This is a genomic window from Streptomyces sp. NPDC000134 (assembly GCF_042899225.1).
Classification (GTDB): Bacteria; Actinomycetota; Actinomycetes; order Streptomycetales; family Streptomycetaceae; genus Streptomyces.
Genome location: NZ_JBIAZN010000014.1, coordinates 1 through 55868 on the forward strand (window position 1 = coordinate 1; position 55868 = coordinate 55868).

A 55868-nucleotide genomic window follows, 5' to 3' on the forward strand; every position below is an offset into this window, starting at 1 on the left:
GCACCCCGCTACGACGTCGGCAAGACCGTCAAACGCCCCGAGACCCTGAAGGCCATCGGCAAGCCCGGAAGATCTTGGTAGATAAAGAACAAGCTTAGTAGGCGTTCGACTACTTCCGGCAGTTGATCGCCCGTCGCGGCGATCCGCCCGATCCGCGGCCCCTCCGCCGCACCCGTGCTCTCCCGACCGCCCAGACGAGACCACCACCGATGCCACCGTGAGGACGGCGGAGCCTTCCCCGGTGAAGGCCGCCCGGACCCGCCGGAACGCCAGGGCCGCCGAGGACGAGGTCCGCGGACCCCCGAGACCGACGACGACCAGCACCTTCGGACAGACGCGTGAGGAACCTCGTATGACCGACTTCACCGCACCCTGTGAGGTGCCCGGCGCCGACCGGGACGCCGTCCTGGGGATACTGCGGACCACCCGCTCCGTGCGCCGCCGCCTCGACACCGACCGTCCCGTCGACCTCGCTCTCGTGCACGCGGCACTGCGAACGGCGCTGCAGGCTCCCAACGGGTCGAACCAGCAGCCGTGGCACTGGATCGTCGTGACCGACCCCCGCCGCCGTGCCGCGCTCGCCCGCTGCTACCGCGAGGCCGCCCGGCCCTATCTCGCGGCCATGACCCAGCGGGTGGACGACGGCACGGTCGGCCGCGGCGTGCTGAAGGCGTCCCTGCGGCTGACGGAGATACTCGACCGGGTCCCGGTGATGATCGTTCCCTGTCTCGACTCCCCGCCCGCCGACCACGTCGGCCTCTTCCGCCGGCTCGGTTACGGGCCGTCGTCCGAACACGCGGCGCTCTCCGTCTACTACGGGTCCATCTGGCCCGCCGTCTGGAGCCTGATGCTCGCGCTGCGGGCCCACTCCCTGGCCAGCGCGGTCACCGCCCTGCACCTGACCCGGCCGGACGAGTCCGCCGCGATATTGGACCTGCCGGAAGGTGTCACCCAGGCCGCGCTGCTCGCCGTGGCCCACCCCACCGGAGAATCGTTCCGCCCGGCTCCTCGCCGGGAGCTCGACACCGTTGTTCACCACGACACCTGGTAGTCCCGCCCGGCACATGTGAAAGGACCACGGATGGTCGACCAACAGAGCCAGCCCGCCGCTCCCGCTCCGCTGACTGTCGGCGTGGACGGACCGCTCGCCGCCGCCCGCCGCACGATCCTGCGGGAGATCGAGGCCCTGCTCACCCGCGCGCACGAGGACCAGGCCAGAGAACTGATGCAGGCGGTGTACGAAGCGCCGAGGACCATGGTGCTGGGCGCGGGCCGCTCCAAACTCGCCGTCGACGCCTTCGCCATGCGCCTGATGCACCTCGGGCTGACCGCCCACGTGACCACCGACGTCACCTGCCCGGCCATCACCGACGGCGATCTGCTGGTGGCGTGCAGCGGATCGGGGCACACCCCCACCGTGTTGCGGCGCACCGAGGCGGCCAAGGAGGCCGGCGCCCGGATAGCCGTCGTCACCGCGAACCTGGAGTCGCCGCTGGCCGCGCTGGCGGACATCCGGGTCCATCTGGCCGAGTACAGCCAGGACTTCGAGCCCGACGCGTCGACCCAGTTCGTCGGCACCCTGTTCGAGCAAGGTGCCCTGGTCTTCTTCGACTGCCTGGTCCTCGCCCTCCAGCGCATCCATCAGGTCGATCCCGCCGAGATGTACGCCCGGCACACCAACCTCGAATGACGACCGCGCCCCGGCCGGTCCAGGACCCGGAATCCCGCCCCACACGAAGGCAGGCCGCGATGTCGACACCTCCCGCGCCCATCAGTCTCACCAGCACCAAGATGCGTATGGGTCTGGTCCGTACCCGGGACTGGATCGAGACCCTGCTGCTGCCGCACGCCGAGCGGCTGGCCGGTGTCTCCTTCTTCGCCTGCCTGCCCCACCCGCTGCTGCTGCCGGCCCGGCAGTGGCTGCGCGGCAGCGGCGTCGGCGTCGCCGCCCAGGACGTGGCGCCGGGCACCGGCGAAGTGACGGGCACGGTGAGCGCCTCACTGCTCGCCGAGGTCGGCTGCTCCCACGTCATGGTCGGGCACGCCGAACGACGCGACGTCTTCGGCGAGACCGACGAACTCGTCGCCCGCAAGGCCGCCGCCGCGAGCAGGGCCGGTCTCACCCCGGTGGTGTGCGTCGGTGAGACCGACGTGGTCCCCGCGTCGGACGCGGCGGCCCTGACCCGCGCTCAGGCACGGACGGTCGTGGCCGCCGTACCGCCGGAGCGGCCCCTGCTCTTCCTGTACGAGCCGGGATGGGCCATCGGCGGCAGCGAAGCCGCCGGCCCCGCGCACGCGGGCCGGGTACTGCGCGCGCTGCGCGACGTCACGGTCGGCCACGATGTCCGCTTCGTCTACGGCGGAGCGGTCGTGCCCGGCGTCTACACCCGGCTGCGCGGTGAAGCCGACTGGGACGGGGTGGCCCTGGGCCGCGTCGCCCAGGACCCGCGGCTCCTGACCGAGACCTTGGACGAACTCACCGCGCAGAAGTGAGGTGACCGCGCCGCCCGCCGTCCCGCCCGGCCTGGTCGTCGTCGAAGGCGTCCGGCGCCGGCCGGCGGGCGTGCGGCGCCGTGGGTCGTCCGTCGCGCCTCCCGGGCCCGCCAGGGGTCCGGGAGGCGGTCGGCCGGGTCAGAGCAGCGGTCCGGTGGCCGACTCGGCGGCGGCCAGGGCGCGGCCGGAGACGACGTACTCGACGGTCGCCTCGATCTCGGGCGCGAGCCAGCGGTCCGTGCCGGGGCCGGCGACCGTCTCACGCAGTTCGTCGCGCACCGCGGCCGTGGCCGGCGCCGGGGTCAGCGGCGCCCGCAGGTCGAGGGCGCGGGCGGCGGTGAACAGTTCCACGGCGAGGACGCGGCCCAGTCCGTCCAGGGCGCGGCGCAGCTTGCGTGCGGCCGACCAGCCCATGGACACATGGTCCTCCTGCATGGCGCTGGACGGGATGGAGTCCACGGAGGCGGGGGCGGCCAGCCGCTTCAGCTCGGAGACGATCGCGGCCTGCGTGTACTGCGCGATCATGTGCCCGGAGTCGACGCCGGGGGCGTCGGCCAGGAAGGCGTTGAGGCCACGGTTGCGGGCGGGGTCGAGGAACCGGTCCGTGCGGCGCTCGGAGATGGACGCGACGTCGGCGACCGAGATGGCCAGGAAGTCGAGCACTGCGGCGACCGGGGCGCCGTGGAAGTTGCCGTTGCTCTCCACCCGGCCGTCGGGGGTGACGACCGGGTTGTCGACGGCACTGGCCAGTTCCCGGGAGGCGACCGTCTCGGCGTGCGCGAGGGTGTCCCGGGCCGTGCCGTGCACCTGCGGGGTACAGCGCAGCGAGTAGGCGTCCTGCACGTAGGTGCACTCCGGGCCGGCGTGGCTGGCGACGATCGCGGAGCCGGCCAGCAGGGAGCGCAGGTTGCCCGCGCTGTCCGCCTGGCCCGGGTGCGGGCGCAGTGCCTGGAGGTCGGCGGCGAACACCGCGTCGGTGCCCAACTGGCCCTCGACGCTCATCGCGGCGGCGATGTCGGCCGTACGCAGCAGGCGGCGCAGGTCGTGCGCGGCGAGCACGAGCATGCCGAGCATGCCGTCGGTGCCGTTGATGAGGGCGAGGCCCTCCTTCTCCTCCAGGGCGACCGGGGTGAGGCCCGCCTCGGCGAGTGCCTCGGCGGCGGGTTTGCGCACGCCGTCGGCGGTGCGGACCTGGCCCTCGCCCATGACGGCGAGCGCGCAGTGCGCGAGGGGGGCGAGGTCGCCGGAGCAGCCGAGCGAGCCGTATTCGTGCACGACCGGGGTGAGGCCGGCGTTCAGCAGCGCCGCGTACGCCTGCGCGGTCTCGGTGCGTACGCCGGTGCGGCCCGTGGCGAGCGTGGACAGCCGCAGCAGCATCAGGGCGCGGACCACCTCGCGCTCCACCTCGGGTCCGGAGCCGGCCGCGTGGGACCGCACCAGGCTGCGCTGGAGCTGGGCGCGCAGTTCGGTGGGGATGTGGCGGGTGGCCAGGGCGCCGAATCCGGTGGAGACGCCGTAGTGCGGCTTGGCGTCGTCGGCGAGGGCCCGGACGACCTGGCGGCTGCGGGCGATCTCCTCCAGGGCGTCGGGCGCGAGGGCCACCGGTGTTCCGTGACGGGCAACGGACACGACTTCGTCGGCGGAGAGCGGGCCGACACCAACAACAACGGTCATGCACCAATGAAGCCGCAGGTCGGCAGGGATTGGCGAGGGGAAACGCGCGGCTAGTGTCTGGTATCCCAGACTCTTGACGATCATCGGTCCGAGATCCCGGACAGGTTCCGCCCGGACGGATGCCCGCGTCTGCGCTGCTCTACTCTCGGCGCATGAGCATCGTCCCGGCCGCCGCCCAGGTGCTCGCCGTGCTGCGCTATCTGGCGCGGCAGGCGGCCCCCGTCCCCGCGGCCGCCATCAGCCGCGACGTGGGTTTGCCGCGCTCGACCACGTACCACCTGCTCGACACGCTCGCGGCGGACGGTTTCGTGGTCCATCTGCCGGAGGAGCGACGGTACGGCCTCGGGGTCAGCGCCTTCGAACTCGCGTCGGGCTATCAGCGCCAGGCGCCCCTGCAGCGTCTGGCGCGTGCGCCGCTGGCCGCGCTCGTCGACCGCACCGGGTACAGCGCGAATCTGGCCGTGCTGCACGGCCGTGAGGTCATCTACGTCATCGAGGAGCGCGCTCCGGGCCGGGCACCGCTCGTCAGCGAGGTCGGGGTGCGGCTGCCCGCCCATCTGACCGCCAGCGGCCGGGCGGTGCTGGCGCAACTGCCGGCCGCGCAGGTGCGGGCGATCTTCCCGGACCGGTCGGCGTTCGTACTCCGGCACGACGTCGGCCCCGCGTCGCTGACGGCGCTGCGCGGGCTGCTGACACAGGTGCGGCGCCGGGGCCACGCGACCGAGGAGGGGGAGATCACCCCCGGTCTGTCCTCGGTGGCCGCGCCCGTACTGGACCATCACGCCCATCCGATCGCGGGCGTCTCCGTCACCTTCCCCGGCGACGCGGCCGACGAGTCGGAACGCGCCCGGATCGCGGACCAGGTGGCGCGGACCGCCCGGGAGCTGACCCGCCGGGTCGGCGGCGCCACCATGGTGTGACACGTGGTGTGACACGGACGGCAGAGGCCGCGCGCCGGGGCGGCGCCTCCGTGCGGCGCGCCACGGTGCGGCCGACGCGGCCCCACCAGGGCCGGACCGGACGGACCCCGCCGAGCCGCCCGCCGCCGGTCCGCCTCGCATCATGCGCCTGCGCGCCGTCCCGGGACGCCCGGACCCGGTACAGGGCTCACTGGTTGCGGAAACGTGCCCCCGGACGGCACTCCCGGCCGTCCCGAGGCACACCGCTCATCCGGACCGACGCGTGGCTGGGGCAGACGTGGAACCGGACCGACCGCCCACTCGTACGTCTCCCCCGCAGACCGGGGGCCCGGCTGGTCCGGGTGGGCGCCGTGCAGGTCGCGGCGCTCGGCGCGGCCTCGTCGGCGACGGCCACCGCGGACCGGTACTCCGGGTCGACGGTCGACGTCACCACCGAGATCGTCCCCGGTCTGCTCGATCCCCTGCCGTGTCGCACGACGACCGGCCTGACCAGGGCGGCCGATCTGTCGACGCTGACCATCGTCTGACCGTTTCATGGCCACCACCAGGCGTACAGCGTCATCCGCCGTCGTCGCCGTGTTCGCCCCCGCTGTAGACCCGGAGGCCGGCGGGCCGTGGGCAGGCCCCGCACCGCCCCTTCTGACCGGCGGCCGTGCGCTACGGCCGCGGGCAGGCGCCGTCAGCGGAGAACGACTTATCCCCGGCTTCTTCCGGCCGCTCTCCCTGGGACTCCGGCTGCTGCTCGTCGGCCGCACCCTGTGGTGGTCGCCGCCTGACGTCGGCGCCGACCGCGCCGCGCGCCGCGCGGGTTCATGTCCCACCAGGTAGCGCATGTTGATCGTCTATGGGGCGGCGCCTAAGGTTCCACGCATGGGGACGGGAGAGCCGGGCCGTGGTCGCGGACCGTGGCGCGATCGGCTGGGGAGACTTCGTGCCATCGCGGCCCTGGTGGCTGGAACGGCGGTGCTGACCGCGTTGGGGACCGTGCTCGTCGTCCTGCCGGGTGTCGTGGTCGACCACGACCTCGCCGGGGCAAGCGTCGCCGCCCAGGACCGGCTCAAAGCGGTGAACGACGTCCGTACGACTCTTCTGCAGGCCGTGGGCGGCATGGTCGTCCTGTTCGGCGCGTACGCCACCTGGAGGCAACTGCGCGTCAGCCAGGAAGGTCTGCGCGCCACCCAGGAGGGCTATGTCACCGACCGGTTCAGCACGGCCGTCGACCAGCTCGGCAGTGACAAGCTGGAGACACGCATCGGCGGGCTCCACGCGCTGTGGCGGATCGCGGAACATTCCGCCCGCGACCGCGAAGCCGTCATCTCCATCCAGGCTGCCTACCTGCGTGCGCACCTGCCCTGGCCGCCCGCCGGACCGGAGGCTCCCGCCGCCGACGTGCCCATCAATGACGTCGTGCCGCTGGAGATTCGCGCCGCCGACGCCCAAGTGGCGCTGACCGGGCTCGGCGTGTTGTTGCTGCAACCCCGGGAACAGTCCTGGATCAACCTCAGCGTCACGGACCTGCGCCGGGCCGACTGCGACGGACTGTGGCTGCACGAGGTCAACTTCGACCGGTCCTGTATGGAGGCGGCGGGCCTGTACCACGCCAACCTGACGCAGGCCTCTCTCGTCTCGGCCAACCTGCGGTACGCCGACCTCAAGACCGCGACCCTGCGCCGGGCCCGCTGCGTCCTGGCCGACCTGCGAGGCGCACGGCTGGTCGAAACCGACCTGCGCGACGCTGACTTCACCGAGGCGGATCTGCGCGAGGCGAATCTGCGCAAGGCCGACGCGGGCGGTGCGGTCTTCCGCCACGCCGACCTGCGACTGGCCGACCTGCGTGGCGCCGACCTGACCACGGCCGACCTTCTGCGGGCACGTCTGACCGGCGCGGTGGCCAGCGAGAACACTCGCTGGCCGGCCGGTTTCGACCCTGCGACCGCCGGCGTCGTCGTCACCGAGGACCCCGGTCCGGAACCGCCGCCACTGCTCCAGCCCTCAGGGATGACGACACAGCACCCGCCTCTCCGGTCCATGCCGTGACCCACGAGTCCGGGCGGCGACCAACGTGCCCCGGTCCGAGCGACACGTACACGTGCCGGGCGCGGGACGCCTGGTTCGACCAGGTCCCGCCGATGGAGCGGGCGGGAATCCGCTCCGGACGCGCGGATCTCCCAGGACCACTCGGAAGCGGTCCTGGGAGACGAGGCTTCACCTCATGCGCCGTCGGGGCACCCGCGGTGGGGGGTCACGGGGCGGTTCAGCAGGCGCCCAGGTCCTGCCAGACGCCCCACTGGCCGGTGGTGCCGGGCTCCTCGCCCGTCGTCCACCACTTGGCCTTCCAGGAGTGGCCCTTGTGCGAGACCTGCTGGCCGCTGTTGTAGACCTTGTCCTTGGCCCACGGGGCGGCCGTGCACTGGTTGCCGGAGCCGCCGGTGACGGTCAGGGAGTAGGTCGCCGAGTGGCTGCCCGACGCGCCCGCGCCGGTCACGGTGACCGTGTAGGTGCCCGACGCCGCCGCGGAGGTGGTGGCCAGGGTGAGCGTGGAGGAGCCGCCCGCGGTGACCGACGTGGGGCTGAGGGAGGCGGTGACGCCCGCCGGGGCCCCGCTGACGCTGAGCTTCACGTTCTGGGCGTCGCCCTTCGTCACGGCCGTCTTCACGGTGGCCGTGGCGGACTGACCGGCCGTCACGGACCCGGAGGCCGGGGTGAGCGCGACGGAGAAGTCGTTGGCCGGGTTGGTGGGGCCGCTGCTGGTGAACGGCGCGAAGATGCGCGTGAAGTCCCACGTGTTCTGCTCGATGCCCGAGCAGTTGTCGGCGGCCGGGCCACCCGGGCAGCCGCCGTTGTCCCGCTGAAGCGCCCAGAAGGACAGGGTGTTGATGCCCTTGGCGACCGCCCAGTCGTACACGGTCCGGGCGTTGGCCAGGGTGAAGGTCTCCGCCTTGCCGAAGTCGTCGACGCCCGGCATCTCGGTGACGCCGACCATGTTCCACAGTTGGGCCGGGGTCTTGCCCGGGTATATCTGGGCGAGGAAGTCGTACAGACCCTGTGCGGCGGTCTGGGTGTCCTTCGCCATGTCGTGGGGCTGGTTGTCGTAGTAGTCGAACGTCATGAGGTTCACGACGTCGACCTGGGTGCCGTTGCTCACCGCGTTGCGCAGCAGCGCCTTGCCGTTGTCCGCGAGGCCGCGCGTGGTGGTCGGCAGGGTGTAGGAGATCTCCACCTTGCGCCCGTTGGCCGCGGCCCAGTCCTGGACGATCTTGATGGCCTTGTTGCGGCGGTCGATGCCGGCGGTGTTGTCGAGCGAGTCGATCTCGATGTCCATGTCGAGCCGCGAGATGTCGTAGGTCGTGATGACCTTCTCGTAGGCGGCGGCGATCTGCTGGACGTCGGTGCAACTGTCCGCGATCTCGGTGCCGGTCGTGTCGGCCGTGTAACCCCCGAAGGAGGGGATGACGTCACCGCCGTTGCCCTGGATCGTCTTGATGTCCGCGCCGAAGGAAGAGGCGGCGATCGGCATGCTCGTGTCGCCGTTCCAGTACGGCGTGCAGGAGCCCTTGGTGGCGGTTTGCAGGAACGCCATCGTCAGGTGCTTGGCACCCGACTGGGCGGACAGGGCGGCGGGGCTCTCACCGGTCCAGGCCTCGAAGTAGGGGGCGAAGACGTGGTTCGGCAGGGGTGTCGCGGCCTGTGCGGTGCTGGTTCCCGTGAGGGCGAGGCCCGCTGCGGCCGCCATGGTGGCGGCTGCGGTGAAGGCCGCGCGGAAGGAACGCACGAGTCTCATGTCAGTCCCGGTGTGTGGAGGGGGTGGCCTGTGTCCCGGGGTGGGGACGGCGTTGCCGACTACTGGAATAGCGCCCGCCGGAGGGGCGGGTCAATGGTCTGGACCAAGTAGGGACTAGACCAATTCACCGGGCCTGGCCGCCCTGTCCCTGCACAGGGCACCCGACGGTGGACTGGACCACGCCCGAACGTTCGGCGAGGTCATCTCGCCTACGGACGGTCTCTACAACCTGCGCCAGGCGCCGCCTCGGCGACGAACGCAGACAGGACTGCTGATCCGCGGTGACCACCGCAAGCCGGAACTGATGACGCGTCAGTGAAGTCAGCGTTGGGTCGGCGAAGGGCCGACTGAAGTCGGCCGGGAGCAGCCACCCTCATCCCCAGCGGATCGCTGCATTTCAGCAGGTCAGCGCGGGTTTCCCCGCGCTTTCAACGGAACCGTGGGAAGCTCGGGGGCAGGAAGCGGGTCGCCGTCGTAGCCCTCGACCGAGCCGAACCGGTCCCCCGACACCCACGCATCGCGCGCCTGGAGGATTTCTTCGGAAGACCGGCCGATGAAGTTCCACCACATGACGATCTCCTCGCCGAAGGGGGGCCCGCCCAGGAGGACGAGACGGGCGGTGCCGGGGCCGGTGTTGGTGAGGGTGAGGCGGGCGCGGCCGGGGGCGGCGTAGCCCAGGTCGGCGCGGTCCAGGGGGGTGTCGTTCAGGCGGACGGTGCCGGTGTCGACGAGGAGGCCGTGCTCGAAGCCGGGGTCCATGCCGAGGGTGAGGATCGCGCCCGGGTCGAGGGAGAGTTCGGCGCCGAGGAGGGGCGTGAAGGTCGCCACGGGTGAGGTGTCCCCGGCGAGGGTGCCCAGGAAGACGCGGGCGGTGCCGCCGTCCAGGGGTACGGGGGCGGGGACGTAGTGCTGGAAGTCGGGGGCGGTGTCGCGGTGGGCCTCGGGGAGGGCGACCCACAACTGGACGCCGTGCAGGACCGTCGTGCGCGGGGTGGACACCTCGGAGTGGCTGATACCGTGCCCGCCGGTCATGAGGTTGAGTTCGCCGGGGCGGACGTAGGCGTGGCTGCCGAGGCTGTCACGGTGTTCGATCTCGCCGCTGAACAGCCAGCTCACCGTCTGCAGACCGGTGTGCGGGTGCGGGGCGACGTCCATGCCGCCGGTCGCGGACACGTCGTCGGGGCCGTAGTGGTCGGCGAAGCACCAGGCACCGATGAGGGTGCGGGCGCGCTGGGGCAGGGTGCGGCGCACCGGCATCGCGCGGGGGCCGCCGAGCGGGACCTCCCGGGCGGTGAGGACCTCGATCGCGGCCGTGCCGCCGTCGCCGGACGCCGGCGCGCAGCGCAGTTCGGCTGGCTGTGTCTCGGTGTTACTCACCGGTGCGGCCCTCCCCAAGAAACGTTCGACTTTCAACATTCACTCGTCGATGATAGGTCCATCAGCGAGTGATCACCCGATGAAGGGAAGCACATGACGGAGACGACCGCGGTGGGAACGGGTGACCGGGTCTTCATCGACAAGCAGCACCCGGACGCCTACCGGGCGCTGGCCGCGACCGCGGAGGCCGTGAAGGGCGTGGCGGCCGCGGCCGGGCTGGACCGGCTCCTCGTCGAACTGATCAACCTGCGCGTCTCCCAGCTCAACGCCTGCGCCTACTGCCTGGACCTGCACACCCGCGCGGCGCTGCGGGCGGGCGAGACCGCCCAGCGGCTGGGCGTGCTGGCGGCCTGGCGCGACACCGAGTTGTTCGACGCCCGGGAACGCGCGGTCCTCGCCCTGGCGGAGGCCACCACCCACCCCGCCGACGCCGGCGCGCAGAGCGCCGCGTACGCCGGGGCGCGGGCCGCGCTGACCGACGCGGAGATCTCCGCGGTGATCTGGGTCGCCATCACCATGAACGCCTTCAACCGGGTCTCCGTCATGAGCAAGCACCCGGTACGGAAAAACCCCGGGACGCCCGCACGGTGATGGCGCCCGGCGCCCGGTCCCCCGACGCTGGGAGCGGGCGGGCGAGGTCGACGACGTGGTGGGCCCCCGCGGCGGCGGCCATGAACAGCCAGACCCGCCCGCCGATCCGGTCCGGGTCGACGCCCTCCCCGGCCGCGTCGACCGTGCCGGTGCCGTCGAGGTGCGGGGTGACCTCGGGGAACCGCTAGGGGTAGCCGAGACCGGAACGCGCCTGCCGGTCGGTCGGGTTGCCCCCGGACACGGCGACCCTGACGCGCACCTCGCCGGGGCCGGGCACGGGCAGGTCGCGGTCGACGAGCCGGAGTACGCCGGGGCCGCCGGTGTCGCGGTAGACGATCGCCTTCATGGTCCGCGCCGTGGGCATGGCTGTTCCTCGGGTGTGCGGTGTCCGGGGTGCGTGCCGGTGTGCGGTACGGCGGTCGGTCGGTCGCGGTCAGCCGAGGGGGACCTGGCTGGAGCGGGACCGCACGGCGTCGAGGGCGGCGCGGGCGGCGGCGTCGAAGGCGATGTCACCGGCGGCCACGTTGGCCTCCAGGTGGGCCGGGTCGGCGGTGCCGGGGATGAGCAGGACGTTGGGGGCGTGGTGCAGCAGCCAGGCGAGGCCGACCTGAGCGGGGGTGACCCCGAGGGACGCGGCCACGGTGCGGACGGCCGGTTCCCCGGTGACCTTGGGCAGGCCCGGCATGGCCCCGCCGAGCGGGAAGAACGGCACCCAGGCGATGCCCTCGGCCGCGCACAGCCGCAGCGTGTCCTCGTCGTCGCGGGAGACGAGGCTGTAGGCGTTCTGAACGCAGACGATGCCGGCCGGCAGGGCGCGGCGCAGTCCGTCGAGGGTGACACTGCTCAGGCCGATCGCGCCGATCTTGCCCTCGTCCCGCAGGGCGGTCAGTACGGCGAGCTGGTCGTCGAGGCCGACGATCTGGTCGCCCTCCGCGCGCAGCCCGGGGCCGGTGTCCAGGCGGCGGAGGTTGACCACCGCGAGCCGGTCGGTGCCGAGACCGCGCAGGTTGTCCTCGACGGCGGCGCGCAGTTCCTCCGGGCGCTGCGCGATCCGCAGCGGGAAGGGCCCGCCCGGGTCGGGGACGGCGCCGACCTTGGTGACGACGATGACGCCGTCCTCTGGTCGCAGGGCCTCGCGGATCACGTCGTTGGCGAAGCCGAAGCCGTAGAAATCGGCGGTGTCCACATGGTCGACGCCCAGTTCGACCGCGCGGCGCAGCAGGGCGACGGCCTCCTCGCGGCGGTCGCGCAACCGCTCCAACTGTAACGCTCCGTAGCCGATCCGGAAGACGGTGCGGTCGGCCAACGCCGCGGTCCTGGTGGTCATGTGGTGGTCTCCTCGGTCGTCGATCGCAGGGCCGCGTAGAGCAGTTCGGCCTGGTAGAGCGCCATGACCCGGTGGGCGATGGGGGCGGCGTGCTCCCGGGCGCCGGCCGGGTCGTGGTGTTCGACCTCGATGAGCCAGGCCGTGACGCGGTCGTGCAGCATCGCGCGCATCCGGTCGGTCATGTCGGTGACGATGTCGCGGACGGCCGGGTCGGTGGTCGCCTCGCTCCAGGTCTGCACGCCGACCCGGGCGGCGGTCGGGTCGATCGCGGCGACCAGCCGGGCGAGCAGCTCGTCGGGGCCGGGCGGGGGGCGCTCGGCCGCGTACTCGCCGATGGCGTCGGCGCGCCTGGCGAGCACCTCGCGGGCGGTGGCCCGGACCAGGTCGGCCTTGTCACGGTAATGCGCGTAGATCGAGCCGGCCGAGAGGCCGGACTCGGCGATGATGTCGGCGATCGAGGTCCGCGCCAGGCCGTTGCGGCCGAAGCAGCGCAGCGCGGCCTCGGCGATCTGGGTACGCCGGAGTTCCTTGCGCGCGTCGGTGAGTCGCGGCACCACACCCCCACAAAGAGAATACGCATTCTGCTTGGCGGGCAGCCTAACAGAATGTCTGTTCCTTTTGCGAGGGGTGCCGACCGTGGCCGACGCCGCCTCAGCCGGCGGCCGGAACGGCGGCGGTGGCGGAGCCGGGTGCCCCGAACCATCTGGGGAGGTGCTGGAGCAGGTCCTGCTGGGAGTCGCCGGCCCAGGCCACGTGGCCGTCCGGGCGGAGCAGTACGGCGGGGGCGCCCAGTTCCTCGCTGACGTCGACCACGTGGTCGACCCGGTCCGCCCAACCCCTCACCGAGAGCCCGCCGGTCTGGTCCAGGAGCAGGCCGCGACCGCGGTGGGTGAGCGCGTAGAGGCGTCCGCGCGTGAGGTTCAGGTCCCGCAGCCGGCGGCCGAGGAGTTCGTGGCCCGCGCCGAAGTCGTAGCGGATGCCGATGCCGGTGATCTTCTCGATCAGGTGCCGGCTGACGTCGTCGTACTCGACCAGTTCCGCCATCAGGCGGCGCAGCGCCCGGGGGCCCGGCTCGGCGGACATCAACTCCATCTGCGCGCGGGTGGTGCTGAGGACTTCGGCGGCCACCGGGTGCCGTTCGGTGTGGAAGGTGCCCAGCAAGCCCTGCGGTGCCCGGCCGGCCATCTCGGCGGCCAGCTTCCAGCCCAGGTTGAAGGCGTCCTGGACGCCGAGATTGAGCCCCTGCCCGCCGGCCGGCGGGTGGATGTGGGCGGCGTCCCCGGCGAGCAGCACCCGGCCGACCCGGTACCGCTCGGCCAGCCGGGTCGCGTCACCGAAGCGGGCGATCCGGCGCGGCGAGTGCACGCCGAAGTCGGTGCCCGCGAACGCCCGCAACTGGCGCCTGACTTCGTCCAGGGACGGCGGGATCGTCCGGTCCTCGGCCACCCCCTCGGCGGGCACCACGACGCGGTACAGTCCGTCGCCCTCGGGGATGACACCGAACAGCAACCGGGTCTTGCGGACCTCGGCGACCACGGCGGCCACCGTCCCCGGGTCCGCCGTCAGCTCCACGTCGGCCAGCAGCGTCTCCACCCTGCTGGGCTCGCCGGGGAAGCCGACGCCGAGCAGGGTGCGGACCGTGCTCCGGCCGCCGTCGCAGCCGGCGAGGTAGCGCGAGCGCAGCCTCGTGCCGTCGGCCAGTTCGACGCTCACCCCCTGGTCGTCCTGCTCCAGCCCCACCACCTCGTGGCCGCGCCGGATCTCGGCGCCGAGCGCGGTGGCGTGCTCGGCGAGCAGTCGCTCGGTGACCGCCTGCGGGATGGCGAGGACGTACGCGTGGGCGGTGTCCAGGCGGGACGGCCAGGTGCCGCCGAGGCCGGCGAAGAAACCGCCGGCCGTGAACCGCCGGCCGTGGGCCAGGAACCGGTCCAGCAGGCCGCGCTGGTCCATCACCTCTAGGCTGCGGGCGTGCAGGCCGCGCGCCCGGGGCGCCTCGGACGGTTCGGTCTCCTTGTCCAGCACGAGGACCCGCACGCCGTGCAGGCGCAGCTCGCCGGCCAGCATCAGACCGGTGGGTCCGGCACCGGCAACGATCACGTCGATCATGGATACGCCCTCCGCGAGTTCCGGCCGAGGGCGGTGATTGTGCGGCACGGCCAGGGCCTTGCCGCAAGGCCCCCCGTGCGCTATAGGTTGAAAGTGGCAAGGAGTGGGTGTCGCCCCTCCTTGCTCTTTCCTTCCCTTTCCTTCTCTTCCCTCCCCTTTCCTTCCTCCTCCTCTCGCCTTCCCCTGAGCCGGTGGTCCGCGGGCGATTGTCAGTGCCCGGTGGGAGTGTGGACAGCAGAGGATGCCGTGGAAGGGAAACCACACCATGATCACCACAGATTTCGTCCCGGGCTCCCCTTGTTGGCTCGACCTCGGCGCACCCGACGTCCGGGCGGCCGCCGCGTTCTACGGCGCGGTGTTCGGCTGGGAGTTCGAGACCATGGGCGGCAGCGGGGACACGGAAGGCGGCGTGTTCCGCAAGGACGGCAGAATCGTCGCCGGGCTCGGCAAGCTCACCGAGGAGGGCGCCCGCCCCGCCTGGATGATCTACTACAGTGTCGCCGACGCCGACGCCACGACCCGGGCCGTCGAGCGCGGCGGCGGCACGGTCCGGGTGGCGCCGGCGGACCTGGGCGACTCGGGCCGGATGGCGCAGTACAGCGACCCGCTGGGCGGCCAGTTCGCCGTCTGGCAGCCGGGCGGCATCCGGGGCGTGGACCTGGTCGACGCACCCGGCTCGCTGAGCTGGACCGAGCTGTACACGAGCGACGCGACGGCCGCCAAGCAGTTCTACGGCGACGTGCTCGGCTGGCAGTTCTCCGACACCGACCTGCCGGGCGGCGGGGGCACGTACTCCCTGATCACGCCCGCCGGGCTGCCCGAGGACCGGATGCACGGGGGCGTGATGGAGCTTCCCGGGAAGAGCCTCGCCCTGACCGACGGCCGTCCGTACTGGCATCCGGTCTTCGCCGTGACCGACTGCGACGCCACCCTCGCCCAGGTCACCGGGCACGGCGGCAGAGTGCAGATGGGGCCGGAGGACGCGCAGGGCGTCGGCCGCCTCGCGGTGTGCCTCGACCCGGCGGGCGCCGACTTCGTCGTACTGACCCCGGCCGGAAGCTGAGCCCGGCCGGGAGCTGAGCGCGGCCGGTCCGTGCTCGGCAGGACTACTCCGGCGGCCCGGCGGTACCCGTCCGGTCGGGTCCCGCGGCGGACCACGACAGGTGGCAGCCCGGCGGGGAGGCCGCGACACTGAGGGGACGAGCTTGCAGACGGGCGGGTCATGAGCACCATCGAAGAGACGGCCGAGATCGCGGTGCCGGTGCGCACCGCCTACAACCAGTGGACCCAGTTCGAGGTCTTCCCGCGGTTCATGTCCGCGGTGCGCAGCGTCGAGCAGGTCCGGCCCGCCGTTACCCACTGGGTCATCGGGACCGGTCCGCTGCGCCACGAGTTCCGGACGGAGATCGTGGAGCAGCGTCCGGACGCGTACGTGGCCTGGCGGAGCCTGGACGGGCGGCACCGGGGCGAGGTGACCTTCCACGCCACGGCACCGGAGCGGACCTCGGTGACCGTGCGGATACGGACGCGGCGGCGGGGGCCGGTGGGCCTGCTCGTCGGCGCGTCGGGGCTGGCGCACCGCCTGGTGCGGACCGAACTCGCGCACTTCAAGGAGTACATCGAGGGCCAGGGGGAAGAGAGCGGGGCCTGGCGGGGCACGATCCGCAACGGTCATGTCCAGCCGCCGCACCCGCATCCGCCCGAACGCCGGGTTCCGCACTGGCCCGTCGGCTGACCCGCCGGCCCGCGCGCCCGGCCCCCGACCCGGCCGAGGACCGGCGCGTCCGGCCCCCGGCCCGGCTGATCCACCTCCCGGAGAGCGAGAGAGACCCGTCTGATGCAGAAGCCACCGAGCGAAGAGGCCGCGGACCAGCTCACCGTGACCCCGCCCAAGAAGTGGGCGACGGGCGTGCCCGCGGTCGCGCACGCGCTGGAGTACTCGCTGGAGGAGACCTCGCCGCAGCGCGCCGGGGTGACACTGCTGACCATGAATCAGGTCGGCGGCATCGACTGCCCCGGCTGCGCCTGGGCCGACCCCTCCCCCGGCCACCGGCACCGCAACGAGTACTGCGAGAACGGCGCCAAGCACATCAACGACGAGGCGACCACCCGTCGTATCACCGCCGACTTCTTCCGCACGCACTCCGTGTCCGACCTCGCCCAGTGGTCCGACCAGTGGCTGAACCAGCAGGGCCGGCTGACCGAGCCCATGGTCAAACGGCCCGGTTCGGACCACTACGAGCCCATCTCCTGGCACGACGCCCTCGGGCTGCTCGCCACGGAGCTGCGCGGACTCGACTCGCCCGACGAGGCGGTCTTCTACACCTCGGGCCGGGTCAGCAACGAGGCCGCGTTCCTCCTCCAGCTCTTCGCCCGCGCGTTCGGCACCAACAACCTGCCCGACTGCAGCAACCTGTGCCACGAGTCCAGCGGCTTCGCCCTCCACGAGACCCTGGGCACCGGCAAGGGCACGGTGAGCCTGGAGGACCTGCACCACGCCGACCTGATCTTCGTGGTGGGGCAGAACCCGGGGTCCAACCATCCCCGCCAGCTCTCCGCGCTGGAGCAGGCCAAGCTCAACGGCGCCCGCGTCATCGCGGTCAACCCGCTGCCGGAGGCCGGGCTGCTGCGGTTCAAGAACCCGCAGAAGCCACGCGGCGTCGTCGGACGCGGCGTGCAGATCGCCGACCGGTTCCTGCACATCAAGATCGGCGGCGACCTCGCCCTGTTCCAGGGCCTGAACCGGCTGCTCCTGGAGGCGGAGGACGCCCGTCCGGGCACCGTCCTCGACCATGACTTCATCCGGTCCAGCACCGCCGGTTTCGAGGAGTTCTCCCAGCACGCGCGATCCGTCGCGTGGGAGGACATCGTCAGCGCCACCGGGCTGACCCGCGAGAAGATCGAGTCGATCCGGGACGAGGTGCTGCGCAGCGATCGGGTCATCGTCTGCTGGGCCATGGGCGTGACCCAGCACAAACACGGCGTGCCCACCATCAGGGAGATCGTCAACTTCCTGCTGCTGCGCGGCAACCTCGGCCGGGCCGGAACCGGCGCGTGCCCGGTGCGCGGGCACAGCAATGTGCAGGGCGACCGCACCATGGGCATCTGGGAGCAGATGCCCGACTCCTTCCTGGACGCGCTGCGGGAGGAGTTCGGCTTCGACCCGCCCCGCGCGCACGGGCTGGACTCGGTGAACTCGATCCGCGCCATGCGCGAGGGCCGCATCAAGGTGTTCCTCGGCGTCGCGGGCAACTTCGTGCGGGCCGCCCCCGACAGCGACGTCACCGAGGAGGCCATGCGGCGCTGCCGCCTGACCGCCCACATCTCCACCAAGCTCAACCGGTCGCACACCGTCTGCGGGGAGACCGCCCTCATCCTGCCCACGCTGGGGCGGACCGAGGTGGACATCCAGGCCACCGGTGAGCAGTTCGTCACCGTGGAGGACTCCATGAGCGAGGTGCACGTCTCGCGGGGACGGCTGAAGCCCGCCTCCAGGCTGCTGCTCAGCGAGGTGGCGATCCTGTGCAGGCTGGCCGACCGCACCCTGAAGGGGCGGCCCGCCATCCCCTGGGACGAGTTCGAGGCCGACTACGGGGCGATCCGGGACCGGATCTCCCGGATCGTGGTAGGGCTGCACGACTTCAACCGGCGGGTGGTCCGGCCCGGCGGCATCCGGCTGCCCAACCCGGTCAACGAGGGCGCCTTCCACACGGCCGCGGGCAAGGCCATGTTCACCCGCAACGACTGGCAGGCACCGCGGGCGCCCGAGGGACACCTGCTGCTCCAGACGCTGCGCTCGCACGACCAGTGGAACACCGTGCCGTACACCACCGACGACCGCTACCGGGGCATCCACGGCAGCCGCCGGGTGGTCCTGGTCAACCCGGGCGACATCGAGGACCTCGGGCTGGCCGAGCGGCAGCGGGTGGACCTGGTGAGCGTGTGGTCGGACGGTACGGAGCGCCGCGCGCCGGGCTTCGAGGTGGTGTCGTATCCCAGTGCGCGCGGCTGCGCGGCGGCCTACTACCCCGAGACCAATGTGCTGGTGCCGCTGGACAGCGTGGCCGACTTCAGCAACCAGCCGACCTCGAAGGGCCTGGTGGTCCGGCTGGAACCGGTGGGAGCGGCGGTCGACGCGGTACGACGGTGATCGGACCGGATCGGGCCGCGGCGGGCGGCGCGGTGCGGCGCGGCGCGGTGGTGATCGGACCGGATTGACGTGCGATTTTCGGGTCGACTAGGTTCTTCCGTGTCCGGGAGCAGGTGCCGGCCCGGAGACATGCCCAGCCGGTAGGCCGGCCCCGCGCCGCAAGCCCGGACCGAGTCGCCAGGACCGCCACGGGGTCCGAGGCGGGGACATGTCCTTAGCGGGAGCCCGTACATCATGCGTCGCCATCGTGTCCTTCGCGGTCCGTCCGCCGCCGTGCTCGGCGTCATCGCGCTGCTGCTCACCGCCTGTTCGGGTGCCGCCCCCGACGACTCCCGGGGCGGCGGCGCGGTGACGCCGCCGCCGGCGGGTGCCGGCTTCGACTACCAGCTCGGCGGGCCCTACGCCCCGCCCGACGGGGTGGAGGTCGTCGTCCGGGACCACACCGCGTCGCCCGCCCGGGGCCTCTACAGCGTCTGTTATGTCAACGCGTTCCAGGCCCAGCCGGGCGCGGAGCGGGAGTGGGACACCGATCTGCTCCTCCGCGAGGACGGCGAGGACGGCGAGGACGGCGAGGTCGTCATGGACGAGGACTGGGGCGAGGCCCTGCTCGACATCGGCACCGCCCAGAAGCGCGAGCGGATCGCGGCGCGGGTCTACGGCTGGATCGACGACTGCGCCACCAAGGGCTTCGACGCCGTCGAGCCCGACAACTACGACAGCTACACCCGCGCCCCCGAAGGGCTGCTGAGCGCCGGTGACGCCGAGGAGTTCCTCACGCTGCTCGCCGCGCACGCCCACGACCGGGGCCTGGCCATCGGCCAGAAGAACACCGCCGACCTCGCACCGGACCGTGAGAAGGTCGGCCTCGACTTCGCCGTGGCGGAGGAGTGCGGCCGGTACCGGGAGTGCGGCGCCTACACCGACGCGTTCGGCGATCACGTCCTGGTGATCGAGTACGACGAGCGGGGCCTGGAGCGGGCGTGCGCGGGCTGGGGCGACGACATCAGCGTCGTCCGCCGCGACCTGGACGTCCGGCCCGCCGGACGTCCCGGTTACCTGCGCGAGACCTGCGACGACCTGTGAGAGACGAGCACACCGAGCCGATCCGCGGGTGGATCACGTCAGGGTGTGGAGCAGGTGACGGGCCGTCACTACCGGTACGGGTGGCGGCGCAGGTGGTGCAGGGCGTACTGGGTGGGGTCGAAGGCGGTGAGCTGGCGGCGCCAGGTGTCCCAGTCGGGGCCGACGGTTCCGCGGGCGGCGGCGACGAGGCGGACGAGGGGGAGGTTGCGCTGTTCGCCACCGTGGTCGGCGAGGCCGCGTATCCCGGCGTCGGCGGCGTCGTCCCAGCGCTCCAGCGCGATGTCCGCGACCAGTTCGGTTTCGCAGCCCTCCTCGAAGAGGGCCTCGGCGAAGTGCCGGTCCGCGGGCAGGCCCCGGAAGCCGTAGAACTCGCGGCGGGCGGCCTCGACCTCCTCCAGCGCCTCCGCGTACCGGCGGAGCGCGATCAGCAGCCAGGCGCGGTGGACGTGCGGGGCCCAGGCCCGCTCACCGGTCGCGTCGGTGACGGCCGCCAGCTCCGCGCGCAGGGCGTCCTCGTCGACCGGCAGTCTGCCCCGCCCGCCCGCGTAGAAGGGGGCCACCGGTTCCTCGGCGGGCTCCTGGCCGGCCGCTTCCTCCGGGCCGGTGCCGAGCCGGTTCAGGTGCTCCCGGCCGTAGGCGGCCGGGTCGAACGCGGCGAGTTCCTTCTCGGGGTCCGTCACCTCCTGCCAGACCATGACCGGACCGAGGGTGCCGCGTCCCCAGCGGGCCAGCTCCCGCAGCCGGACGGTCTCCGCGTCCCGGCCGAACAGGTCGATGTACCGGTCGGCCGCCGTGTCCGCCGCCGTCCACTCCCGCTGGGCGATCCGGGCGGCACAGGTCACCAGCGTGGCCTCACGCAGGATGTCGCGGAGCGCGCCGAGCGGGACGGTCCGGCCGGCCGCCTCCAGCCTCGCGGCCTCGGCGGCCCGCACGGCGGCGGCGAACCGGCCCATGGCCAGCAGGAACCAGGCTTCCCGCAGCCTCAGTTCCCCGACGCGCTTTCGTACCGCGTCCAGTCCCCGGCGCAGTTCCTGGTCTTCCATCCCGGCCTCCGCAGCCCGTGTCCGACAAGTCGCCCGCCGTGCCGACACGGCGGGGCCGCGGTCCGATCATGCCTGATCCGCCGCCCCGGCACCGCTACTTCAGGGCGGCGCCGATGATCCGGTCGGTGACCGGACTGGACCCGCTGCTCTTGGCGTCCGTCGAGTTGACCGAGTACACCAGCGTGCGGCTGAGGTCGCGGGTCGCGCCGACGGCGGCGCTGTAGCCGTAGCGGGAGCCGGTCTTGCACCAGAACACCCTGCCCCCGGCCTCGTAGCGCTGGAGCCCGGCGCTGAGCGCGGCGCCGTCGAGGCCCGGCGGGGTCGTGAACATCTCCTCCAACTGCGGTCCGGGCACGATCCGCCCCCGGAACAGGGACGTGATCAGCCGCTCCAGGTCGGCGGTGGTGGAGATCATGTCGCCGGCCGCCCAGCGGTCCGCCTGGTTCCACTCGGTGACGTCGACCAACTCGGTGCTGCCGTCGGCCCGTTGCACCGACTGGTAGCCCCGGTTGTGCGGGCCGCGGAGCCGGGGGTCGGTGCCGGGGAAGTACGTGTGCCGCATGCCGGCCGGGCGCAGCACCAGCCGGGTGGCCTCGGCGGCGTACGGGCGTCCGGTCACCTTCTCGATCAGCAGGCCGAGGACGGTGTAGTTGATGTTCAGGTAGTGCTGGTCGTCCCCCGGGTCGAACTCGGGTCCCTTCGCGATCGCCGAGGCCACCACCTGGCGCGGGGTGAGGGTGTCGAAGCGGTGGGCGTACAGCTCGGCGAAGGTGGTGCCGAGCCCGTCGCCGGGCCGGATGCCGCTGGTGTGGTTGAGCAACTGCCGTACGCTGATCGGCTTGTCCCAGGCGGGGGTGAACACGTCGGGGAGGTAGCCCTGGATGGGCGCGTCCAGGTCGACGCGGCCCTGGGCGGCCAGCCGCAGCACGGTGGCGGCCGTGACGACCTTGGTGGTGGAACCGGCGCGGAAGCGGGCGTCCGGGTCGGCCGCCCGGCCGCTGCGCAGGTCGCGCACGCCCGCGCTGCCGCGCCAGGTGCCGTCGGTGCCGCCGACCCGGACCAGGGCGGCGGTGGCGTCCGCGTCCGGCAGCCCCGCGATCGCGGCACGCAGCGCGTCCGCGTCGGGGCCGTCCGTGCCGGGCCCGTCCGAGCGGTCCGGTGCGGCCGCGGCGGGCGAGGCGGGTGAGGCGGACGGTGCGGCGAGCGCCGGGGCGGCCAGCGGGCCGACGGCGAGGGCCAGGACGAGGGAGGCGGCGAGGACGGGGGTGCGGACGCGCATCTGCTGCTCCAGGGTTTTCCGCGACGGGTGATGTGATCATCCTCCGCCGCCCACCCGGCCCGGGGATCGTCGGCGGGGAGGACCCCGTCCCCTGGTCGGCTCCGGGGCAAGGCCGGTACGGGAGGCGACAGTTGTGCGGGTTCTCCCCTACGTGTCTCCGGCCGCCCCGGGGCCGGTCGCGCGCACGGGCCGTCCTGTGCCGGGCGGGGCCGGGAGAGGGAGACGGACGGCCGCCGTCCCGGGGTCGGCGTCGGACGGCGGCCGTCGGCGCGAGACTCGCGGGGCTCCCCTGTCCGCGACGACTCGCGCTGGACCGTCCTCCCGGCGCGTGGAGCGCGCGAGACGGCGCCCCCCGTCTCCGACGCCGCCGCGAGGACGAGGCCGGAGCCTGTGGATCGTTCGCATGACACGGGCTCCGGCCGGCCTGGGTGATTGCCGTGGCGAGGTCTGGGCCTGTGGCTTGCCGTACGGAATCTCCCTCCTTGTGGAACGAGTAGCCGATTTCGCGCACGGAAAACGCCCGAAGTGGCGAGGCGTGCGGAACAACGGCCGTTCCCGGCAGGCGGGTTGCGGTCACCGGGCGGGGCGCGTGGGACGCCGGGCGGAGCGTGGACAGGCGCGGGGCGCCTGTGACGTCCGTCGATGCCGGGGCGAGCGGGGGACGCCTGGTGCGGGATATGTGCGACCGGGTGCTTCCCCTCGACGGGCCGGAGCACGCCGCCGCGTTCGTGCGCCCCCGCGAGCCTCTCGTGCTTCCCGGGCCCGGCTCCCCGGGGGTTCACCGTCCGGGCGGCGTGGCAAGGCTGGTGTCAGGCCGGAGGCGTGCCCGCCCCACGGGGACGCCGCGGCCGCGCCGCGAAGGACGGAGACGGACCGTATGACCGCTCATCAGACCGCGTCGCTGCTCATCGGCCTCGCCGTCATCGTGCTGCTGGCCAGGTCGCTCGGCGCGCTGGCCCGCCGGCTGGGTCAGCCGGCGGTGATAGGCGAGGTGCTGGCGGGGGTCGCGCTGGGCCCCACCCTGTTCGGGGGCGTGATCTCCGACGTGCTGTTCCCGGACAGCGTGCGCCCGCTGCTGAGCGCGCTGGCCGCGGTCGGGGTCGCGGTGTTCATGTTCATCGTGGGCCTGGAGTGGGACGGCAGCCTGGTACGGGGCAGCGGAAGCCTGGCCGCGTCCGTCTCGCTCAGTTCCATCGTGCTGCCCTTCGGGCTCGGCGCGGTCCTGGCACTGCATCTGATGGAGCGTCATGGCACCGCGGACCGGACGGCGTTCATGCTGTTCATGGGCATCGCGATGTCGATCACGGCCTTCCCGGTACTGGCGCGCATCCTCACCGACCGGGGCATGGCCCGAACCCCGCTCGGGGTGGTCGCGCTGGCCTGCGCCTCCATCGACGACGTGCTCGCCTGGTCCCTGCTCGCCGGCGTGGTGGCCCTCAGCGACGCGGCCGGTCCCGAGCAGTGGCGCATCCTGCTCGCCCTCCCCTATCTGCTGGGGATGCTGTTCGTGCTGCGTCCCCTGCTGCGGCGGTTCGCCGCCCACCGGCACGGTATGCGGCTGACGCCGACCGTGTTCGCCTGTGTGCTCGCCGGGCTGCTGCTCTCCGCCGCCGCCACCGAGTGGCTCGGCCTGCACTACATCTTCGGCGCCTTCCTCTTCGGCGTGGTCCTGCCGCGCGGCGGCACCGAACGTCTGCGCGGCGAGGTGCACAACCGGCTCGGGCAGATGAGCGCCACCCTGCTCCTGCCGGTGTTCTTCCTGGTCACCGGACTTCAGGTGGACCTCTCCGGGCTCGGTGCGGCCGGCCTCGGCGACCTCGCGCTGATCCTCCTGGTGGCGGTCGGCGGCAAGTTCGCCGGCGCGTTCGCCGCCGCCCGGCTGCACCGGATGCCCGGCCGGCCGGCCGCCGCGCTCGCCACCTTGATGAACACCCGCGGCCTGACCGAACTCGTCGTGCTGAACGTGGGCCTCCAACTGCACATCCTGGGCCGGGAGCTGTACTCCCTCATGGTCGTCATGGCGGTGGTGACGACCGCGATGGCGGGCCCGCTGCTCACCTGGCTCCTGGGACACCCGGCCGACACCGACACCGACACCGAGGCCGTCGACACCGACACCGGCGTGCCCGTGACCGGCAAGGCGCCCGAGCGGGCGGCGTAGGCATCGCGCGGAGCAGCGGCGGTTCCCCCGCTCGGCCGGCACCCGGCCCCGGCCCTCCGCCCCCTCACAGCCCGGCCTCCGGCTCCCGCTCCCCCGCCAGGCGCCGGCCGACCCGGGCCGCCGTCTCGCGGAGCCAGATGTGTGCCGCGTCATGGGTGTGCACGGGGTGCCACCACATGGCCTCCCGCAGCGGCACCGCCTCGTACGGCGGCTCCAGTACGCGCACGGCGGCGAGCGGTGCCATGAGGTGGGCGAGGCGGGACTGCACCAGGGCGATGCGCCGGGTGCCGGCCACCAGCAGCGGCAGCAACTGGAAGCTGTCCACGGAGACTTCCACCCGCGGTTCGACGCCCAGCATCCCGAGCTGGCGTACGGCCGGCGCGTCGTAGGTGCGCTGGTAGGTGACCCAGGGCAGCTCGGCCAGGTCGCGCCGGGTGAGCCGCTCGCCGACGCCCGGATGGTCGTCGGCGACGAGGAAGACCCAGCGGTCGCGGTAGAGGTCGGTGGCGGGGAAGCCGCTGATCACCCCGTGCGGCATGAACAGGCCGTCGGTGGCGCTCAGCAGCGCCGAGGTGTCGTCGACCACGGTGGGCGGGGTCTGGGCGAAACGCAGCCGGATACCGGGGGCCTCCGCGTGCACGACCCGGGCGAGTTCGGCGCCGAAGACGGCCACGGCGTAGTCGGAGGCGACCAGCTTGAACTCGCGGCTCTCCCGCGCCGGGTCGAAGTCGGCCTGGCTGGCGAAGAGGCGTTCCAGCAGGTCGTAGGCGGTGGAGGTGCGGTCCAGGAGGACCTGGCCGAGGGCGGTGAGTTCGTAGTGGCCGCCGACCCGGGCCAGCAGGTCGTCGTCGAAGTGGCGGCGCAGCCGGGCGAGCGCCGCGCTCATCGCGGGCTGGCTGAGCCCGACGCGCTGCCCGGCGCGGGTGACGTTGCGTTCCTCCAGCAGGGCGCGGAGCGCGACGACGAGGTTGAGGTCCAGGCGGGCCAGGTTCACCGGGCTTCCCTTTGCTGTAGCTCTCCGACCAGGAATAATCCATCAGGTGGATGGCTGCGATCCACACAATCTATTTCCCTGATCACGGGTGGCGGGTCCAGATTAGTCACACCGCAATCAGGAGGACATGTCCGTGAAACCTGAACCCGTATCCGCGCTCTTCGCCGGATCGTTCGCCCTCGCGACTCTCTCGGCCCCGGACGGGCCGCAGTTTCCCGCCCTCGTCACCCCCGACGCGCGGGTGACCGACCTCCGGGTCGCCCTCGCCGACGACGAGCTGACCGTACGGGGCCTGCTGGAGGACTGGGCGTCGGCCCTGCCGAAGCTGCGGGCGCTGGCCGGTGACGACGGGCCGCGCAGGCCGCTCGCGGAGTTCCGGGTGCACGCCCCGGTCGAGCCCCGGCAGGTGTTCCAGTCGGGGGCGAACTACCGGCAGCATGTCATCGACCTGCATGTCGCGCACCGCGCGCCGGACGACGACCGGCCCGAGGAGGAGCGGCGCGCGGAGGCCGCGCAGATCATGGACCGGCGGGCCACCGAGGACCTGCCGTACGTGTTCATCGGCCTGCCGAGCGCGATCACGGGTCCGTACGACGACGTGGTGCTGCCCGCCTGGGCCGAGAAGCCGGACTGGGAGCTGGAGCTGGCGGCCGTCATCGGCCGGCCCGCGCACCGGGTCTCCGTCGAGGAGGCGCTGGAGTACGTCGCCGGGTACACGATCGCCAACGACCTCACCGACCGGGCGACGGTCTTCCGGCGGGACATGCCGCAGATCGGCACCGACTGGCTGCGCAGCAAGAACGCGCCGGGCTTCACACCGCTGGGCCCGTGGATCGTGCCCACCGAGTCGATCGCCGACACCGGTGACCTGCGGGTCACGCTGAAGCTGAACGGCGAGACCATGCAGGACGAGTCCACCAAGGACATGATCTTCAACGTGGCCCGGATGGTCTCCTACGCCTCAGGGACCGCCCGGCTCCTCCCCGGCGACCTGGTGCTCACCGGCTCCCCGGCCGGCAACGGCATGCACTGGGGCCGGCTGCTGCGCGACGGCGACGTGATGGAGGGCTCGGTCACCGGCCTCGGCACCCAGCGCACCCGCTGTGTCGCGGAGGACGCTTCATGACCCTGGACCGCAACGACCCGGAGGGGTCGATCGCCCGCGCCGCCGAGGCGTACTCCAACTGGGGCCGCTGGGGCGAGGACGACGTGCTGGGCACGCTGAACTTCCTCGACGAGGCCAAGCGCCGCGAGGGCGCCGCCCTGGTGCGGCGGGGGGTCAGCTTCAGCCTGGCCCAGCGGTTCGACATGGACGGGCCGCAGAAGGGCTGGCGGCGGCGGACCAACCCGGTGCACACCATGCTGGACACCGGAGTGGACGCGGCGCTCGGCAACCAGGGCTTCCCGCACGGCATCGGCGGTGCCGACGACGTGATCGCGATGCCGTTGCAGTGCTCCACCCAGTGGGACGGGCTCGGGCACATCTTCGACCACGGCAAGGCGTGGAACGGCCGCCCGGCCGAGCGGGTCGTCACCTCCGAGGGCGACCTGGTCACCGGCATCGAGCACATGGCCCCGCACGTCGCGGGCCGCGGTGTGCTGCTGGACGTGGGCCGGGTGATCGGCGAGGACGGTGAGCTGCCGGACGGGTTCGCCGTCACCGAGGAGCACCTGACGGCGACCGCCGAGGCGCACGGGGTGACCGTGGGCCGCGGTGACCTGGTGCTGGTGCGCACCGGGCAGCTCGCCCGGACCCGCCGCGAGGGCTGGGGCGACTACGCGGGCGGGCCCGCGCCCGGCCTGTCGTTCACCACGGCCGGGTGGCTGCACGGCACCGAGATCGCCGCGATCGCCACCGACACCTGGGGTTTCGAGGTCCGGCCCAACGAGTTCGAGCACGCCTTCCAGCCGCTGCACCAGGTCGCCATCCCCAACATCGGCCTGCTGATCGGCGAGATGTGGGACCTGGACGCGCTCGCCGCGGACTGCGCCGAGGACGGTGTGTACGAGTTCTGGCTGACCGCCGCGCCCCTGCCCATCACCGGCGCGGTCGGCTCGCCCGTCAGCCCCGTCGCCGTCAAGTGACCCGAGGAACAAAGGAGTTCCCCCATGACCGCACCCCGTAGGGTCCTCGTCGTCGGCGGCGGCGCGGCCGGCAACGCGAGCGCGATCCTGCTGCGCCGCGCCGGCCTCGCCGTGGACCTGATCGAGGCCAGGGACGACTGGAACGCCACCGCCGGCTCCGGCATCACCCTCCAGGGCAACGCCCTGCGCGTCCTGCGCGAACTGGGCGTGTGGGACCAGGTGGAGGCGTCCGGCTTCGGCTTCGACGCCGTCGGCATCACCGCCCCCGACGGCACCGTCCTGCACGTCCAGGCCGATCTGCGCACCGGCGGCGACGACCTGCCCGCCACCGTCGGCATGCAGCGCCCGCGGCTCCAGCAGATCCTGATCGACGCGGTACGGGCCGGCGGCGCCGACGTCCGGCTGGGCACCCGCGCCGAGTCCTTCGAGCAGGACGGCGACGGCGTCGACGTGCGCTTCTCCGACGGCACCGAGGGCCGCTACGACCTGGTGATCGCCGCCGACGGCCTCGGCTCGGCCACCCGGGCCGCGATCGGCATCACCGACAGGCCCGAGCCCACCGGCATGGCCATCTGGCGCGTCGCCGCCCCGCGCCCGGCCGGGGTGACCCGCACCGACCTGGCCTACGGCGGGCCCGCCTACATCGCCGGCTACTGCCCCACCAGCGACACCACGCTGTACGCCTACGTCGTCGAGGCCAACCGCGACCGCGCGTCCATCCCGCCGGAGTCGTACGCCGAGGAGATGCGCCGGCTGTCCGGCGCGTACGGCGGGTTCTGGCCGGAGATCACCGAGCACATCACCGACCCGGCGAAGGTCAACTACACCTGGTTCGACCGGCTGCTGGTGGAGGGCTCCTGGCACCGGGGGCGCGTGGTCCTCGTCGGCGACGCCGCGCACTGCTGCCCGCCCACCCTCGCCCAGGGCGCCGCGCTGTCCCTGGAGGACGCCTGGGTGCTGGCCGAGATGCTGACCGGTGCCGAGACCTGGGACGACGCGCTGTTCCAGGCGTACCACGAGCGGCGCGTCGCCCGGGTCCGCCCGGTCGTCGAGGCGTCCGTGCAGGTCGGGCAGTGGCAGCTCGACGGGGTCCGCGACGCCGACGTACCCGGCCTGATGGGCCGCACCATGACGATGCTCAGGGAGCTGCCGTGACCTCACCGACCGTGGACGTGCACGCGCACGTCCTGCTGCCCGAGGTCGAGGCGCTGGTGGCGGAGCTGCCCGGACTCGCCGAGGCGCGGGCGCTGGACGCCCGCCGCAACGGCCCCGAGGCCCTCGCGGTCAGCGGCCCGATGGTCCGCGAGCGGGTCCCGCGGCTGACGGACGTCGCCGTGCGGCTCGCCGCGATGGACGCGCAGGGCGTGGACGTGCAGTTGGTCAGCCCGTCCCCGTCGCACTACCACTACTGGGCGGACGAGGACACGGCCCGGAAGGTGTACCGGCTGGCCAACGAGGCGACCGCCGCGCACTGCGCCGGGGCGCCCGAGCGGCTCAGGGGGCTCGGGCTGGTCCCGCTCCAGCACCCCGGGCTGATGCCGGAGGCGCTCGACCACGCCCTGGCGCAGGGGCTGCTCGGGGTGGAGATCTCCAGCCACGCCCCCGGGCGGGAGCTGTCCGATCCGGCGTACGAGCCGTTCTGGGCGCGGGCCGAGGAGACCGGGGCGATCCTGTTCCTGCACCCCTTCGGGTGCACGCTCGACGAGCGGCTGGACCGGTGGTACCTGTCCAACACCGTCGGCCAGCCCACCGAGAACGCCGTCGCCCTGTCCCACCTGATCTTCTCCGGGGTCCTGGACCGGCACCCCGGGCTGAAGCTGGTCGCGGCGCACGGCGGCGGCTATCTGCCGACCCACATCGGCCGCTCCGACCACGCCTGGTCGGCCCGTCCGGACGCCGGGTCCGGCTGCGCGCACCTGCCCAGCAGCTATCTCAAGCGCCTGTACTTCGACTCCCTCGTCCACGATCCGCACGTGCTGCGGGAGCTGGTCCGGGCCGCCGGCGCCGACCGGGTGCTGCTCGGCTCCGACTTCCCCTTCGACATGGGCACCGAGGACCCGGTCGCCGCACTGCGCGCCGCCCGACTGCCCGAGGCCGACTTCCACGCCGTACGGGGCGGCAACGCCGCCGCCCTCCTGAGGAAGGACTGACACCATGCGTCTGCTCACCCATCTGAGGCACGTCGACCTCGCCGTGCCCGACTACGACAAGCAGCTCGACTTCTACTCCGGCGTCTGGGGCCTGACCAAGGTCGGCGAGGACTCCGGGATCTCCTTCCTGGCCGCCGAGGGCTCCCCCGAGAGTTACGTCGTCCGGCTGCGCAAGGCCGACGAGAAGCGCCTGGACCTGGTCTCCTACGGGGCCGCCTGCGCCGCCGACGTGGACACGCTCGCCGAGCGACTGCTCGCGGGCGGCGTGCAGTTGATCACCCAGCCCGGGAAGGTCGACACCCCCGGCGGGGGGTACGGCTTCCGGTTCTTCGACGTGGACGGCCGCACCATCGAGGTCTCCGCCGACGTCGAGGTACGGCGGCACCGCAAGATCGAGGAGAAGGAGGCCATCCCGGTCAAGCTCTCCCACGTGGTCCTCAACTCCCCCGACCTGAACCGCACCCGCCAGTGGTACGAGCAGCACCTCGGCTTCGCGCTGTCGGACACGCTCAGCTCGCCGCACATGGGCGAGGTCATGCACTTCATGCGGATCAGCAACCAGCACCACTCGATGGCCATCGCCCAGGGCCCGCACACCGCCCTGCACCACATCTCCTTCGAGATGCGCGGCATCGACGAGTACATGCGCGGCTCCGGCCGGGTCATCCGCGCGGGACACAAGAAGATCTGGGGTCCGGGCCGGCACATGGCCGGGGACAACACCTTCACCTACTTCCTCGACCCGCACGGCAACACCGTGGAGTACACCACCGAGCTGGAACTCCTGGACGAGGACACCTGGCACCCGCACGTCTACGACTTCTCCCGGCCCGAGGTCACCGACCAGTGGGGCACCGCAAACCCGATGAACGAACTGATCGCCAAGGAGTCGTTCAACGACCCCGACCGCGGCGTCTTCGTCGCCCCGCCGGTCTGAGCCACCGCCGCCGACGGCCGGGGACCCGCCACCCGCGCGTCCCCGGCTCCCCCCTCACCTTCGCCTCAGGAGTCCCATGCGCTTCGCCGCCTACGAGTACCGGCAACGCCACCAGGTGGCCGTCGTGGAAGCGGACGGCACCCTCTACCCGCTGCCCGGGGTCGCCTCGCTCACCGCGCTGCTCGCGGAGACCGACGGGCTGCCCGGACTGCTCGCCGCCGGCGCGGCGGCTCTGGACGTGCCGCCCGGCCCGCACGTCTCCCAGGTCCGGCTGCTGCCCCCGCTCCAGCCGCCCTCCGTACGGGACTTCGTCACCTTCGAGGAACACGTCGAGGGCGTACGCCGCTCCGTGGACGGCACCGCGGGCGTACCCGAGCAGTGGTACGCGGCGCCCACCTTCTACTTCACCAACCCGCACGCGGTCTACGGTCCCGGCGACGGCATCCCGGTGCCGCCCGGCTCTGCCGTGCTCGACTTCGAGCTGGAGGTGGCCGCCGTCATCGGCCGCGAGGGCCGCGACCTCACCCCCGAGCGGGCCCGCGACCACATCGTCGGCTACACCGTCTTCAACGACTGGTCCGCCCGGGACCTGCAGTCGGCGGAGATGAGGGTCGGCCTCGGCCCCTGCAAGGGCAAGGACACCGCCACCACCCTGGGCCCCCACCTCGTCACGGCCGACGAACTGGAGCCCTTCCGGGACGCCGAGGGACTGCTCAGGCTGGCCCTGACCGCCGAGGTCAACGGCGAGAAGGTCGGCGAGGACCTGCTGTCCCACATGAGCTGGACCTTCGAGGAGATGGTCGCCTACGCCTCGCGCGGCACCCGCGTCGTCCCGGGTGACGTGCTGGGCTCGGGCACCTGCGGCAACGGCGGGTGCCTGGCCGAGCTGTGGGGCCGGCGCGGCGAGCAGACCCCGCCGCCGCTCGTGCCCGGCGACACGGTGACCCTCACCGTCGAGGGCATCGGCACGCTGACCAACACGGTCGTCCCCGGCGTCGAGCCCGTCCCGCTGCCGGCCGGCCGGCGGCATCCCCGGGAGCGGCCGTGAGCGCGCACCCGGGGAGGCTGGCGGGCAAGGTCGTGGTCGTCACCGGCGCGGCCCGCGGCCAGGGCGCGGCCGAGGCGGCGGCGCTCGCCCGCGAGGGCGCCCGGGTCGTCGCCACCGACGTGGACCCGGACGGGGACTGCCGCCGCCTCGACGTCAGCAGCGAGGCCCAGTGGGCGCGGCTCGCCGCCGAACTGCGGGAGACGTACGGGCAGGTGCACGGGCTGGTCAACAATGCCGGGATCACCTGGCGGGCCCGGGTCGGCGAGGTCCGGCCCGAGGACATGGCGCGGGTGCACGCCGTCAACGTCACCGGTCCGCTGCTGGGCATCCAGCATCTGGCGCCGCTGATGCCGGCCGGCGCCTCGGTGGTGAACGTCGGGTCCTCGGCGGCCCTCACCGCGCACTACCCGGTGGCCTACACGACCAGCAAGTGGGCGCTGCGGGGCCTGTCCAAGGCGGCGGCGCTGGAGCTGGGCCCGCGCGGCATCCGGGTGAACACGGTGCACCCCGGCTACATCGAGACCGACATGACCGCCTCCGCCGCCCCGGCGTTCAAGGAGGCCAACGTCCGCGAGACCCCGCTGGGGCGTACCGGCCGGGCCGACGAGGTCGCGCCGCTGGTGGTGTTCCTGCTGTCGGACGAGTCGTCGTTCATCACCGGCGCGGAGATCCCGGTGGACGGCGGGCTGACCGCGCACGGCGGGGTGAAGTCGGTCTCCGACGCGCTGCGCGCGGGGGGTGGCGCGTGAAGAGGCTGGAGGGCAGGGTCGCGCTGATCTCCGGTACCGCCCGGGGCCAGGGCCGGGCCGCGGCCCTGCGGTTCGCGGCGGAGGGCGCGCTGGTGGTCGGCGGCGACCTGCGCCACGAGGAGGCCGTCGAGACCCAGCGGCTGATCGCCCGGGAGGGCGGCACCGCCCTGACGCCGCCCGGTCCGCTGGACGTCACCGACGAGGACTCGGTGCGCGCGTGGGTGACGGAGGCCGCGGCGGCGTTCGACGGCATCGACATCGTGTACGCGAACGCCGGGGCCGTGCGCTTCGGCCCGATCGGCGAACAGCCGTACGCTGACTTCGCGTTCACGATGCGTGCCGAGCTGGACTCGGTGTGGCTGACCGTGCGGGCGGCCTGGCCGCATCTGCTGCGCAGCCGGGGGTGCGTGCTGACCGTCGGCTCGACCGCCGGGCTGACCGGCTCGCTCACCAACGGCCGGAGCGCCCACTCGGCGTCCAAGGGGGCGGTGATCGCGCTCACCCGGCAACTGGCGGCGGAGGGTGCCCCGTACGGTGTCCGCGCCAACTGTGTCAGCCCGGGGATGATCGACACCGAGGGCTCGCGCGGTGATCTGCTCGCCGAGGACCATCCGATGCGCTCCATCGCCCGGCACATTCCCCTGGGCCGGCTCGGCGTCCCCGAGGACGTCGTGAACGCCGCGGTGTTCCTCGTCTCCGACGAGGCCGCCTACGTCACCGGCGCCCATCTGGTCGTCGACGGCGGCTGGTCCGCCGTACTGCCGGGCGCCGACCCCACCGGAAAGGAAACCCGCACGTGAACAAGGTCCGCGACAGCGCCGCCGAGGCGGTCGCCGACATTCCCGACGGGGCCTCGCTCGCCGTCGGCGGCTTCGGTCTCAGCGGGGTGCCCGAGGTGCTGATCCGCGCGCTGTACGAGCAGGGCGCGGCGGGGCTGCGGGTGGTCTCCAACAACTGCGGGGTGGACGGGCGCGGGCTCGGTGTGCTGCTGGCCGCCGGGCGGATCGCCCGGGTGACGGGCTCCTACGTGGGGGAGAACAAGGAGTTCGCCCGCCAGTACCTCAGCGGTGAACTGGAGGTGGAGCTGACCCCGCAGGGCACGCTCGCCGAGAGGCTGCGGGCCGGCGGCGCGGGCATCCCCGCGTTCTACACCCCGGCCGGGGTCGGCACCCAGGTCGCCCGGGGCGGCCTGCCCTGGCGGTACGCGGCCGACGGCAGCGTCGCGGTGGCCTCCCCGCCCAAGGAGACCCGGGAGTTCGGGGGCCGTCCGCACGTCCTGGAGCACGGCATAACCACCGACTTCGCCCTGGTACGGGCCTGGCGCGGCGACCGGCACGGCAACCTCGTGTTCCGCAAGGCCGCCGCCAACTTCAACCCGCCGGCCGCGATGGCGGGCAAGGTCACCGTCGCCGAGGTCGAGGAACTCGTCGAACCGGGCGACCTGGCCCCCGACGCGGTGCACCTGCCGGGCGTCTACGTCCAGCGGGTCGTGGCGCTCAGCGCCGAGCAGGCCGCCGACAAGCAGATCGAGCGCCTCACTGTTTCCACGTCTTCGACACGAGGGACGGTACGTTCCTGATGGCCTGGACCCGCGACCGGATGGCCGCCCGCGCCGCCGCCGAACTCACCGACGGCTCCTACGTCAACCTCGGGATCGGCCTGCCCACCCTGATCCCCGGTCACCTCCCGCCCGGTGTGCGGGTGGTCCTGCACTCCGAGAACGGCATCCTCGGCACCGGCCCCTACCCCGCCGAGGACGAGGCCGACCCGGATCTGATCAACGCCGGGAAGGAGACGGTCACCGTCCTGCCGGGGGCGTCGTTCTTCGACTCGGCGCTGTCCTTCGGGATGATCCGGGGCGGCCACATCGACACCGCCGTGCTGGGCGCCATGCAGGTGTCCGAGCACGGTGACCTGGCCAACTGGATGATCCCCGGCAAGATGGTCAAGGGCATGGGCGGGGCCATGGACCTGGTGCACGGGGCCCGCCGGGTGATCGTCCTGATGGAGCACACCGCCAAGGACGGCAGCCCGAAGATCCTGAAGGAGTGCGCGCTGCCGCTGACCGGCGAGCGGTGCGTGCACCGGATCATCACCGACCTCGGCGTCCTCGACGTCACCGGGGACGGCCTGGTCCTGGTGGAGACCGCCCCGGGGGTCACCGCCGAGGACGTCGCCGCCCGTACCGACGCGGTGGTCCGGCCGGCCACGACCCTCTAGGGGCGGGCGTGCCGGGGCCCGCCCGGTCCTCCGGCGGGAGGTCCGGGCGGGCTTCGGTGGCGGTGCCGTCAGCCGGCGTAGGTCTCGAACTCGGCCACCTGCGGGGTGCCGGTCGAGCCCGTGATCTCGAAGGTGAGCTTCTTCAGCGAGGTCTTGGGGAAGGTGATGGTCCCCGCGCCGTTGCCCGAGGTGAGGACGGTGCCGGTGTCGCCGTTGAGCAGCCTCCAGGAGCCGATCCGGCCGGTGGCGCCCGCCGCCTCCCGGATCTTGGCCGCGGACACGGCCGTGGCGGAGCCCCACTTGACCGAGACCGAGCCGGTGGAGCCGGCCGGCGACCAGTAGGTGCTCAGATCACCGTCGCGGACGTTGCCGTAGCTGGTGCCGCTCGCCTTGCTGGAGCCGTCGGCGCCGGCGGCGAGGCTGAGGTTGGTGCCGGCGGGCTCGCTCGGGCCGGGGGTGCCGGGGTCGGTGGGCGTGGGCGTCCCGGGGTCGGTGGGCGTCGGGGTCGGCGACTGCGGGGAGCAGTTGCCGTCCGAGACCCGCAGCCCCTTGTTGGCGCCCGCCGTCCGGCTCACCACGTCGGGGACGCAGGCCGCCTGGTCGAGGGTGTACGAGTAGGGGATGCTGACCGTGGTGTTGGACTGCGGGTCGGGACCGGCCGGGTTGTTGTCGGTGCCGCGGCTGCTCCAGGTGACGTTGTCGAAGATGTTGCCGCTCACCTGCCAGTAGCCGGCCTCGGAGGTGTAGAAGGTACCGAGGACGTCCTTGGAGTCCTCGAAGTAGTTGTTGTCGACCTTGGCGCGGGCGCCGGCCCGGGAGTTGATGCCGGACTCGTTGAGGCTGACGTAGTGGTTGTTGTAGATGTGCGCGATGCCGCCGCGCAGCAGGGGCGTACGGGAGTCGATGTTCTCGTACAGGTTGTGGTGGAAGGTGACGTAGCCGTTGGAGCGGTCGCTCTCGCTGGAGCCGATCAGGCCGCCGCGGCCGGAGTTGCGCAGGGTGCTGTAGGACAGGGTGACGTACTGGGTGTTGTCCTTCATGTCGAAGAGTCCGTCATAGCCCTCGGACTCCCCGCCGGAGGCCTCCAGGGTGGCGTGGTCGACCCAGACGTTACGGACGTCGCTCTCCATGCCGATGGCGTCGCCGCCGTTGGAGGTGGGCGAGCCGGACTTCTTGACGTTCCGGACGGTCACGTTCTGGATGATGATGTTGCTGGATTCACGGATGTGGATGCCGACTTGGTCGAAGACGGCACCGGCGCCCACGCCGACGATGGTGACGTTGCTGATCTGCTTGAGTTCGATCACCCCGGCGGCGGTGCTGCAACTGGCGCCGGAGACCTTGCTGGTGTTGGCGTGGTTGATGGTGCCCTCGACCTCGATGGTGATCGGGGTGCTGCTGCTGGCCCGGCCGCACAGGGCCTGGTGGATCGCGGTTCCCGTGGTGGCGCGCACGGTCTGGCCGCCCGCGCCGCCGGTGGTGCCGCCGTTCTGGGTCGCGTAACCGGTGGCGCCGCCGACCGCGGCCGATGCCTCGGGCGTCGACGCGACCGCCCCGATCGCGGCGGCGAGGGCCGCCACGGCCGTGACCGCGGACAGCCGTAGAGCGACTGGTCGTCTCATCCTGACGTCTCCTTGCCTGGAATGCGGGTGTGGTGCCGTAGCCGCCCCGTCCCTCCGTCGCCGCCCGCCGCCGGGCCGGACCGCCCGTCGGCCGGCGGGAGCGTGCGTACGAAGGGGTGGGGCGCCGGTGCCGTGGCGGACCTGCCTGGTCCGACCGCGGTGCCGGCCGTGCTCCCCGTTGTGTCGAGGACGTCACCGGCGGAACCGGGCGGGCGGCGCGGCGGATCGTCGTCGCGTACGTCCTTCTGGTTCCGTGGCGCGTCGGTTCCCTTGGGTGACACCCCGCGGTGGATCGGTGGCGGCTCGTGCGGTACGCGGGGGGAAAGCGCTTTCCGCCCCGGAGGATAGAGTGGCGCGCGAGACAGTGGCAAGAGGTTGCGCAGTCATGGATGTGATCGGTCTTCAGCCCGCTGTTCAGACGGTGTTCTTCTCCGGGTCGATCGCGGGCCCCCCGGCCGCCTCACGCCGCCTTCGCCACCTCCGCCGGGGCCGTCCGGAGCGCCCGTCGGGTGGGCAGTTCCACCGTCAGGAAGGACGTGACCGCCACCGTCACGGCGGTCAGCGGCACCAGCCAGGCCGGGCCGGCCGGCCAGGGACGGCCGAGGAAGCCCTGGCCGAGGAAGGCCAGGGGCAGGGCGGAGAGGGCGAGCCCCGCGGCCAGCGCGGCGAGGGTGGTCACCGCCGACTCCCGGCGGGTCATCGCCAGGATCTGCCGGGGCGTCGTCCCGGCCAGGCGGAGCGCCGCTATCTCGGCGCGGCGCTGGGCCGTGGCGGCGACCAGCCGGTTGGCGACGCTGAGCAGCAGATAGCCGATCAGTACCACGACCAGCGCCAGGTTGATCCACACCTCGGGCGGCGTCTGCGGCCCGGCCGTGCCGCCCCGGCCGGTGCCGGTCAGGGCGAGCCCCGGGCGGGCGGCGGCGAACGCGGCCAGCGCGCGCCCGGCGCCGGCCGAACCGTCGGTGCGCACCAGCAGGGCCTGGGCGGCCGGGTCGGCGGTGGTGTGCCCGGCGGCCAGGTCCCGGGAGAGGACCACCGGGCCGAAGCCCAGGCCGCGGGAGTAGACGGCGACGACCCGGGCGGTGACCCGCGCGCCGTCCCCGAGCACCAGCCGCACCCTGCCGCCCGGTTCGGCGCCGCGCGGCCCGGCGACCTCGCTGCTGACGGCGACGGTGTTCCCGGTGAGCCGGTCCAGGCCGCCCTCGCGCACCCCGAGGTCGAGGACGGCCGCCGCCCCCGGCGCGAGGACCGTCGCGGTGACCGCCTCGCTCTCCGTCTCGCCGAACTGCCGGTACGGCCACACCACCGTGGTCGCGGCCACCGGCTCCGCCGCCCGCACCCCCGGCAGCCCGAGCACGGCGGACCGGGTGTCAGCGGGCAGGCCGCCCAGCGCGGGCGCGGTCAGCCGGTGCTGGGCGAGGGTGCCGGTGCGGGTGTCGTCGGTGGCGGCGGCGAGCACCGTGGTCTGCGCGAAGGTGTACGTCAGCACGAACACGACCGCCATCGCCAGCGGACCGACCACCCCCGACAGGCGCTGCGCGTGGGCGCGGACGTTGGACAGGGCGAGCCAGGTCGGGGCCGGTGCCCCGGGCCGCAGTCGCCGTACGGCCGCCGTACCCGCCGCCTTGACCAGGGCGGGGCCGGCCAGGGAGAGGCCGATGGCGGCGATGATGCCCGCGAGGGAGGTGGCGGTGGCGCCGAGCGCGGTACGGACCGACAGCGGTACGACGGAGAGTCCGCTCGCGGCGACGATCAGCAGGGCCCCGGCGCGGGTGCGGGCCCGCGAGGGGACGCGGGGTTCGCCGCGGGACTCGGCGACCGCCTCGGTGGCCGGCATCCGGGAGGTCCGCCAGGCGGCGCAGTGGGCGGAGCACCGCACGGCCGCCGCGGTGAGCAGGACCGTCACCAGGGCCGGGAGGGGGCCGCGGACCAGCGGCAGCCCGGCGGGGAGCACACCGCGGTCGACGAGCGCCTCGCGGAAGGTGTCCGCCAGCAGGTAGCCGAGCGCCAGGCCGGGTGCCAGGACCACGGCGGCGACGACCGTCGACTGGGCGGCGGCCAGTCGCCGGATCTGGCGCGGGGTCGCGCCCACGGCCCGCATCAGCGCCAGGTCGCGGCGCTGCCCGGCGACGGCCACGCCGAGCGCGCCGGCCGTGACGAACCCGGTGATCAGCAGGACGATCCCGGCGAGCGAACCGGCGAGCAGGACGAGCAGCGAGCGTGCCGCGCCGGCGCCCGGCGCCACGGCCTCGCCGCGCCCGCCGCCGGTGCGGACCTGGAGTCCGGTGCCCGCCACCCGGTCACGGACCACCGCCGCGAGGTGTTCCCCGGCGCCGGGCGCGGCGCGCAGGCCGATCAGGTCGACGGTGCCGGCCCGGGACCCGGCGGAGCCGTCCGACCGTCCGGCCAGCCGCAGGGCCGTGCGGTCCGCGAAGTAGACGCCGGCGTACGGGGCGTGGACCACGGCGGTGACCCGGTAGGGCGCGGCGGGACGGCCGGCGACGACGACCGTCACGCGGGCGCCCGCGTCCAGGCCCGCGGTCGCCGGTACGGCGATCTCGTGCGGGCCCGCCGGTGCCCGGCCCTCGATCCGGGCACCGGCGAGGAGCCGGGTGGCGGACCAGGTGTGTCCCGCCGTACCGGGGTCCTCGCCGGCCGGGCGGGGCCGCCCCGAGCGGAGCAGGGCGGCCGGGAAGCCGATGTCCCCGACGGCCGCGCCGACACCGGGCAGTTCGCCCAGCTCGGCCACGAGGCGGGCGGGGACGGTGGCCCGTTCGGGCAGGGCGACGGGGAGGTCTCCGCCGGGCCGGTACCGCTGGTCGGCGGTGACCACGACGTCCGCGCCGCCGAGCCGGCCGGGCGGGAGGTGGGAGCGCAGGCCGGTCTCGGCGAGGACGCCGGTGGCGGTGATCAGCACGGCGCCGCCCAGCACGGCGCAGGCCACGGCGAGCAGGGCGGTGATCCGGTGCGCGGTCATGCGCAGGGCGAGGTGCAGCATGTCTTCTACCGCTCCCCCAACGTGACTAGCCGGTCGGCGAGTTCGGGCGCCGACGGCTCGGTCAGGGACGCGACGACCCGGCCGTCGGCCATCACCAGCGCCCGGTGCGCGCGGGCGGCGGCGGCCGGGTCGTGGGTCACCATCACCACCGTCTGGCCCAGGTCGTCGACGAGGCCGCGCAGCAGGTCCAGGGCCTCGCGGGCGCTGCGCAGGTCCAGCGCCCCGGTCGGCTCGTCGGCGAACACCACGGCCGGCCGGGCCGCCAGCGCCCGTACCAGGGCGGCGCGTTGCTGCTGCCCGCCGGAGAGTTCGGCCGGGCGGTGGTGCAGCCGGTCGGCGAGTCCGACGCGTGCGACCAGGGTGTCCAGCCAGGCGCGGTCCGGGCGGCGGCCGGCCAGCCGCAGGGGCAGCGTGATGTTGTCCTGGAGGCTGAGCGAGGGGATCAGGTGGTACGACTGGAACACGAACCCGACGCGTTCCCGGCGCAGTTCGGTACGGCGGGTCTCGTTCAGCCCGGTGATCTCCTGGCCGTCGATGCGGACGCTGCCCCGCGTCGGGGTGTCCAGCCCGGCGGCGCAGTGCATGAGCGTGCTCTTGCCCGACCCCGAGGGGCCCATCACGGCGAGGAAGGTGCCGTGCCGCACGGTGAGCGTCACGTCGTCGAGGGCGCGCACCCCGTCCGGGTACGTCTTGCCGACACCCGCCAGCGCGATGGCGGGCGCCTTGCGCGCGGTGCCGGGGACGACGGCGGTGCTCATCGGCGCCCGCGCAGGCCGCGGACGACGAGGGCGCCGGCGGCGAGCACGGTGACCATGCCGCAGGCGAGGTTGAGCCAGACGGCGGTGCCGCCGTAGGAGGTCGCCATGTTGGCGACGGCGCTGAGCACCACCACGGCCCACAGCAGGGTGCGGACGACGTCCTGGCGGCTGACGCCGCTCGGGGCGCCGCCCTCGGGTGCGCTGGTCAGACGGTAGGGGTCGGTGTCCGGCATGGCGGCTGCCTCCCTGGGGGCGGTCGGTGGGTTTCCCGTCTCCGACGACGCTAGGGACCGGAAGGCGCCCGGCCGATCCCGCTGCCCGCCCGGTACGGGGTACAGCAGGCTGTACTTTCCGGGGGCCCGCCTGTCGGCGGACGGACTGGCGCTCTAGGGTCGGTGCGCGAAGGAGGAGAGCTGATGACGACCCGGAGCACGACCACGGCACCCGGCGCGGGCGCCGGTCCCAGGGCGGTCGCGGTGCGGACCGTACGGGACGCGGGTGCCGCGCTCGCCCAGCTCGCCGGCGGGCTCGGCACCGCCGTGCGGGCGCTGGCCGTCCTGCTCCTGCTGGTCCTCGCCGTGCTGACCGCGCCGCTGGGCGTGGGCCTGCTCCTCGCCTCCGTGCTGCCCCGGGCGCTGCACGCCCTGGCCGGGCGGGAGCGCGCACGGCTGACCCGCGCCGGGCCCGAGGTGGTGCCGCCCGATCCGCCGCCGGTGAGGGCGCGGCAGGCGCTCACCGACCCCACCACCCGGCGGGAACTGCGCTGGCTGCTGCGGCACGCCACCCTCGGCCTGCTGCTCGGGCTGCTCGGCGTCTGCCTCCCGGTCGCCGCCGTCCGGGACACCCTCTTCCCGCTGCTGTGGCCGCTGGCGCCCGCCGACGCCACCAGCACCTCGCTGGGGTTCGGCACCGCCCGCACCTGGCCGGAGGCCGCCTCCGTGACGCTGCTCGGCCTCGGCTGGACGGCCATCATCCTGGGCCTCGGCCCGGGTATGGCGCGGCTCCAGGGGAACCCCGGGCGGCGCCTGCTGGCCGCCGGTCCCGGAACCGACCTGTCGCTGCGGGTCGCCGAGCTGACCGCGACCCGGGCCGCCGCGCTGGACGCCCACGCCGCCGAACTGCGGCGCATCGAGCGGTCGTTGCACGACGGCGCGCAGAACCGGGTGGTGGCCGTCACCGTCCTGCTCGGCGCCGCCCGCCGGATGGTGGCCCGGGACCCGGCCGGCGCGGACGAACTCCTGGAACGCGCCCAGTCGGCCGCCGAGCAGGCCCTGGCCGAACTGCGCGGCGTGGCCCGGAGCATCCTGCCGCCGGTCCTCGCCGACCGGGGCCTCGCGGGCGCCCTGTCGGGGCTGGCCGCGGACTGCCCGGTGCCCTGCCGGACGGAGGTCGAGGTGCCCGGACGGTGCCCCGCCTCCGTCGAGGCGACCGCCTACTTCGTCGTCGCCGAGGCGCTGACCAACATCGCCAAGCACAGCGGCGCCCGGACGGCCGTGGTCACGGTCCGCTCCCGGGGCGGCAGGCTGGGGCTGCGGGTCGAGGACGACGGGCGGGGCGGCGCGCACGAGGGCGGCGGCAGCGGCCTGGCCGGCGTCCGCCGCCGGGTCGCGGCGCACGACGGTACGCTCACCCTGGTCAGCCCGCCGGGCGGACCGACCCTGCTGGAAGTGGACCTGCCATGCGGATCGTGATCGCCGAGGACGACCCGTTGCTGCGGGAGGGCCTGGCGCTGCTGCTGCGCGCCGAGTCCCTCGACGTGGTCGCCACGGCCGGCACCCCCGACGGGGTGCTCGCCGCCCTGCACGAGCACGAGCCGGACGTCGCCGTCCTCGACGTACGGATGCCGCCCAGCCATACCGACGAGGGCATCCGCGTCGCCGTGGAGGCCCGGCGGCGGCGTCCCTCCCTGGCGGTGCTGGTGCTGTCCGCGTACGTCGAGCGGGCCTTCGCCACCGAACTGCTCACCGGCGGTGTGACGGGCCTCGGCTATCTGCTGAAGGAACGGGTGGGCCGGGTGGAGGAGTTCCTCGACGCGCTGCACCGGGTGGCGTCCGGCGGTACCGCCATCGACCCGGAGGTCGTCGCCCAGCTTTTCACCCGGTCGCGGCAGGACACCAGGCTGGAGCGGCTCAGTCCGCGCGAGCGGGAGGTGCTCGCGCTGATGGCGGAGGGGCTGGGCAACGGTGCCATCGCCGGGCGGCTGGTGGTGACCGAGGGAGCGGTGCACAAGCACATCCGCTCCATCTTCGCCAAGCTGGACCTGTCGCCGGCCGACCAGGCGGACCGGCGGGTGGCCGCCGTCCTGCGCTACCTGGACGGCACCCGGCACCAGGTCTGAACTCTCGATGGAGCGTCGGGCAGGCCTTGCACCTGCATTTCCCCGCGGGAAGCGGGGTGTCTTGCCTTAGACGACCAACGCCCGACCGTCACCGCCGAAGCGGCGGGCCGGTCGGGAACCACCGTAACCGGGCCGGCCCGGCCGCGCATGCCGGCGCGGTGACCCGTCTTCAGCGGTGCTCGGCCCGCGCGTGCGGATCGGTGCGGTTGAGGGTCTTCACGACCTCGTCGTAGTCGCCGCGGGCCTCGGCGTGCCGCAGGAACTTCACCCGCTCGACGAGGATCTCCCCGGCGTCGGGCCGGTCCCGGAGCAGGTCCATGACCTCGGCGACGAACTCGTCGAGGGGCATCGCCAGTTCGTTGTCCTCCTGGCCGGGCAGCAGCGCGGTGCGCACGGACGGCGGTACCAGTTCCACCACCTCGACACCGGTGTCGGCGAGCTGCAGCCGGATCGACTCGCTGAGCATGTGGATCGCGGCCTTGGAGGCGTTGTAGCTGGGGGTGGCCGAGAGCGGGGCGAAGGCCAGGCCCGAGGAGACGGTGAGGACGGTGGCCCGGGGCCGGGTCCGCAGGTGCTCGATGAACGCGGCGATGAGACGGATCGGCCCGAGCACGTTGGTGGTGACGACCTCCTCGGCGGAGGCGAGGAACGAGCCGGGGGTGTGCCAGTCCTCGACGCGCATGATGCCGGCCATGGTGACCAGGACGTCGAGGTCCGGGTGCCGGGCGAGCACCTGCGCGGCGGCCGTCGTGATGCTCGCGGCGTCCGCGGTGTCGATACGGACGGTGTCGATGCCGGGGTGCCGGGCGGCGATCCGCTCCAGCAGGTCGGTGCGCCGGCCGCCGACGACGACGGTGTTGCCCCGGGCGTGCAGTTCCAGGGCGAGGGCGAGACCGATGCCGCTGGTGGCACCGGGGATGAAGACGGTGTTTCCGGAGAGGTTCACGCGGCGGTCCCCTTGTTCTCTTCCTGGTCGTTCTCTTCGAGCATCGAGTTGTTCTCTTCCTGACCGGTCTCTTCGAGCATCGCGCGGGTCAGTACGGTGTCCCCGATCCCCCAGCCGCCGTCGGTGACCTCCTCGACGAGCACCATGGTGCCCGCGCGGGCCCGCTCACCGTAGATCTCGGCGTACAGGTCGGTGGTGCGGTGGACGATGAGTTCCTTCTGCTGTGCGGTCAGCGTGCCCGCGGGCACCTTGAAGTTCGCGAACGGCATGTGACGGCTCCTCGTGTCGCGGTGACGTCTCCACGATGGGCGCGTCCGCCGGGCGGAGCCAGTTGCTCCGTACCCAGGGGTCGGCACCCCCTGGCTGGGCCGGGCCGCCGGCCGCACACTGAAGGCATGGACCTCGCTGAACTCGGTGCTTTCCTCAGGTCACGGCGCGACCGCATCCGTCCGGCCGATGTCGGCCTGCCGACCGGGCCCCGGCGGCGGGTGCCGGGGCTGCGGCGGGACGAGGTGGCGCACCTGGCCGGGGCCTCCGTCGACTACTACATCGAGCTGGAGCGGGGCGCCGCGCAGCCGTCCGAGCAGATGATCGCGGCACTGGCCCGCGCGCTGCGGCTGACCCGGGACGAGCGCGACCACCTGTACCACCTCGCCGGGCGGCCGCTGCCGTCACCGGGCGGCCCGGCGGCCCATGTCCACCCCGGCATGCTGGACCTCCTCGACCGGCTGACCGGCACCCCCGCTCAGGTCATCACCGACCTGCACGTCACGCTGGTGCAGAACCGGCTCGCCGTCGCCCTGTTCGGCCCGGCACCCGCCCCCGACACGCCCGGGGCGAGCCTGGCGTGGCGCTGGTTCACCGACCCGGCGTCCCGGAACGTCTATCCGGCCGAGGACCACGCCTACCAGTCCCGGCAGCTCGTCGCGGACCTGCGGGCGGCGGTCGGCCGGCGCGGCGCGAAGGACCCGGAGGCGGTGGCGATGGTGTCCCAACTGCGCGCGGCCAGCGAGGAGTTCGCTGAGCTGTGGGACCGGTACGACGTCGCCGTCCGCCGCGCCGACCGCAAGCGGATCGTGCACCCCCGGCTCGGGGTGGTCGACGTCAACTGCCTCAACCTGTTCAGCGAGGACGGCCGCCAGCGGCTGCTGTGGTTCACCCCTGCGGTCGGCACCGAGTCCGCCGCGCGTCTGGAACTGCTCGGTGTCCTCGGCACCCAGGACCTGGTGCCGGAACACTCCTGAGCGACGGGGCGTGAGGCCGTGCCCATAGGGTGACGCTCATGCCTGACACGTTGAGTTCCGCGAGAACCCGCGCCGCACTGCGCACCACCGCGCGTGTCTCCGCCGAGTCGCTGCTGGTGCTGGCGATGCTCGCGGTCGCCCTCTGGCTCCTCGGCCGGATGTGGTCGGTCGTGTGGCCGCTGATCATCGGCCTGCTGCTGACCACGCTGACCTGGCCCCTGGCCCGCTTCCTGCGCCGGCACAAATGGCCCCCGGCGCTCGCGGCGTCGGCGGTGACCGTGCTGTTCCTGCTGGTCATAGGCGGCATCGTGACGCTGATCGCGGTGCCGATGGCGTCCCAGACCGACGAGTTGACCGACGGGGTCACCGAGGGCATCGAGAAGCTGCGGGACTGGGCGGCGGGCCCGCCGCTGAACATCGACGACAGTGAGATCACCCACGCCGTCGACTCGGCGATGGCCCGCGTCCAGGACAGCGTCGGCACGATCACCACCACGGTGGCCACCGGGGTCAGCACCGTCGTCAACGGGCTGATCACCGCCGTGCTGGCGGTGTTCCTGATGTTCTTCTTCCTCAAGGACGGGCCCCGCTTCCTGCCGTGGCTCGGCCGCCAGTTGCCCGGCCGGCTCGCCACCGACGTCCCGACGGTTGCCGCGCGGAGCTGGGAGACGCTCGGGTCCTTCGTCCGCTCCCAGGCGCTGGTCGGGCTCCTCGACGCCGTCTTCATCGGCCTCGGGCTGTGGTTCCTCGGGGTGCCGCTGGTGCTGCCGCTGGCGGTGCTGACCTTCGTGTCGGCGTTCGTGCCCATCGTGGGCGCCCTGTTCGCCGGTTTCGTCGCCGTGCTGATCGCGCTGGTGTCCAACGGGCTCACGGACGCGCTGATCACCCTCGCGATCATCGTGCTCGTCCAGCAGTTGGAGGGCAACGTGTTCCAGCCGATCATCCAGAGCCGGGGCCTCGGACTGCACGCGGCGGTGGTCCTGCTGGCGGTCACCCTCGGCGGCAGCCTCGCCGGAATCGTCGGCAGCCTGCTGGCGGTGCCGGTCGCCGCGCTGATCGCGGTGATCTGGAACTACGTACGCGAACAACTCGGCGACCAGGAACCGGAACCGGGGCCCGATTCGGCCGGCGCGGGCTGATCCGGACGGGCCCAGCCCCAGCACCATCCCCATCCCCATCCCCAGCCACGGAAGACCGGGGCTGGGCTGGGGATGGGGCCCGGGTTACTTCTTCTTCTTCAGCGCCGATGGCTTGTGGACGGCGGTGCGGCCGGACTTGTCGCTGCGCACCTCGTACTGCGGGTCGTCCGGTGACGCGTCCACCGTGCGGCCGGCCGCCTCCGTCCGCTCGGTGATCTTCTTCTCCACCCGGCCCTCGGTCTCGCTGCCGTGGCTGCTCCAGGCGACCTTGTCGCCCTGCTTCGGCCGCTCGCCCCGGTCTCGGTTCTTCGCCATGCCGCGCTCCCTGCCGCCGGTCCGGTCCCGGCTGTCGCCGTACTTCCAGCCTGCGCGCCACCGGCCCGTCCCGCACCCAGGGCGTCAGCCCCCCTCCGCCGCCGTGAACCGGACGGGCAGGCGGCGCGGGCCCCGGATCAGCATGCCCGCGCGCCAGGTGAGGGCCGCCGGATGGATGTCCAGGGCGAGGTCGGCGCAGCGTTCCAGCAGGGTGCGCAGGGCGATCCGGGCCTCCAGGCGGGCCAGCGGCGCGCCCAGGCAGTAGTGGATGCCGTGGCCGAACGCGACATGGCCCCGCGCGTCGCGGCCGATGTCGAAGCGGTCGGGTTCCGGGAACCGCGCCGGGTCGCGGTCGGCGTCGGCCAGGGCGACCAGGACCAGCTCACCGCCGCCCGGCACGGTGGTGTCGCCGATGGTGACGGGTTCGGTGGTGAAGCGGTACGTCGGGGTCTCCACGGGACCGTCGTAGCGCAGCATCTCCTCGACCGCCGCGTCGATCCGGTCCAGGTCGGCACGGAGCGCGGCCAACTGGTCGGGGTGGGTGAGCAGGGCGAGGACGCCGTTGGAGATCAGGTTGACGGTGGTCTCGTGGCCGGCGACGAGCAGCAGCCAGGCCATGCCGAGGAGTTCGTCGGGCGACAGGGTGTCGCCGTCCTCGTCGCAGCCGTGGATCAGGGCGCTCATCAGGTCGTCGCCGGGGTGCTGCCGTTTCTCCGCGACCAGCTCCGCGAGACACCCGGCCATGGCGGACGCCGCCGCCGCGCGGACGTCGGCGTCGGTGCTGCTCAGCGCGTCGTTCGACCAGGCGCGGAAGGAGTGGCGGTCCAGGTCGGGGACGCCGAGGAGGTCGCAGATGACGGAGATGGGCAGCGGGAAGGACAGTGCCTCGACGAGGTCGGCCCGGCCGCCGGGGGCGGCCAGCATGGTGTCCAGCAGCGCGTCGGTGGTCTTCTGGACGCGCGGGGCGAGTTCCGCGACCCGCCGGGCGGTGAACTCGCGGGCGACCAGTTTGCGCAGCCGGGTGTGGTCGGGCGGGTCGGCGCCGAGCATGTGCCGGCCGGCGGCGATCGCGCCGATCCCGAGGGCCGGTGACGCCTTGCCCCAGTCCTTGGAGAGCCGGGGGTCGGTCAGGGCGGCCCGCCCGGCCTCGTAGCCGACGACGAGCCACGCCTCGGCGTTCCCCTCCGGCATCCGGATGCGGTGCACCGGGCCCCGGGCCCGTAAGCGGGCGTAGACGGGGTACGGGTCGCGGGCGAACTCCTCGCCGAGCGCGGCGAGATCGACGATGCTCATGGTGCTGTCACCTTCCCTGGGGCCGGGCGCGGCGTCGCCCCTGTCCGAGGGGGGCCGGACGGTGCTCCGGCGGCGGCCAGGAGAGCGACCGTCCCAGCATGGTCCGCGCGTTCCGCCCGGTCCAGGGGGCGGCACCCGGTGCCGTGTCCTTCGCGCGGGCCGGGGGTCGGCGCCGGGTTCGAGACGGACGCGTGCCGTGCCGGTGCGGCCCCCGGCAGGCGGCCCCGCCCGCGCGGGCCCAGGGGTGCGCTTGCGCGGGCCCAGGGGTGCGCCCGCGCGGGCGGGGCCGGTCCGGCAGCGGGGACCGGCCTCGGGACCGGGCTCGGGGACCGGCCTCGGGCGGGCGGCCTCGGGCGAGCGGTCCCGGGCGAGCGGCCTCGGGCGGGCGGTCCCGGGCTAGCGGTCCCAGGCGAGCGGTCCCAGGCGGGCCGCCCGCGGTCACCGGTCCGCGTCCGACCGCGCCGCCTCCGGCTCCGGCTCCCTTCCGGGCACTCGGCGCGCGGAGTGCTGGAGGCAGGAGGTGGCCACCACCAAGGGCCACAGGGACTGGACGGTCGTCACCGCGCGCTCGGCGACGCCCATGGCGCCCTGCCGGTGCAGCTCGAACAGGAACCAGGCGCCGCCGACGGCCATCACCGCGGTCGCGGCGAAGGCGGGCGCGGGCCGGAGCGCCCACGGCGCGGCGGCGCCGCCGGCGGCGGCCAGCACCGGCCAGAGCGCCAGCAGGGCGAAGCCGATCACGGCCACCGTGCCGTGGCGCAGTGAGCCGCCGCTGCTCGGCGCGGGCAGCACCGCCACCACCAGGGCGGCCACCCCGCCGCCCGCCAGCGCCAGCCGGCCGGCCGCCGCCGCCGCGCGCAGTCCCCAGGCGGTGAGCAGATGGCAGACGCCCAGGCCGAGGAAGGCCCCGGTCATCACCCAGAACCCGGGTGTCCCGTACGCCGCCAGGACGCTGATCGTCTGGGTGACGGGGTCGTAGCCGCCGCCCTTCATCGAGGCGGCGACGGCCCAGCCCGTGACCAGCAGGACCGGCGCACTCCCCGACGACAGCAGCACCCACCTGGGAACACTTCTCATCGGATCACCATAAAGCGGACATCGATCCCGTGCGTCGGGCGTGGCCAACTGCGAGAAGGCCGGGGACGTGCCGGAAGTCAGGGGACGGACCGGCGCCCGCGACGGGTTTCCCCGACGGAACGCTCCCCGGACCACCCCGCCCGGTGACCCCGCCGGCCCCGCCCCCCGGCTCAGTCCTCCGCGATCAGCGCCGGTGTCGAGCGGGTCAGCACCTCGCCGCGGAAGAAGGCCGGGCTGCGGCGGCGCATGACGGTCATGACGACCAGGCCGAGGGCGAGCAGGCCGACGCCGATCACGAAGACCGAGCCGACGCCGAACACGGACGATCCGCTGCCGTAGGCCGGGTCCCACATGTCGACCAGTGTCTTGACGAAGACCGCCGCGAGCAGCAGCCCGCCGACGACCGGGAAGACCCCCTTGAACAGCAGGTCGCGGCCGGAGGCCAGCAGGTCGGCGCGGAAGTACCGGGCGCAGGCGAAGGCCGTCAGCGCGTAGTAGAAGCAGATCATGAGGCCGAGCGCGTAGATCGTGTCGACCAGGACGTGCTCGCTGACCAGCGTCATCACCGTGTAGAACACGCCGGTCGCGACGCCCGCGGTCACCGTGGCGCGGCCCGGGGTGCGAAAGCGCGGGTGGACCTCGGCGTAGGAGGCGGGCAGTGCCTCGTACGCCGACATGGCGAGGACCGTGCGGGCGACGGGGATGAACGTCGTCTGGAGGCTGGCCGCGGCCGACGCGAGGACGGCGACGAACAGCAGGACGCCGAGTGCCGGGCCCATCACCGGGCCGGCCAGGGCGGCGAAGACGTTGTCCGAGGTGTCCGGGTTGGCGAGCCCCAGGCCCTGGTCGCCGGAGCCGACGACCATCTGCGCGGCGACGCCGGTGGCGAGGTAGGAGCCGACGAGCACGACCATGGCGACGAGCGCGGCCCGGCCGGGCGTACTGCTGCTGCCGCTGGTCTCCTCGTTGGCCGTCAGGCAGGCGTCCCAGCCCCAGTACATGAAGATGGACAGCGACAGCCCGGCCGTGAAGGCGGCGAACGACTGGACGGCGAACGGATTCAGCCACGACCAGGAGAAGTCGGCCGAGGTCGGAAAGTCGGCGCCGCCGGCCTTGGTGAAGGCCATGGCCACGAAGACGGCCAGGACCAGCAGTTGGAGCGCGACCAGGGTGTACTGCAGGCCCTTGGTCGCAGTCATCCCGCGATAGCTGATCACGGTGGCGATCGCGATCAGCACCAGGCAGGTGACGATGTGCACGGCCTTGTCGCCGTCGAGGTCGGCGACCGCGTCACTGCCGGTGATCTCGCCCGCGAGCAGCCAGAAGTACGAGGTGGCCACGCCCGCCAGGTTGGAGAGCACGATGATCGTGGCGATGACCAGGCCCCAGCCGCACATCCATCCGACGCGGGGCCCGAACGCCTTGACCGTCCAGGTGAACGAGGTGCCGCAGTCGGGCATCGCCTTGTTCAGCTCGCGGTAGGCGAAGGCGACCAGCAGCATCGGCAGGAAGCCGGCGAGGAACACCGCCGGCATCTGCGGGCCGACCTCGCCCGCGGTGGAGCCGAGCGTGGAGGTCAGGCAGTAGACCGGGGCGACGGTGGAGACACCGATGACCGCGCTGCCCAGCAGGCCGACGGAGTTCCCGCTCAGGCCCTTCGCGCGCATGCCGTCGGCGGGGGCCCCGTCGCCCTTGTCGGTGGCCCCGGGCCGTACGTCGAGCTGAGTCATGAACGAGACGTTAAATCCTGCGGTTTCCGTGGCGACCGTTCCGCGACGCGTTCCATCCGCCCACCAGTGGGCCATTCTTTCGCTGGCCAGATGAGCGCTTCGCCTTTCAATCCGAGACGAATTTTCGATCATGGCCCTGAGTCCGCAGGCCACGCCACGCGTGTCCGATATTCGGTAACCGCAGTCGTGGCCGAAAAACGCCCCTCCGGGCCTTCCTCATGATCTGCGTCACTCCCCGGAATGTACGTTCGTACGCTCACAGGGGTAGGGTCGCTCCCATGCCGCAGACGGACTACTTCGCACAGGACCCGCGCAGCAACCTGGAACGGATGCGAGCGGGCGACCTCTACATCGCCGACGACCCCGAGATCGCCCGCCGCCAGCAGCGGGCCGTGCGACTGGCCGCCCGGTACCAGGCCGCCTACGCCGAGGACGCCGAAGCCGCCCGGCCGCTGCTGGCGGAGCTGCTCGGTTCGCTGGGCGAGGACGCGCACGTACGGCCCCCGCTGTACGTGGACTACGGCAGCAACATCGCGATCGGCGCCCGCACCTTCGTCAACTACAACCTGACCGCGCTGGACGTCGCGGCCGTCACCATCGGCGAGGACTGCCAGATCGGGCCGAACGTCCAGTTGCTGACGCCGACGCATCCGCTGGAGCCCCGGCCCCGGCGGGACAAGCTGGAGGCGGCCCGGCCGATCACCATCGGCGACAACGTGTGGCTCGGCGGGGGCGTCATCGTGCTGCCCGGGGTGACCATAGGCGAGGACTCGGTCATCGGCGCCGGCGCGGTCGTCACCAAGGACGTGCCCGCGGGTGTCGTCGCCGTCGGCAGCCCCGCCCGTCCGGTCCGCGACCTCTGATCCCCCGTACGCCGACTCCGCCATGGCCACCGGACACACCGACCCCGGGCGCCGCGACCGCATCCTCGCCGCGACCCTGGACCTGATCGCCGAGGAGGGCGTCGCGGGCGTCTCCCACCGGAAGATCGCCTCCCGCGCGGGGGTGCCGCTGGGCTCGATGACGTACCACTTCGGCGGGATGGACGAGGTCCTCCGCGAGGCGTTCCGCCGGTTCACCGATCACATCGTCGCCGTCTTCGACGCGCACCTCGCCGCCCCGGCCGACCGGGAGGAGGCGAGGCAGGCGGTGGCCGACCTCGTGCACCGCCTGTCCGAGGGCAGCCGAAGGGACCTGGTCCTCACCCAGGAGCTGTACACCCTCGCCGCCCGCCGCCCCGCCTACCGGGAACTCACCCACGAGTGGATGGGCCGCAGCCGGGTCCACCTGGAGAAGCACTTCGACCCGGACACCGCCCGCCAGCTCGACGCGCTGATCGAGGGCCTGACCCTGCACCGGGCCCTGGCCGCCGCACCGCACAGCCGCGCCCTGACCCTGGAGGCCGTCCGGCGGATCACCACCACGCCCGCCGAGCGGGCTCCCTAGCCGCCCGTGCGGCACGGACCTGACCGCCGTGCCGCACGGGCCCCTCCCCCGGCCCGGTACGGGCTGCTCCCCCGGCCCGGTCACGGGATGTCTCCCTGCCAGTCGAAGCGCCGGGCGTCCGCCGGCCGGGGCGCGTACACGGAGCGGCCCCCGGGGCCGTACCGGCCTATCTCCGTCGGCAGCGCGACGCCCGCACCGGGGTCGCGGGCCTCGGTGACGTCCAGGAGCAGGCCGTCCAGGGGGCCGCCGACCAGTTGCGCGTACGCGCGTCCGGTGCGCGGCCCGGGATCGCCGTGGTCGGCGCCGTAGACCCGGCCGTGCATGAACTCCGCCTCATCCATGGCACGAAGCCTCGCATCCGCCACTGACATCGGGCCCCGGGCGAAGGGCCGGGCATCCGGCGGGAGGGCCGCTGTCGCGGCCGGCCCGGGTCCCGGCCGCGGGGAAGGGAACCGACCCGCGTGGCCGAACTCGTCCCGCGGCGACCGGCGTACGGCAATATGAGCACCATGAGCGTAGTCAAGATCAACGTACTGACCGTCCCCTCCGAGCAGCGGGAGACCCTGGAGAAGCGGTTCGCGTCGCGGGCGCACGCGGTGGAGAACTCCGACGGCTTCGAGTGGTTCGAACTCCTCCGGCCGGTCGAGGGCACCGACACCTACCTCGTCTACACCCGGTGGCGCGACGAGGAGTCCTTCCAGGCGTGGATGGAAGGCCCGATGAAGACGGCCCACCAGGGCGGTGGGGACGGCGAGCGGCCGAAGCCCGCCGCGAGCGGCTCCACCCTGTGGTCCTTCGAGGTCGTGCAGCAGGCGGGACCGAAGGGCGCGTAGTCCCGGCGGGCGGCTCCCGTCGGGACACGCATGGCACTCCCGGTACCGGGCCCGAAGGCCGACCCGGTACCGGGAGTGCCGTCCCGCCCGGGTCCGCCGCCGGATCGGCCGGCCCGGATCAGCCCGGTTCCGTCGTCGGGATCACCATCATCTTGGTCACCTTTCCGTCGTCGCCGACCACGTCGCGCACGTGGCTGAAGCCCAGGCGACGGCACCCGGCCAGGCTGACGGCGTTGTCGGCGCCGACCATGGCGTAAACCTCAGTCAGGCCGAGGTTGACGGCGGCGTGGCGCAGCAGGCCGTGGGCCACCTCCGTGCCCAGGCCCCGGCCCCAGTAGGAGGGGGCCAGGGCGGTGATCAGTTCGTGTCCGTCGACGTTGCCGGTCTTCTTGACCTCCGCGTGCCCGACGAACCGTTCGTCCTGCCAGAGCCCCCACGCGTCGAACATCTGTTTGGGGTAGACGTCGTCGAGGATGGTGCGGAACAGGGCGCGGAGGTCCGCCTCGGGAACGCGGTCCTGGCCCATCCAGCGGCAGACCTCCTCGTCGCGCAGGAGCTCCACGAAGTGGTCCTCGTCCTCGGGTCGGTAGGGGCGGAAGGTGAGTCGTTCGGTGTGCAGGACCGGTGTCATGCGGGCTCCTCGGGCAGTGCGGGCGGGCGGGACCGGGCCGGGGGCGTCGTCCCTGGGCGCGCCCCGGCCCGGTCCCGCCGGATGCGTCAGGCTTCGGCGTTCTCCATGCGCTCCCGCAGGCTGCGCGGTCGCATGTCGGTCCAGACCTCATCGACGTAGGCGGAGCACTCGGCCTCGGTGCCGGCCTTGCCGACGGGCTGCCAGCCGGCGGGCACCTCGATGTCGGCGGGCCACAGCGAGTACTGGTCCTCGTCGTTGCGCAGCACCTGGCAGCGGGTGTTCTCGTCCATGTCTGTCGGTCTCGCTCTCTGGGTCGTGGGGGTGGAGTGTTCCGGTGTGTCACGGGCCGGTCGTGCGGTGCGGGGGCGGGGCACGGGCCACGGGGCAGGGCGTCACCGGCGCGGGCGGGCGTGGTGGGCGATGTGGCGCAGGGCCCGGCCGAAGTCCTCGGCGACCTGGCGCACGGTGTCAGTTGTGTGCAGGGCGGGCCGGTGGTGCCAGGTGAAGGACAGCCGGCCGTGCTGGACCGCGCCGAGGATCTCCAGCGGGTGTGAGCCGCTGTCGCGCGGGTCGTGGTGGCGGCCGAACGAGCCGTGTTCGGCGCGTATCAGGCCGTCCCCGGGGTTCTCCGGGCGGGCGTCCCACTGTCCGAGGTAGTTGAAGACGACCTGTCCGTGGGCGGCGCGTCCCAGGCGTTCGCGTACCTCGGGCGGGCCGAAGGTACGCAGCGCGCCGAAGCCGAGGCCGTTGCCGGGTACGGCGCGAAGCTGGCGGCGTACGGACTTCACCAGGGCGCGCCAGTCGCGGTCGGGGCCGAGGTCGGCGGGTTCGGGGACCTGGAGGGCGACGGGGTGGACGGTGGTGAACCAGCCGACCGTGCGGGTCAGGTCGACGTCGTCGAGGATGTCCTCACGGCCGTGTCCCTCCAGGTCCAGGCGGACGTCCTGCCGGCCGGTCCAGCGGGACAGCGCGAGGGCGAGGGCGGCCAGGAGGACGTCGTTGACGCGGGTGCGGTAGGCGGTCGGCGCGGCGCGCAGCAGTGCCTCGGTGTCCGCCTCGTCCAGTTCGACGGTGAGCGTCTCGACGGCGTCCGTGCCGGGGCCGTCCGGCGTTTCGGACGGCAGGGGCTCGGTGTCCACCGCGCGTTCCCAGTAGGGCAGTTCGTGGTCGAGGGCGCCGGAGGCGACGTGTGCGGCCAGGCCGCGGGCCCAGTCGCGGAAGGAGGTGGTGCGTTCGCCCAGCGCCACGGGTTCGTCCTGGACCGCCTGCCGGTAGGCGGCCTCCAGGTCGTCGCACAGGATGCGCCAGGAGACGGCGTCCACGACCAGGTGGTGGCCGACCAGGAGGAGGAAGTCGGGCCGGTCGGCGGCGCCGGTGAACAGGGCCGCCCGCAGCAGCGGGCCGCGTGCGAGGTCGAAGCCGGTGTGCAGGTCGTCGGCGGCCTTCTCCATCGCCGTGTCGGCGTCGGTGGCGGTCAGTCCGCCGAGGTCATGGCGGGTCAGGACCCCGTCGCGGTCGGTGTCGGCCGCCGGCGGGTTGTACTGGCGCCAGCCGTCCTGGCCGGCGGTGAAGCGCATGCGCAGGGCGTCGTGGTGGTCGAGCAGGGCGCCGAGGGCGGTTTCCAGGGCGGTGGCGTCCACGCCGGGGGCGAGTTCCACCAGCAGGGACTGGTTGAAGTGGGCGTGGCTGGCGCGCGGGCTGGTCAGGAACCACTCCTGGATCGGGGTGAGCGGCACGTCCCCGCTCACCGCCTCCTGCCCGGTGTGCCGGGGTGCGGTGGTGACGACGCCGGCCAGCTCGGCGACGGTCTGGTGGGTGAACAGGTCGCGGGTGGTCACGTGCAGTCCGTCGCGTCGCAGCCGGGAGACGACCTGCATGCTGAGGACGGAGTCGCCGCCGAGGTGGAAGAAGTTGCCGTGCGCCCCGATGTCGGTGACGCCGAGGACGTCGCCCCAGATGCGGGCGATGCGGCGCTCGGTGTCGGTGCGCGGCGGCGTGTGCGGTCCGGTGGCGGTGTGCGCGGGCCCGGGTTCGGGGAGCGCGTCGCGGTCGGTCTTGCCGTTCGGGGTGAGCGGCACCTGGGCCAGCGGCACGAACACCGAGGGGATCATGTGCGCCGGAAGCAGTCCGGCGAGGTGGTCGCGCAGTTCGGGTACGGGCAGGGTGTCGGAGGCGCCGTCGGCGGGGACGACGTGGGCGACCAGCCGTGCGCCGGAGCGGCCGTCCGGGTCGCTGCCGCCGGCGCGTACGGTGACCACCGCGTCGCGCACCAGGGGGCTGCCGCGCAGCGCGCTCTCTATCTCTCCGGGTTCGATGCGGAAACCGCGCAGTTTGAGCTGGGCGTCGGCGCGTCCGGCGAAGCGCAGGTCACCGCTCGCGTCCCAGCGGGCGCGGTCGCCGGTGCGGTACATGCGGTGCCCGGGGGCGCCGAACGGGTCGGCGACGAAGCGGGACGCGGTCAGGCCGGGCCGGTCGAGGTAGCCGCGGGCCAGTCCGGGTCCGGAGACGTAGAGGTCGCCGGTGACGCCGGGCGGGACGGGGCGCAGGGCGGCGTCGAGGACGTGGACGCGGGTGGCGCCGGCCGGGCGCCCGATGGGCGGGGCGCCCGCGCCCGGGGTGAGCGGGCCCGTCCAGGTGGCGACGACGGTGGCCTCGGTCGGGCCGTACGAGTTGATCATCCGCCGGCCGGGCGCCCACCGTTCGACGAGGTGGGCCGGGCACGCCTCGGCGCCGACGATGAGGGTGCGCAGGTGTGGCAGCGCGTCGGCGGTTCCCGGGTCGACCGTCGCCAGGGCGGCGGGCGGGATCAGGGTGTGGCTGACGCGCCGCCCGGCGAGGACCTCGGCGAGGCGCTCGCCGACCAGGGGACCCTCGTCCCCGGTGAGCAGGGTGGCGCCGCTGAGCAGCGACACGCACAGCTCCAGCACCGAGGCGTCGAAGCTGGGTGAGGCGAACTGCAGGACCCGGTCGCCGGGGCCGGCGTCGTAGCGGTCGGCGGCTGACGCGGCGAAGGCGGCGAGGCCGCGGTGCGTCACCGTGACGCCCTTCGGGGTACCGGTGGAGCCGGACGTGTAGATCACGTACGCCGGGTGGTCGACGGTCAGCGGGGAGGTGCGGTCGGCGTCCGTGGGCGCGGTGTCCGGGCCGTCGGCGTCCCGTACGGCGGCGGGGTCGTCCAGGACGAGCCAGGCGCCGGCGTCGCGGAGCATGAACTCCCGGCGCCGCTCGGGGTAGTCGGGGTCGACGGGCAGGAAGGCGCCGCCGGCCTTGGCGACGGCGAGCTGCGCCACGACCGTCTCGGCGCAACGGGGCAGGGCCAGCGCCACGATC

The 55868-nt window shown here is 73.5% G+C and carries 53 protein-coding genes (1 of these 53 running past the window's edge); 29 read left to right on the forward strand and 24 right to left on the reverse strand.

Annotated features, from left to right (window positions below; genetic code table 11):
- Nucleotides 1-352: 352 nt before the first annotated feature.
- From ACFY32_RS21480 to ACFY32_RS21490, 3 genes are read left to right on the forward strand one after another with little or no spacing between them, the layout of a single operon-like run.
- Entirely contained in the window at nt 353-1051 is a 699-nt protein-coding gene (locus ACFY32_RS21480; protein ID WP_390674972.1) for a nitroreductase family protein, read from the forward strand.
- Nucleotides 1052-1081: 30 nt separating this feature from the next.
- On the forward strand, nt 1082-1690 hold the full coding sequence (gene hxlB / locus ACFY32_RS21485; RefSeq protein ID WP_390674973.1) for a 6-phospho-3-hexuloisomerase: 609 nt from the start codon (nt 1082-1084) through the stop codon (nt 1688-1690).
- A 59-nt stretch (nt 1691-1749) separates the two neighbouring features.
- Nucleotides 1750-2493 (forward strand): triose-phosphate isomerase, encoded by a 744-nt coding sequence (locus tag ACFY32_RS21490; protein WP_390674974.1) that lies wholly within the window; start codon nt 1750-1752, stop codon nt 2491-2493.
- Nucleotides 2494-2631: 138 nt separating this feature from the next.
- Here the strand turns inward: ACFY32_RS21490 and hutH are convergent, their stop codons facing one another.
- Complete coding sequence (hutH, locus tag ACFY32_RS21495) at nt 2632-4167, reverse strand: histidine ammonia-lyase (protein WP_390674975.1); 1536 nt, start codon at nt 4165-4167, stop codon at nt 2632-2634.
- Nucleotides 4168-4319: 152 nt separating this feature from the next.
- On the opposite strand from hutH, the gene ACFY32_RS21500 reads away from it, so the two are divergent.
- From ACFY32_RS21500 to ACFY32_RS21510, 3 genes are all read left to right on the forward strand, one after another.
- Nucleotides 4320-5087, forward strand: a complete 768-nt coding sequence (locus tag ACFY32_RS21500; RefSeq protein WP_390674976.1) for an IclR family transcriptional regulator — start codon at nt 4320-4322, stop codon at nt 5085-5087.
- A gap of 341 nt (nt 5088-5428) precedes the next feature.
- Nucleotides 5429-5614 (forward strand): hypothetical protein, encoded by a 186-nt coding sequence (locus ACFY32_RS21505; protein ID WP_390674977.1) that lies wholly within the window; start codon nt 5429-5431, stop codon nt 5612-5614.
- Nucleotides 5615-6053: 439 nt separating this feature from the next.
- Nucleotides 6054-7124 carry a pentapeptide repeat-containing protein gene (locus tag ACFY32_RS21510; RefSeq protein ID WP_390675063.1) on the forward strand — a complete coding sequence of 357 codons (1071 nt, stop codon included), beginning with the start codon at nt 6054-6056 and terminating at the stop codon, nt 7122-7124.
- A 217-nt stretch (nt 7125-7341) separates the two neighbouring features.
- On the opposite strand, the gene ACFY32_RS21515 is transcribed toward ACFY32_RS21510, so the two are convergent.
- Both ACFY32_RS21515 and ACFY32_RS21520 read right to left on the reverse strand, forming a co-directional pair.
- Nucleotides 7342-8868, reverse strand: a complete 1527-nt coding sequence (locus tag ACFY32_RS21515) for a glycosyl hydrolase family 18 protein (protein WP_359204873.1) — start codon at nt 8866-8868, stop codon at nt 7342-7344.
- Nucleotides 8869-9273: 405 nt separating this feature from the next.
- Nucleotides 9274-10245, reverse strand: a complete 972-nt coding sequence (locus ACFY32_RS21520; RefSeq protein ID WP_390674978.1) for a pirin family protein — start codon at nt 10243-10245, stop codon at nt 9274-9276.
- A gap of 93 nt (nt 10246-10338) precedes the next feature.
- Here ACFY32_RS21520 and ACFY32_RS21525 point away from each other — a divergent pair, with 93 nt between their 5' ends.
- A complete protein-coding gene (locus tag ACFY32_RS21525) occupies nt 10339-10836 on the forward strand; it encodes a carboxymuconolactone decarboxylase family protein (protein ID WP_390674979.1) in 498 nt (165 codons plus the stop codon).
- Nucleotides 10837-11020: 184 nt separating this feature from the next.
- On the opposite strand, the gene ACFY32_RS21530 is transcribed toward ACFY32_RS21525, so the two are convergent.
- The 4 genes from ACFY32_RS21530 to rox all read right to left on the reverse strand — a co-directional run bounded on the left by ACFY32_RS21530 (nt 11021) and on the right by rox (nt 14269).
- On the reverse strand, nt 11021-11200 hold the full coding sequence (locus ACFY32_RS21530; RefSeq protein WP_359195462.1) for a hypothetical protein: 180 nt from the start codon (nt 11198-11200) through the stop codon (nt 11021-11023).
- A gap of 69 nt (nt 11201-11269) precedes the next feature.
- A complete protein-coding gene (locus tag ACFY32_RS21535; protein WP_359195460.1) occupies nt 11270-12163 on the reverse strand; it encodes an aldo/keto reductase in 894 nt (297 codons plus the stop codon).
- Nucleotides 12160-12717: a TetR family transcriptional regulator gene (locus ACFY32_RS21540; protein ID WP_359195457.1), complete on the reverse strand. Its 558-nt coding sequence runs from the start codon at nt 12715-12717 to the stop codon at nt 12160-12162. Before ACFY32_RS21540 ends, ACFY32_RS21535 begins: the two co-directional genes overlap by 4 nt.
- A gap of 97 nt (nt 12718-12814) precedes the next feature.
- Entirely contained in the window at nt 12815-14269 is a 1455-nt protein-coding gene (rox, locus tag ACFY32_RS21545; protein WP_359195454.1) for a rifampin monooxygenase, read from the reverse strand.
- A gap of 265 nt (nt 14270-14534) precedes the next feature.
- Here rox and ACFY32_RS21550 point away from each other — a divergent pair, with 265 nt between their 5' ends.
- The 4 genes from ACFY32_RS21550 (at nt 14535) to ACFY32_RS21565 (ending at nt 19502) form a co-directional block, all read left to right on the forward strand.
- Nucleotides 14535-15332: a VOC family protein gene (locus tag ACFY32_RS21550; RefSeq protein WP_390674980.1), complete on the forward strand. Its 798-nt coding sequence runs from the start codon at nt 14535-14537 to the stop codon at nt 15330-15332.
- 159 nt (nt 15333-15491) lie between these two features.
- Entirely contained in the window at nt 15492-16004 is a 513-nt protein-coding gene (locus tag ACFY32_RS21555; RefSeq protein WP_359195448.1) for an SRPBCC family protein, read from the forward strand.
- 102 nt (nt 16005-16106) lie between these two features.
- The gene (locus ACFY32_RS21560) at nt 16107-18419 is read left to right on the forward strand and encodes an FdhF/YdeP family oxidoreductase (protein ID WP_359195445.1); all 2313 of its coding nucleotides are present in this window, start codon (nt 16107-16109) and stop codon (nt 18417-18419) included.
- A gap of 234 nt (nt 18420-18653) precedes the next feature.
- Entirely contained in the window at nt 18654-19502 is an 849-nt protein-coding gene (locus ACFY32_RS21565; protein ID WP_390674981.1) for an endo alpha-1,4 polygalactosaminidase, read from the forward strand.
- A gap of 68 nt (nt 19503-19570) precedes the next feature.
- On the opposite strand, the gene ACFY32_RS21570 is transcribed toward ACFY32_RS21565, so the two are convergent.
- A complete protein-coding gene (locus ACFY32_RS21570) occupies nt 19571-20545 on the reverse strand; it encodes a hypothetical protein (protein ID WP_390674982.1) in 975 nt (324 codons plus the stop codon).
- A gap of 94 nt (nt 20546-20639) precedes the next feature.
- Nucleotides 20640-21824 (reverse strand): serine hydrolase domain-containing protein, encoded by a 1185-nt coding sequence (locus ACFY32_RS21575; RefSeq protein ID WP_390674983.1) that lies wholly within the window; start codon nt 21822-21824, stop codon nt 20640-20642.
- Between the two features lie 877 nt (nt 21825-22701).
- Here ACFY32_RS21575 and ACFY32_RS21580 point away from each other — a divergent pair.
- Nucleotides 22702-23985, forward strand: a complete 1284-nt coding sequence (locus ACFY32_RS21580) for a cation:proton antiporter (RefSeq protein ID WP_390674984.1) — start codon at nt 22702-22704, stop codon at nt 23983-23985.
- Between the two features lie 64 nt (nt 23986-24049).
- On the opposite strand, the gene ACFY32_RS21585 is transcribed toward ACFY32_RS21580, so the two are convergent.
- Nucleotides 24050-24979 (reverse strand): LysR family transcriptional regulator, encoded by a 930-nt coding sequence (locus ACFY32_RS21585; RefSeq protein ID WP_359195431.1) that lies wholly within the window; start codon nt 24977-24979, stop codon nt 24050-24052.
- 127 nt (nt 24980-25106) lie between these two features.
- On the opposite strand from ACFY32_RS21585, the gene ACFY32_RS21590 reads away from it, so the two are divergent.
- The 10 genes from ACFY32_RS21590 to ACFY32_RS21635 all read left to right on the forward strand — a co-directional run bounded on the left by ACFY32_RS21590 (nt 25107) and on the right by ACFY32_RS21635 (nt 34168).
- Entirely contained in the window at nt 25107-26105 is a 999-nt protein-coding gene (locus tag ACFY32_RS21590) for a fumarylacetoacetate hydrolase family protein (protein ID WP_390674985.1), read from the forward strand.
- Nucleotides 26102-27064: a cyclase family protein gene (locus tag ACFY32_RS21595; protein WP_390674986.1), complete on the forward strand. Its 963-nt coding sequence runs from the start codon at nt 26102-26104 to the stop codon at nt 27062-27064. The genes ACFY32_RS21590 and ACFY32_RS21595 overlap by 4 nt, the downstream gene beginning before the upstream one ends.
- 24 nt (nt 27065-27088) lie before the next feature.
- A complete protein-coding gene (locus ACFY32_RS21600; protein WP_390674987.1) occupies nt 27089-28219 on the forward strand; it encodes an FAD-dependent oxidoreductase in 1131 nt (376 codons plus the stop codon).
- Nucleotides 28216-29214, forward strand: coding sequence for an amidohydrolase family protein (locus tag ACFY32_RS21605; RefSeq protein WP_390674988.1), 999 nt, complete (start codon nt 28216-28218; stop codon nt 29212-29214). The genes ACFY32_RS21600 and ACFY32_RS21605 overlap by 4 nt, the downstream gene beginning before the upstream one ends.
- 4 nt (nt 29215-29218) lie before the next feature.
- Nucleotides 29219-30151 carry a VOC family protein gene (locus ACFY32_RS21610; RefSeq protein WP_390674989.1) on the forward strand — a complete coding sequence of 311 codons (933 nt, stop codon included), beginning with the start codon at nt 29219-29221 and terminating at the stop codon, nt 30149-30151.
- 76 nt (nt 30152-30227) lie between these two features.
- Nucleotides 30228-31199 carry a fumarylacetoacetate hydrolase family protein gene (locus ACFY32_RS21615; protein WP_390674990.1) on the forward strand — a complete coding sequence of 324 codons (972 nt, stop codon included), beginning with the start codon at nt 30228-30230 and terminating at the stop codon, nt 31197-31199.
- Nucleotides 31196-31948, forward strand: coding sequence for an SDR family oxidoreductase (locus ACFY32_RS21620; protein WP_359195411.1), 753 nt, complete (start codon nt 31196-31198; stop codon nt 31946-31948). Before ACFY32_RS21615 ends, ACFY32_RS21620 begins: the two co-directional genes overlap by 4 nt.
- The gene (locus ACFY32_RS21625; RefSeq protein WP_390674991.1) at nt 31945-32748 is read left to right on the forward strand and encodes an SDR family NAD(P)-dependent oxidoreductase; all 804 of its coding nucleotides are present in this window, start codon (nt 31945-31947) and stop codon (nt 32746-32748) included. The genes ACFY32_RS21620 and ACFY32_RS21625 overlap by 4 nt, the downstream gene beginning before the upstream one ends.
- On the forward strand, nt 32745-33527 hold the full coding sequence (locus ACFY32_RS21630) for a CoA transferase subunit A (RefSeq protein WP_390674992.1): 783 nt from the start codon (nt 32745-32747) through the stop codon (nt 33525-33527). Before ACFY32_RS21625 ends, ACFY32_RS21630 begins: the two co-directional genes overlap by 4 nt.
- Nucleotides 33527-34168, forward strand: coding sequence for a CoA transferase subunit B (locus ACFY32_RS21635; RefSeq protein WP_359195402.1), 642 nt, complete (start codon nt 33527-33529; stop codon nt 34166-34168). The genes ACFY32_RS21630 and ACFY32_RS21635 overlap by 1 nt, the downstream gene beginning before the upstream one ends.
- 68 nt (nt 34169-34236) lie before the next feature.
- On the opposite strand, the gene ACFY32_RS21640 is transcribed toward ACFY32_RS21635, so the two are convergent.
- From ACFY32_RS21640 to ACFY32_RS21655, 4 genes are all read right to left on the reverse strand, one after another.
- A complete protein-coding gene (locus ACFY32_RS21640; RefSeq protein ID WP_359195399.1) occupies nt 34237-35790 on the reverse strand; it encodes a pectate lyase in 1554 nt (517 codons plus the stop codon).
- 460 nt (nt 35791-36250) lie between these two features.
- Nucleotides 36251-38788, reverse strand: a complete 2538-nt coding sequence (locus ACFY32_RS21645) for an FtsX-like permease family protein (RefSeq protein ID WP_390674993.1) — start codon at nt 38786-38788, stop codon at nt 36251-36253.
- A 5-nt stretch (nt 38789-38793) separates the two neighbouring features.
- Nucleotides 38794-39546 (reverse strand): ABC transporter ATP-binding protein, encoded by a 753-nt coding sequence (locus tag ACFY32_RS21650; protein ID WP_390674994.1) that lies wholly within the window; start codon nt 39544-39546, stop codon nt 38794-38796.
- Complete coding sequence (locus tag ACFY32_RS21655) at nt 39543-39779, reverse strand: hypothetical protein (RefSeq protein WP_359195390.1); 237 nt, start codon at nt 39777-39779, stop codon at nt 39543-39545. The genes ACFY32_RS21650 and ACFY32_RS21655 overlap by 4 nt, the downstream gene beginning before the upstream one ends.
- A gap of 183 nt (nt 39780-39962) precedes the next feature.
- Between ACFY32_RS21655 and ACFY32_RS21660 the strand changes: the two genes are divergently transcribed.
- Complete coding sequence (locus ACFY32_RS21660) at nt 39963-41237, forward strand: sensor histidine kinase (RefSeq protein WP_390674995.1); 1275 nt, start codon at nt 39963-39965, stop codon at nt 41235-41237.
- A complete protein-coding gene (locus ACFY32_RS21665; RefSeq protein ID WP_390674996.1) occupies nt 41225-41884 on the forward strand; it encodes a response regulator in 660 nt (219 codons plus the stop codon). Before ACFY32_RS21660 ends, ACFY32_RS21665 begins: the two co-directional genes overlap by 13 nt.
- A gap of 169 nt (nt 41885-42053) precedes the next feature.
- Here the strand turns inward: ACFY32_RS21665 and ACFY32_RS21670 are convergent, their stop codons facing one another.
- Nucleotides 42054-42830 carry an SDR family NAD(P)-dependent oxidoreductase gene (locus ACFY32_RS21670; protein ID WP_359195382.1) on the reverse strand — a complete coding sequence of 259 codons (777 nt, stop codon included), beginning with the start codon at nt 42828-42830 and terminating at the stop codon, nt 42054-42056.
- Nucleotides 42827-43099, reverse strand: coding sequence for a tautomerase family protein (locus ACFY32_RS21675; RefSeq protein WP_359195379.1), 273 nt, complete (start codon nt 43097-43099; stop codon nt 42827-42829). The genes ACFY32_RS21670 and ACFY32_RS21675 overlap by 4 nt, the downstream gene beginning before the upstream one ends.
- A gap of 126 nt (nt 43100-43225) precedes the next feature.
- On the opposite strand from ACFY32_RS21675, the gene ACFY32_RS21680 reads away from it, so the two are divergent.
- Nucleotides 43226-44074 (forward strand): helix-turn-helix domain-containing protein, encoded by an 849-nt coding sequence (locus tag ACFY32_RS21680; protein ID WP_390674997.1) that lies wholly within the window; start codon nt 43226-43228, stop codon nt 44072-44074.
- A 38-nt stretch (nt 44075-44112) separates the two neighbouring features.
- Nucleotides 44113-45213, forward strand: a complete 1101-nt coding sequence (locus ACFY32_RS21685; protein ID WP_390674998.1) for an AI-2E family transporter — start codon at nt 44113-44115, stop codon at nt 45211-45213.
- A gap of 84 nt (nt 45214-45297) precedes the next feature.
- Here the strand turns inward: ACFY32_RS21685 and ACFY32_RS21690 are convergent, their stop codons facing one another.
- The 4 genes from ACFY32_RS21690 to ACFY32_RS21705 all read right to left on the reverse strand — a co-directional run bounded on the left by ACFY32_RS21690 (nt 45298) and on the right by ACFY32_RS21705 (nt 49628).
- Nucleotides 45298-45528 (reverse strand): DUF2945 domain-containing protein, encoded by a 231-nt coding sequence (locus tag ACFY32_RS21690; RefSeq protein WP_359195371.1) that lies wholly within the window; start codon nt 45526-45528, stop codon nt 45298-45300.
- Between the two features lie 84 nt (nt 45529-45612).
- Nucleotides 45613-46821, reverse strand: a complete 1209-nt coding sequence (locus tag ACFY32_RS21695; RefSeq protein WP_390674999.1) for a cytochrome P450 — start codon at nt 46819-46821, stop codon at nt 45613-45615.
- A gap of 438 nt (nt 46822-47259) precedes the next feature.
- The gene (locus ACFY32_RS21700; RefSeq protein ID WP_359195365.1) at nt 47260-47898 is read right to left on the reverse strand and encodes a DUF998 domain-containing protein; all 639 of its coding nucleotides are present in this window, start codon (nt 47896-47898) and stop codon (nt 47260-47262) included.
- A gap of 170 nt (nt 47899-48068) precedes the next feature.
- Complete coding sequence (locus ACFY32_RS21705) at nt 48069-49628, reverse strand: APC family permease (protein ID WP_359195362.1); 1560 nt, start codon at nt 49626-49628, stop codon at nt 48069-48071.
- A gap of 278 nt (nt 49629-49906) precedes the next feature.
- On the opposite strand from ACFY32_RS21705, the gene ACFY32_RS21710 reads away from it, so the two are divergent.
- A complete protein-coding gene (locus ACFY32_RS21710; protein ID WP_390675000.1) occupies nt 49907-50491 on the forward strand; it encodes a sugar O-acetyltransferase in 585 nt (194 codons plus the stop codon).
- Nucleotides 50492-50513: 22 nt separating this feature from the next.
- The gene (locus tag ACFY32_RS21715) at nt 50514-51074 is read left to right on the forward strand and encodes a TetR/AcrR family transcriptional regulator (RefSeq protein WP_390675001.1); all 561 of its coding nucleotides are present in this window, start codon (nt 50514-50516) and stop codon (nt 51072-51074) included.
- An 80-nt stretch (nt 51075-51154) separates the two neighbouring features.
- Here the strand turns inward: ACFY32_RS21715 and ACFY32_RS21720 are convergent, their stop codons facing one another.
- The gene (locus ACFY32_RS21720) at nt 51155-51415 is read right to left on the reverse strand and encodes a hypothetical protein (RefSeq protein ID WP_359195354.1); all 261 of its coding nucleotides are present in this window, start codon (nt 51413-51415) and stop codon (nt 51155-51157) included.
- 168 nt (nt 51416-51583) lie between these two features.
- On the opposite strand from ACFY32_RS21720, the gene ACFY32_RS21725 reads away from it, so the two are divergent.
- Nucleotides 51584-51907: an antibiotic biosynthesis monooxygenase family protein gene (locus ACFY32_RS21725; protein WP_390675002.1), complete on the forward strand. Its 324-nt coding sequence runs from the start codon at nt 51584-51586 to the stop codon at nt 51905-51907.
- 118 nt (nt 51908-52025) lie between these two features.
- Here ACFY32_RS21725 and ACFY32_RS21730 read toward each other — a convergent pair whose 3' ends face one another.
- From ACFY32_RS21730 to ACFY32_RS21740, 3 genes are all read right to left on the reverse strand, one after another.
- Nucleotides 52026-52538, reverse strand: coding sequence for a GNAT family N-acetyltransferase (locus ACFY32_RS21730; protein WP_390675003.1), 513 nt, complete (start codon nt 52536-52538; stop codon nt 52026-52028).
- A gap of 86 nt (nt 52539-52624) precedes the next feature.
- Entirely contained in the window at nt 52625-52828 is a 204-nt protein-coding gene (locus ACFY32_RS21735; RefSeq protein WP_359195347.1) for an MbtH family NRPS accessory protein, read from the reverse strand.
- Between the two features lie 102 nt (nt 52829-52930).
- A protein-coding gene (locus tag ACFY32_RS21740) for a non-ribosomal peptide synthase/polyketide synthase (protein ID WP_390675004.1) crosses the window boundary here: on the reverse strand, nt 52931-55868 show its 3' portion. It continues 16988 nt past the right edge of the window; 2938 of the gene's 19926 nt are visible here — the last part of the coding sequence; the start codon falls outside the window, past its right edge — the gene reads right to left on this strand; it ends in the stop codon at nt 52931-52933.

Bases quoted from the DNA above. Each gene is read 5' to 3' on its own strand.
- ACFY32_RS21480 (WP_390674972.1), top strand. From the start codon at position 353: ATGACCGACTTCACCGCACCCTGTGAGGTGCCCGGCGCCGACCGGGAC.
- hxlB (WP_390674973.1), top strand. From the start codon at position 1,082: ATGGTCGACCAACAGAGCCAGCCCGCCGCTCCCGCTCCGCTGACTGTC.
- ACFY32_RS21490 (WP_390674974.1), top strand. From the start codon at position 1,750: ATGTCGACACCTCCCGCGCCCATCAGTCTCACCAGCACCAAGATGCGT.
- hutH (WP_390674975.1), bottom strand. From the start codon at position 4,167: ATGACCGTTGTTGTTGGTGTCGGCCCGCTCTCCGCCGACGAAGTCGTG.
- ACFY32_RS21500 (WP_390674976.1), top strand. From the start codon at position 4,320: ATGAGCATCGTCCCGGCCGCCGCCCAGGTGCTCGCCGTGCTGCGCTAT.
- ACFY32_RS21515 (WP_359204873.1), bottom strand. From the start codon at position 8,868: ATGAGACTCGTGCGTTCCTTCCGCGCGGCCTTCACCGCAGCCGCCACC.
- ACFY32_RS21525 (WP_390674979.1), top strand. From the start codon at position 10,339: ATGACGGAGACGACCGCGGTGGGAACGGGTGACCGGGTCTTCATCGAC.
- ACFY32_RS21530 (WP_359195462.1), bottom strand. From the start codon at position 11,200: ATGCCCACGGCGCGGACCATGAAGGCGATCGTCTACCGCGACACCGGC.
- ACFY32_RS21535 (WP_359195460.1), bottom strand. From the start codon at position 12,163: ATGACCACCAGGACCGCGGCGTTGGCCGACCGCACCGTCTTCCGGATC.
- rox (WP_359195454.1), bottom strand. From the start codon at position 14,269: ATGATCGACGTGATCGTTGCCGGTGCCGGACCCACCGGTCTGATGCTG.
- ACFY32_RS21550 (WP_390674980.1), top strand. From the start codon at position 14,535: ATGATCACCACAGATTTCGTCCCGGGCTCCCCTTGTTGGCTCGACCTC.
- ACFY32_RS21555 (WP_359195448.1), top strand. From the start codon at position 15,492: ATGAGCACCATCGAAGAGACGGCCGAGATCGCGGTGCCGGTGCGCACC.
- ACFY32_RS21560 (WP_359195445.1), top strand. From the start codon at position 16,107: ATGCAGAAGCCACCGAGCGAAGAGGCCGCGGACCAGCTCACCGTGACC.
- ACFY32_RS21565 (WP_390674981.1), top strand. From the start codon at position 18,654: ATGCGTCGCCATCGTGTCCTTCGCGGTCCGTCCGCCGCCGTGCTCGGC.
- ACFY32_RS21570 (WP_390674982.1), bottom strand. From the start codon at position 20,545: ATGGAAGACCAGGAACTGCGCCGGGGACTGGACGCGGTACGAAAGCGC.
- ACFY32_RS21575 (WP_390674983.1), bottom strand. From the start codon at position 21,824: ATGCGCGTCCGCACCCCCGTCCTCGCCGCCTCCCTCGTCCTGGCCCTC.
- ACFY32_RS21580 (WP_390674984.1), top strand. From the start codon at position 22,702: ATGACCGCTCATCAGACCGCGTCGCTGCTCATCGGCCTCGCCGTCATC.
- ACFY32_RS21590 (WP_390674985.1), top strand. From the start codon at position 25,107: ATGTCCGTGAAACCTGAACCCGTATCCGCGCTCTTCGCCGGATCGTTC.
- ACFY32_RS21595 (WP_390674986.1), top strand. From the start codon at position 26,102: ATGACCCTGGACCGCAACGACCCGGAGGGGTCGATCGCCCGCGCCGCC.
- ACFY32_RS21600 (WP_390674987.1), top strand. From the start codon at position 27,089: ATGACCGCACCCCGTAGGGTCCTCGTCGTCGGCGGCGGCGCGGCCGGC.
- ACFY32_RS21610 (WP_390674989.1), top strand. From the start codon at position 29,219: ATGCGTCTGCTCACCCATCTGAGGCACGTCGACCTCGCCGTGCCCGAC.
- ACFY32_RS21615 (WP_390674990.1), top strand. From the start codon at position 30,228: ATGCGCTTCGCCGCCTACGAGTACCGGCAACGCCACCAGGTGGCCGTC.
- ACFY32_RS21635 (WP_359195402.1), top strand. From the start codon at position 33,527: ATGGCCTGGACCCGCGACCGGATGGCCGCCCGCGCCGCCGCCGAACTC.
- ACFY32_RS21640 (WP_359195399.1), bottom strand. From the start codon at position 35,790: ATGAGACGACCAGTCGCTCTACGGCTGTCCGCGGTCACGGCCGTGGCG.
- ACFY32_RS21645 (WP_390674993.1), bottom strand. From the start codon at position 38,788: ATGCTGCACCTCGCCCTGCGCATGACCGCGCACCGGATCACCGCCCTG.
- ACFY32_RS21650 (WP_390674994.1), bottom strand. From the start codon at position 39,546: ATGAGCACCGCCGTCGTCCCCGGCACCGCGCGCAAGGCGCCCGCCATC.
- ACFY32_RS21655 (WP_359195390.1), bottom strand. From the start codon at position 39,779: ATGCCGGACACCGACCCCTACCGTCTGACCAGCGCACCCGAGGGCGGC.
- ACFY32_RS21660 (WP_390674995.1), top strand. From the start codon at position 39,963: ATGACGACCCGGAGCACGACCACGGCACCCGGCGCGGGCGCCGGTCCC.
- ACFY32_RS21665 (WP_390674996.1), top strand. From the start codon at position 41,225: ATGCGGATCGTGATCGCCGAGGACGACCCGTTGCTGCGGGAGGGCCTG.
- ACFY32_RS21675 (WP_359195379.1), bottom strand. From the start codon at position 43,099: ATGCCGTTCGCGAACTTCAAGGTGCCCGCGGGCACGCTGACCGCACAG.
- ACFY32_RS21680 (WP_390674997.1), top strand. From the start codon at position 43,226: ATGGACCTCGCTGAACTCGGTGCTTTCCTCAGGTCACGGCGCGACCGC.
- ACFY32_RS21685 (WP_390674998.1), top strand. From the start codon at position 44,113: ATGCCTGACACGTTGAGTTCCGCGAGAACCCGCGCCGCACTGCGCACC.
- ACFY32_RS21690 (WP_359195371.1), bottom strand. From the start codon at position 45,528: ATGGCGAAGAACCGAGACCGGGGCGAGCGGCCGAAGCAGGGCGACAAG.
- ACFY32_RS21695 (WP_390674999.1), bottom strand. From the start codon at position 46,821: ATGAGCATCGTCGATCTCGCCGCGCTCGGCGAGGAGTTCGCCCGCGAC.
- ACFY32_RS21700 (WP_359195365.1), bottom strand. From the start codon at position 47,898: ATGAGAAGTGTTCCCAGGTGGGTGCTGCTGTCGTCGGGGAGTGCGCCG.
- ACFY32_RS21705 (WP_359195362.1), bottom strand. From the start codon at position 49,628: ATGACTCAGCTCGACGTACGGCCCGGGGCCACCGACAAGGGCGACGGG.
- ACFY32_RS21710 (WP_390675000.1), top strand. From the start codon at position 49,907: ATGCCGCAGACGGACTACTTCGCACAGGACCCGCGCAGCAACCTGGAA.
- ACFY32_RS21715 (WP_390675001.1), top strand. From the start codon at position 50,514: ATGGCCACCGGACACACCGACCCCGGGCGCCGCGACCGCATCCTCGCC.
- ACFY32_RS21720 (WP_359195354.1), bottom strand. From the start codon at position 51,415: ATGGATGAGGCGGAGTTCATGCACGGCCGGGTCTACGGCGCCGACCAC.
- ACFY32_RS21725 (WP_390675002.1), top strand. From the start codon at position 51,584: ATGAGCGTAGTCAAGATCAACGTACTGACCGTCCCCTCCGAGCAGCGG.
- ACFY32_RS21730 (WP_390675003.1), bottom strand. From the start codon at position 52,538: ATGACACCGGTCCTGCACACCGAACGACTCACCTTCCGCCCCTACCGA.
- ACFY32_RS21735 (WP_359195347.1), bottom strand. From the start codon at position 52,828: ATGGACGAGAACACCCGCTGCCAGGTGCTGCGCAACGACGAGGACCAG.